The sequence below is a fragment of the Psychrobacillus sp. FSL K6-1464 genome (assembly GCF_038003145.1).
Taxonomy (GTDB): domain Bacteria; phylum Bacillota; class Bacilli; order Bacillales_A; family Planococcaceae; genus Psychrobacillus; species Psychrobacillus psychrotolerans.
The window spans coordinates 3,052,756-3,110,426 of sequence record NZ_JBBOOP010000001.1; the positions used below are offsets into that span (position 1 = coordinate 3,052,756).

Sequence of the window (57,671 nt, forward strand, 5' to 3'; positions counted from 1 at the left end):
ACCTTCAATTTTTTCTTCCGATTCCTTCGATACCGTTTTACCTTCTAAATAATCATCAATTTCATCATATGTTACGCCAAGCGCTACTTCATCCGGTAGAGCCGGTCTGTCTTCTTCCAAATCTGCAGTCGGAATTTTAGTATAGAGATGTTCAGGACAACCTAATTCTTTCAAAATCAGCTTACCTTGACGCTTGTTTAAGCGGAAGATTGGCGTAATATCTACTCCACCATCTCCGTATTTTGTATAAAATCCTGTTACGGCTTCTGCTGCATGATCCGTACCAAGGACCACACCATTGTGCATAGCTGCTATAGAATATTGAGCTTTCATACGCTCTCGAGCCTTTTCATTCCCTTTAGCAAAATCAGATAGGCTCACTCCAGCCTCCACTAAAGCCCTATCACTAGCATCCACCGCTTCTTTTATATTGATCGTTATACGTTTACTTGGCTTGATAAAATCCAATGCATCTTGACGATCCGTCTCATCAAATTGAATACCATACGGTAAACTTACTGCTATAAATGAATATTTATCCTCACTAAGCTCTTGATTTAATTCATCGACTGTAAGCTGAGCAAGTTTCCCTACTAATGTAGAATCTTGACCTCCAGAAATACCTAAGACCATACTTGTTAAAAAGGGGTGTTTTTTTAAATAGTCCTTCATAAAATCAATACTAATACGTATTTCTTGTTGTACATCAATGGTTGGTTTCACTTTTAACGCTGCTATAATTTCTTGTTGTTTAGCTGACATTAATACCTACCTCCATTTTGGTCAATAATATTATGTTCCATGTCCTTAATCTCTTGAATATTACGCATTTTATTGTCCCAACATTTTTGGCTCAAGTCCACTGGATACTCTTCAGGATTTAGAGAGCGTTTATACTCTTCCCACAATAGATCCAGGTTGTCATGCGCATATTTCCGAACTTCCGATAACTCAGGGATTCGATAAATAACTTCCCCATTTTCAATCACTTTTTCATGTAGATCCCTTGCTTCAAAATTGGTTACAAATTTAGAGACAAATGTATGCACTGGATGGAACATCTTTAAGCGTTCCTCATGTGTTGGATCTTCATCGTGCATTGTAATATAGTCACCTTCTGCTTTACCATTTTCTTTATCAATAATTCGATATAGTTTTTTCTGGCCAGGCGTTGTCACCTTTTCAGTAGTGGAAGAAATCTTAATCGTGTCTTCCATCACTCCTGCCTCGTTTGCAATAGAGACAATTTTATAAACTGCTCCAAGTGCTGGTTGATCGTATGCAGTGATTAACTTCGTTCCGATTCCCCAACTATCGACCTTGGCACCTTGTGCTTTTAAGTTCAAAATAGTATATTCATCTAAATCATTGGAAACAACGATTTTAGCATTAGGGAAGCCAGCTTCATCTAACATTTTTCTAGCTTCCTTCGATAAAAATGAAATATCACCTGAATCTAAACGAATACCGATAAAGTTAATCTTATCTCCCAGTTCTTTCGCTACTCTTATAGCTGTAGGAACCCCCGTTTTTAATGTATTATATGTATCCACCAAAAATACGCAATCTTTATGGCGCTGCGCATACGAATGAAATGCTTCATATTCATTTTTATATGCTTGCACTAGTGAATGAGCATGCGTTCCAGTCACAGGAATTCCAAACTTTTTCCCAGCACGAACATTACTAGTTCCATCTATTCCACCTATGTAGGCAGCTCGAGTACCCCAGATGGCTGCATCCATTTCTTGCGCTCGTCTTGAACCAAACTCCATAGCGATTTCATCTTTAAGCACTTGTTTAATACGAGAACCTTTTGTCGCTATTAACGTTTGATAATTGACGATATTAAGCAGGGCCGTTTCTACTAGCTGCGCTTCCGCAAGCGTAGATTCAATACGAATAATCGGTTCATTTGGAAATACTAGCTCCCCTTCAACCATTGAATATACATTTCCGGTAAAACGAATAGTACGTAAATAGGCTATAAAGTCCTCTCTGTATCCAAGCTCTTCTTGCAAATACTCTAAATCACTGTCGGTGAAGTGAAAATCACGCAAATAATCTAGACATCTTTCTAGTCCTGCAAAAATGCCATATCCATTACCAAATGGGAGTTTGCGGAAAAACAATTCAAACACCGCTTTCCGTTCATGCATATTATCTGCCCAATAGGTTTCCACCATATTTATTTGGTATAAATCAGTATGTAAGGCTAAACCGTCATCTGGATAATTTTTCTTCATAAAAATCCCCTTTTTCATAACTATTGAAATAAGTATACACTATTTACCCTTTTTCTTTGCAAATAATCCTATCCCAATGACGGTTACAATTTCGGAGAAAACCTGACGTTTAGGTGTGACGTATTATCCTAGAGAGAATGATATCTAATCTAATTAATATTAGTAGTTTTAAGAACAGAAAAAGCTACTCAATAAGTTTGAATAACAACTTAATCAGTAGCTAGTATTTTTTTGTTTTATTATTCTCCCATTGGAGAAATTAGATCTACAACATAGGCTGCAACTGCTTCGATTTCTTCAGCGGTCAGCGTATCTTTAAACGAAGGCATGGAAGTACCCCCCTCTTCAATACGTGCTATAACATCATCTCTGCTTACAGCAACTTCACTATTTTGTAAATTAGGTCCATTATGGCCGTTTGCGCCTTGGTTACCATGGCAAGCTAAACAGTTTGCATCATATACAGTAATCCCTTTATCAGGATTTGCACTCACTGTGTCTCCTTCAGTAGGCTTTTCTGCCGGTTTTGTACTTTTCGCAGGGAACTTAATTACTTGCCCTTCTGGTAAATCTCCACCTAATTTAAATGTGTATATCTTATCTCCATGCTTACTACCTGCAAGTGCATTACCCGCAGCATAAATACTGATGTATTGCTCACCATCAATTTCATACGTAACGGAAGGTGCATTTGCTCCTGCATCCATCATGTATTCCCAAACTTGATCGCCCGTTTTTGCATCGTATGCAATCAAACGGCCGTCATTATGTCCAACAAAAACAAGATTTCCTTTAGTAGTTAACACTCCACTATACGCTTGAGTATCCCACTTTTGCTGCCAAGCAATTTTGTTAGTTTTTACGTCGATCGCAGTGACAGTCCCCCGAACTGGAGCATCTAAAATTGGTCCAAAAATACTTCCAAAGTATTGATCTCCCTCTTTAAATTCTTCCAACTCACTTCTTTCAAAGGACATATATGTGTCATTACCTAATACATAAAAGTACTCGGTATCCGGATTATAAGCTGAAGGTGGCCAGTTTGCTCCACCAGTTGGCCCTGGCTTAAGTGTAATTGGAACATCCCAAAATGGTGTAAAGATACCTCCAATTTCACCTGTGAAATCAGGTGATAGATCATTCTTCACATCTTCCTCTGTCACAGCCTGAGGAACAAAGGCATCTCCAACAGGAAACGGTTGCGTTGCTGCCGTTTTTTGACGTTCATCCTGCGGTACAGGTTTTTCTTCTATACCAACAAGCGGCGTTCCATCGGCACGGTCTAATAGATAAACCCAACCAGTTTTACCGGCCTGCCCAAGCCCTTTTCTCATTTTCCCATCCATTTCTACATCATAAAGAACGACTGGGTTTGCTGGATCCATATCCCAAATATCATGATGCACTTCTTGGAAATGCCATACATATTGTCCGTTTTCAGCATTCACCGCGACGACCGAATTGGCATATAAATTATCCCCTTCACGGTTACTTCCATCTAAGTCTGGAGCGGTATTTCCAGTTGCAAAGTAAATGTACCCCAGTTCAGGATCAACGGATGGAGTATTCCATACCGGTCCTCCACCTGTTAACCAAGCGTCACTATCTGCTGGCCATGTATCTCCGTTTATATCACCCGGACCAGGTATTGTGTAGAAACGCCAAACTTCAAAACCTAAATCTGCATCATAGGCCATTACACGTCCACGAATACCATATTCTCCTCCTGCTACCCCCGTATAGACTTTCCCATTATAGAATAGAGGTGCACTAGTGATCGTGTAACCTTCTTCCCACTCAGCTACAGTAGTTTCCCATAATACTTCTCCTGTCTTTTGGTCGAGTGCGATTAAACGTGCGTCCAGTAATCCTACAAATACTTTTCCGTCACCGACCGCAACTCCACGAGTCGTCCAACCACAGCATACTGTATCCATTTCTTGCGGTATATCCGGATTGTATACCCATAATTGTTCTCCAGTTTTAGCATCTATAGCGAAAACATCATTTGCTCCAGTAGCGATATACATAATACCATCGACTACAATAGGAGTTGCTTCTCCAGAATATTTACCTTCTGCTCCTGACCCTCCTAAGCTACTAACCCAAGTTGGTTTTAAATCCCCAATATTTTCAGTAGTGATTTGGTTTAGCATCGAATAACGTCTGTTGTAGTAATCTCCACCATTTGTTGTCCATTCAGTTGAAGAATATTTTACTACTTCATCAGGTATTGATGGACTTTCTTCCACTTCTGTCTCTTCCTCTGGTTCCTCTTTTACTGTTATGCTGGCATATGGAACTTCTCCGTTCCCTTCATTCAAGTTTTCAAAGTTTATTACTAGATATATCATAAAAAAAGCTACTAAAGTGATTACTAATCCTATAAAAAATAGTGCAGATACTGATAATCCTCTACTTTTCATCTGACTCTCCCTTCAAAAATAGTGAAATGTCCGTTTAAATATTTTATGTTTCGAAATTGATAGAAATGCGGTTTCTTCGATAGTCGAATCAAATAAAAAAACTGTTCAAGAGTTTAGACTCCTGAACAGTTTTTTTAATACCTTCTTATTTAGTTAAGTCTTTACAACCTTCATAGATTAGATCAAACAACTCTTGAATGTCATTCTCTTCTACACAGGAGAATGCAACGCGGATGTCTGTTTTGTTGCTTGCGATTACTCCTACACCGTAATGATCAAGTAAATGTAGTCTTAAAGTTTCTGCATCCACTGCGTTTAACTTCAAGCACATGAAGTAACCCGAGTTGAATGGATAATAGGTCCAATATGGAGCGAATTTTTCATCCGCTAGGACTTGCTTTGTTTTTACTGCTCTACCCTGCATAATTTGGAACTTTTCTTCTTTTTCTTGTAAAAACTCTTCAGATTGAAGAGATTCCAACAGAATTGTCTGAGAAATATGAGATCCACTTGAAACCGTACCGCGAATTATTCCCTTCGTCTTCTGTTCTAGAGCATCTAATGTATCAGGACTCGCCGCATATGTGATAAATCCAACACGGAATCCCCAAACGTAATTTTCTTTTGTCGCACCATCAATTTTGACTGGCAAAATGTTTTCATGACTGTCCGCTAATAAACCGAACAACGATTCTTTAATAGAATCCTCATAAAATAACCCGAAGTATGCATCATCTAGTAAAACTACTAATTTCAAACCACCTTCAGCAGCATCCTTCAATACTTGAACGATTGCTTCTGCCTCTTTAACAGAAGGCGTAAAGCCCGTAGGATTGTTAGGGAAGTTTAACAAGACGATTGCTTTTTCCGTTTGTTTAGCAAGTGTGTCACGGAACGCTTCCACATGGAAACTACCAGCCTCATTGAAAAGAGGGAAAGTCTCTACCCGTCCACCTCTTCTTACTTGGAACACTGTGTTATAGTTCCCCCAATATTGTTGCGGTGTTACTAATACGTCTCCAGCATCCATGAACAAGTCTGCTGCAATACTTAAGCCATGTGTTAGTGCACTAGTTACTATCGGTGTACCAATTGATTTACCATTCATCGATGGGTTGTCTACTAACAGCTTTTCCTTCCATACTAAACGTAAAGCTTCCTTCCCCTGAGGAGGAGCATATGGATAGATATCATTTGGTTTATAATCTAATTTCTTTTGTATATGGTTGAAATGCATCGGTTCCCCATTTTCCGTTGCGATTCCAATAGTAGCATTAAAACGATGTGCTTTTTTCCCTGCTTCTGCACTTTGACTTAAAATACCTTTTGGATAGTACAAGTTTTTACCTAAATCGGACAACATATTATAGACTGCTGGGTTTTCTTTTTGCATTTTTTCATTTAATTGCGTTGCTAAAGCATTCATCTATTGGTACCTCCATAATATCTGATTTACAAATATTGTACTCTATTTAACTAAAGTATTATACCCTTACGTGAAATATATCATTCTAACCTTGTCACTGCACTAATTCTAAAATAACAGGACAATGATCACTTCCGAGTACCTGTGGATCTATAGAAGCATCCTTCAAAAAAGGGACTAGTTTTTCAGAAGCTATAAAATAATCTATTCTCCATCCAATATTTCGCTCTCGCACCTGACTCATATAGGACCACCAACTATAGGCATCTTCTTTTTCTGGATAAAAGTAACGAAATGTATCTACAAATCCTGCTGCAAGTAAATCGGTCATTTTGCCACGCTCTTGTTCCGTAAACCCTGAGTTACCTCTATTAGATTTAGCGTTTTTCAAATCTATTTCGCTATGAGCCACGTTTAAGTCCCCACACATAATTACAGGCTTTATAGCATTAAGTGTTATTAAGTAAGTACGCATTTCATCTTCCCATTCCAGTCGATATGGAAGTCTCGTTAGATCTCGTTTAGCATTCGGAGTGTATACATTCACCAAGTAAAATTGATCATACTCCAGTGTAATAATTCTACCTTCATCCTCTGAAACATTATCACCAACACCATATTTAACAGAAATCGGTTTTACCTTCGTAAAAATTGCTGTACCAGAATAGCCCTTTTTCAAGGCATAGTTCCAATACTGTTCATAGCCGTGTAAGGGTAGCTCAATTTGACCAGCTTGCAGCTTTGTTTCTTGCAAACAAAAAATATCAGCGTTTACTTCATTAAAATATTCGAGAAATCCTTTTTTCGCGCAGGCTCTTATGCCATTCACATTCCATGAAACCAACTTCATTTTATATCCTCCAAGATAGAAACTTATGTAACTAGTTTTATGTTAATCATAACAAAGTATTGTCTCTTTTAAAAACAATGAGTAGGCAAGACAAGTAATGGGAATTTTTATAATTCCAGAGTTATGATGATTAATATAGATCAATCCTCTTTTGGTTAAGAATTCTGTCATATATTGGTCGTTAGATTGGGTTTCTATTTAGTGAGAAAAAGGGTACTTTATAAATAAGAGAATAGTAGAGGAAGTGTCGAATACATGGATGTATCATTAAAATCATCCGGGGCAAAACATAAAATGAGCGAAGCGAAACCTTGGGTTCGTCGCTTTGGTCGTTTTGGTTATATGACTATAGGTATTGTGTATGGAATGATCGGCATTCTAGCAGCTTTAGCAGCATTCGGACCCCGAGGAGAGATGACCGGAACGTCTGGTGTATTGCAATCAATCTCTGAAATACCATTCGGGGAAATTGCCCTATGGATTATTGGAATAGGTTTATTCGGTTATATCCTATGGGTTTTTATATTAGCAATTAAAGATCCTAATAATGTAGGAACTGATGTACAAGGTCTAATAAAAAGAGCGGGTTATTTCATTAGTGGAGTCATTTATGCAAATTTATCATATGGAGCTATAAAACTAGCAAGCCATACGGGAAATGCTGGTAATAGTGAATCTGAGAAAAACGTTTCCATTAAGTTACTGGAACAACCATTTGGTATATGGTTAGTTGGAATAGTTGGTGCAATAATTATTGGATGTGGCGTTTTCGAACTTTATAGTGGTATTAAAGAGAAATTCATGTCTGAATTCAAAACCTATGAAATGAATGGTATGGAACGAAATGTTGCTAGAATAACAGGGAAAATTGGTCTTATTTCAAGAGGGACTGTTATAAGTATGATCGGATTTTTCTTTATTCGCACAGCATATACAAATAACTCCGAAGAATCTAAAGGGTTTGGGGGTGCTTTGACAGAATTAGCAAACCAGCCCTTCGGAAAGTTTTTGCTAGCTATGGTAGCAATTGGACTAATCTTATATGGCCTCCACCAAATCATACTCGGACGCTATCAGCGCATGAACTTTGGTTATGAGAAATCTAACTTTAAAAAACGTTAAACATTTTCGAAGTACGCTATCTCTCATCCCTTATAAATGACTATCAGATTGATATATAATCTGATAGTCATTTTAGATTACATCGTTCTCTTTCAATAAAGACTGACTTACTCTTTACTTTTTAGTCATCTTCAGTAACACAAATATGGCGATAGCTAATGCAAATAGCCCAAACAAAATAACTAATGAGATAGCCCCAAACAATACTAAGCTCATAAAAACCCTCCTTTGGTACTAACTCTATTAAGCATGGACTTTAGACTTTTCTAGGACAGTCCCTAAAAACTTAGCAAGCTCCAGCATCCCATATTTCTCTGCCTTAGCCTCTGCATCCGCATTGTAGTTCGTATTTGTGTTTACGTCATACGTGTACACTTCCCCGTTTGCATCACGAATAAATTCAATACCGGCTACATCAATTTTGTTTGCTTGCAAGAATGCTTCATATCGCTCGACCCAAGATACATCTATATCTTCTTTAACTTCAAACTTCATAGCTGGTTCTTCTCCCACTGGACAGAATGCATCTCCAATTTGACATGAATCTGCCGGACAAAGCTCGAATCCTTCTGAAGTATCTACTCTTACTGCATATAAATACTTACCACCGATGAACTCCGCTCTCGTAATATAAGCATCGGGTGATTGGATGTATTGTTGGATGAGCGTAATACCATCTACAGGATCTTCAAATGCAGGGCCATTCACATAAGTTTCCAATGCCTCTATTGTTTGAAATAATTGTACTCCTAATCCTTTACCAGCACGATTATGCTTTGTGATAAATGGCGTCTTCCCTAGCTTTTTAGCAGCTAAAATAATTTGCTCACTACCAACAGCCGCAATCGTTTTTGGCGTGTTGATGCCACTTGCTTGCAAAGCAGTATACTGATTGATCTTACTTAGTTCTAAACTTAACGCTTTCGTTCCATTAAATACTGTTCTTCCATGAAGCTCAAGCCAAGACAGCACTCCACCAGCTAATTCAGGTGCATATCTATGTCCCCTAGTATGGGAAGAAGCACTCATTCGGTTATAAAACACCCCTTCTGGAGGTGCTGTTGTTAAATCTACAATTCCCTGGTTTAGATGCCATAATTCATAAGGTAAATTTAATTCTTCTAATCGTTTTGTTAAATGAACCGTCCACTCATCATTTTCATGAATTATATATATTTTAGACATAATCATCCACTCCTCTACTTCTATTCCTATCAAACTACTATGTATTAGTATATACCAATAAAGTTGGAGACAACAGCATAAAACCCTGCTCTTGGAGAGCAGGGTTCAGACTGTAGACAAACTTAATTTTAGGTGGAGTTGAATATTAAACTCGGCAATGCCCACCACTTCGCTTTCCGTGGGCTTGGCTTCAGCCTCCTCGTCACTACGTTCCTGCGGGGTCTTCAGCTCAAGCTAATCCCACAGGAGTCTTCGTGGTGGTACCTTGCCTTATAAACAGTTCTAATAGAGTATGTAATATCTTACTTTTAATAGGATAAATAAAACCCTTATGAATATTTATTACTATTCATAACCATTTATAAAATACCTTTGTCGTCAAACTGGAAAACCCTGCTCTTGGAGAGCAGGGTTTTCTAGTTAATATGGATCCGCTTCATGACTTTTATCAATTGCTTGTTCTGGTGCTTTATCTCCGTCTTTATTTCCCAACGGTTTTTGAGAGGAACCATTACTTTTAGCTTGAGCAAGTCCTTCTCTTAAATGACGCCCATAGTCTTCATCTGCTTCCTCCGCTAAAGCAATCATCTTTTCTTGAATTCGTGGGTCACAGGCAGACAGGTCATTTACTAAATTCGAGATGAGCTCCGTTTTTTCCCATTGCTCAAATTGTCGATAGGTTTCTCCTGCTTGCTTTGTGTTATTTTGACGGTCAATGGACTCGCGCACTAAGTTTCCTTTAATCATTGGAGTGTACTCTTTACCAATTTGTGTTGCTTCCTTTAAGCCATCTAGTATGGAAGGTTCATAGTTGATATGTGGATTTTGGAACGGACCTCTATCTAACTTGTACGCCATTTGGCCACCGCTTTGATTGGTTGCAACACGTTTTTTAGGTGCATTGATCGGAAGTTGTAAATAGTTTGCTCCAACACGGTGACGTTGTGTATCGGAATATGAAAATGTACGGCCTTGTAGCATTTTATCGTCCGAAAAGTCCAATCCATCTACGAGTACACCGGTACCAAACGCTGCCTGTTCCACCTCTGTAAAATAATCCACTGGGTTTCGATCTAACACCATTTTTCCAACAGCCTTCCAGGGGAATAAGTCTTCAGGCCACAGCTTAGTATCATCTAACGGATCAAAGTCTAACTCTGGATGATCATCATCACTCATCGTTTGGACTAGTAACTCCCATTCAGGGAAATCACCTTTTTCAATTGCATCATATAAATCCTGTGTTGCATGATTAAAGTTTTTTGCCTGTATTTCCTCTGCTTCTTTTTGAGTTAAGTTACGAATGCCTTGCTTTGGCTCCCAGTGATATTTTACAAGGACTGCTTTACCTTCGTTGTTTACCCATTTATACGTATTTACACCTGACCCTTGCATCATTCGGTAATTTGCCGGAATGCCCCATGGAGAATAGATGAAAGTCACCATATGAAATGACTCAGGGGAACTCGCACAAAAATCAAAAAAACGTTCCGAATCTTGAATATTAGTTACCGGATCTGGCTTAAACGCATGAATCATGTCCGGGAACTTTATCGCATCACGGATAAAGAATATTTTCAAGTTATTCCCTACTAAATCCCAGTTTCCATCCTCTGTATAAAACTTCACTGCAAACCCACGTGGATCACGTAGCGTTTCAGGAGAATGCCCTCCATGAATAACGGATGAAAATCGAACAAAAACAGGAGTTTTCTTTCCTTTTCCCTGAAATACTTTAGCACGAGTATATTTAGAAACTGCCTCGTCTCCCACAGCACCATAAGCTTCGAAATAACCATGCGCTCCGGCACCTCTTGCATGAACTACCCGCTCTGGTATACGTTCCCTGTCAAAGTGACTTATTTTCTCTATGAAATCATAGTTTTCTAACGTTGCTGGTCCTCTGTTTCCAACGGTCCTCATATTCTGATTATTCGTTACCGGATGCCCCTGCCTATTCGTAAGAGTATCCTCATTTTCCACATTTGTAGTGTTATTAGTTTGTTCTTCCTTCACTGTTCATCCTCCTAAACACAAGATAGAATTTACATTCCTCTCTATACTGTCCAGAACAATGAGTAAATATTCCAGTATTACATAAAGCTTGCTATAGAAAGTGCATACTTTCTCCAAACCGATACGTGAATCGGTTTCTCTACTTTCCTTTTTCCACTTACATACGTTTGTAAATCTCCTTTAAATGTTAAGGATAATGCTGAAAGTTGTTCGAAATGATATGGCTGCGTTAAAGGAGGTGCAACCCGGAACTGCGAGGACGGACATTCTTTCATAATTGTAGCGACAAACTGAGAACAAAAGAATGCATTCTCACGTTCTTTTTCAATATTTATCGCAACGTACACTAAGCCGATTAAATTATATTTGTATAATTGCTGTTGTTGTTCCATTTGAGTAATTATACTTTTCATCCGTAAATATTCAGAATCCGTCACCCCACACTCATAAATGGCACAAGTAGCTCTTTGAAGCATTCCCTCAATCGGGTTTTCTTTTATAAACCCTCCATTAAAAGGGTTATGATGACTTTTTCTACCAAAGCTATACATCTCATTTAGTTCCTCATCAAAAGCAATAGAGGCATGGTTCAACTCTTTTTTTGTATACATACCAATCGCTTTTGAAAAAAGTGTCCCAGTATTACTAAGAATGATATAAACCTTTTTCCCCATTTTTTCCACCTCGTTCAGAAGAGGTATTTTTCCTCTAATCTATTATCCTAATCATCCTCTATTTTTTAATAATTCCAAACGTACTTAAGGTGGAAAGTGACTAAGCCCTAAGCCGTAGATGGTTGATACAATTATGTTTTCCAGCCCGAATATAAAGAATAAAAAGCAATATTGAATGCAAACATTTTTTCTGCAATTATTATACGTTGAATATTCACAATACACTTTTCTATTAAACACTCTATATACATATGTCTAGTTGTTAGTCATATAGCCATGTATTAGTGATTGTGCCCATATTACAAACTTGTTACAATTTCATTGCTTGTTATAACTATAAAAAAATATTATTCCAAAAAGATAGAATTTAAAGGAGAGATAATGTGACTCAATATAATTTAGAAGAGTTGAAACTATTAAATCAGTTTTTGTTTGCCCTATTTATCGTTGCTGATTTTGCACTTTTTCTTCATTTCACTAATAATATTTTTCCCTGGTTCTCATTAATTGGCGCAGCTATTGGATTGTCCATTATTGTTGCTTGTTGGACCGGAAAAAAATACACACTTTTCATCGCCGCATTATTAGTAAGCACTGCCTTATTTTCAATCGTTTATAATTGGCAAACTATTGTACATTAATACATTTTTCATAAATGGAGGGTTTGAATATGTCAGAACAAGAAAAAAAGAGTCCTATTTTAGATAAGCGTTCATCTAGACGTACATTCATCAAAAATTCTGGTTTAACAGTTGGTGGACTTGTTTTAGGTGGAGCAATCGGTAGCTTAGTTGGTGGCAAAACTGAAAAAACTACTCATACAGCTACTGGCGGAAGTACTCATACGGCTATCGATTACAGTGATACTCGTCAGTTTTTCGTAAGACAAAAAGATTTTGATGCACTTAGTACAGCAGCGGAACTAATTTATCCAGAAGATGAGCATGGTCCAGGCGCTATTACACTCGGGGCTCCTTACTTTATAGACAAACAATTAGCTAGCCCTTGGGGAATTAATACGGATGATTATAGAAAAGGTCCTTTCCAACCAGGCGAAGTCCCTCTAGATAAAGCAGAAATTATGCTGCAAGGTGTTCGTAAAATAAATGAAGTTGCAGAGAAAGAGCATGATGGAAAGGTCTTCAAAGATTTATCGGAAGAGCAACAAATTACTATCCTTAGTACTTTTGAAGCTGGAGAAGTAAAGATGGATTTAGTAAATTCTGCAGCATTTTTTGGTTTACTAAGAACACTTACATTACAAGGTTGTTTCTCAGACCCACTTTATGGTGGCAATAAAAACATGGCTGGCTGGAAAATGAAAGAATTCCCTGGAGCTCAAATGTCGTATGCTTCCTATTTAGATGAAGAGGAATTTGTATTAATAGATCCTATTAGTTTAGGCGGACACAAACATTCATAAGGTAAAACAACAAGAGGAGGATTATTATGGTTACAAAATTACCAAAAGTTGATGTTGTAACAACTGGTATGGGCTGGACAGGCGGTATTGTTGCTGCTGAACTGACAAAAGCTGGCTATCATGTGGTTGGATTAGAACGTGGAGTAGAAAGATCCATCGAAGATTATTTACATGGTCATGATGAATTAAAATATAATATTCATAAAGAATTAATGCAAAAGTTAACAAAAGATACTATTACATTCCGTAATACATTAAACGATACTGCCAAACCAGTACGTGATGAAGGTGCATTAGTAGTAGGAACTGGTACTGGCGGCGGCGGTGCTCACTGGGGTGGCCAAACGTATCGCTATTTCCCATATGATTTTGAAATTCGTAGTAAAACGATTGAAAAATATGGTGAAGGTAAAATTCCGGCTGATGTTACTATTCAAGACTGGGGTATTACGTACGATGAAATCGAACCATATTACTCCAAGTTTGAACAAATGGCTGGTATATCAGGGGAACCCGATCCTTTAGCAGGACATCGTTCGATCGATTACCCAACACCACCACTAAAAAAATTACCACAAATGAAAATGTTTCATGAAGCAGCAGAGAAACTTGGATATCATCCATTCGTAGTTCCTACTGCAAATGTGTCAGAAACATATACGAATCCAGATGGAGAAACATTAAATGCATGTCAGTACTGTGCATTTTGTGGGAACTATGGCTGTGAGTACGGAGCAAAAGCTGACCCAATCGTAACAGTAATACCAACTGCTAAGAAAACAGGTAATTTTGAACTTCGAACAAATTCTATCGTAACGCGTGTATTATATGATGGAACAAAAGCAACTGGTGTTTTATATAAAGATACAAGAACTGGTGAGGAGTTCGAACAACCTGCCGATCTTGTTGTTTTAACAAGCTATATCTTTAATAATGTTCGCTTACTATTGTTATCTGGTATTGGAAAACCGTATAATCCTAAAACTGGTGAAGGAATTATCGGTAAAAACTACACAGATCACCATACGATTACTGGAGCTATTGGTTATTTTGAAGAGAAAAAATTCAATAGTTACATCGGAACAGGTTCTTTAGGATCGGCTTTCAATGACTTTAATGCGGATAACTTTGACCATGCAAATCTGGATTTCATACATGGTGGGCAGATTGAATTGCATTTATTTGGTAATGAACCTATTTCTAATAATCCTGCACCATTTGGTACGCCGACTTGGGGTAAAGAATTTAAGAAAAACTCTTTACACTATTTCTACCGTAACCTAAGTGTAGTATCACAAAGAGCTATATTGCCTCATAAAGATCATTATCTAGACTTAGATCCAACGTATACAGATGATTACGGTGATCCGTTAATTCGTGTAACATTTGATTATACTGAGATGGACCATAAACGTAATGAATTTTTAGTTGAAAAAATTAATGAAGTAGTAAAAGAAATGGGAGCAGACATTATCGATACAATTCCAATGGCTGAGCATTTTGGTGGAAGATTCACTTTCCAACATGATGGTGGCGGTGTAATCATGGGTGATAGCCCTGAAAACTCTGCAGTAAATAATTACATGCAAATGTGGGATGTAGATAATTTATTCGTTTGTGGAGCTTCGGCATTCCCTCACTTTGGTCCAACGAATCCAACTCCAACTGTAGGTGCATTGGCTTACCGAGCAACTGAAGGTATGATTGAGTACTTAAAAAACGGCGGCGGACCATTAGTTCCTAAAAAATAATACAGTAGCAAGTGTAGAACCATCATTTTCTTTCAAAATGTGTTATATTAATAACGATTCTTTATAGAAGGAGGAGATTCTATGCCAAACATAGGGATACCCGGTTTAATACTTGTACTAATTATTGCTTTGATCATCTTTGGTCCATCTAAATTACCTCAACTAGGCAAAGCTGTTGGACAAACGTTAAAAGAATTCAAAACCTCGACTCGAGATATTATAAATGATGAAGAAAAAGATGATAAGAAAGTCGAAGCATCTGAAGTAAATTTAGATAAAAAATAATAATTTTGGTTGGTCCTGACATCTGTCAAGACCAGCTTTTTTTATTAGAATTAGCTTTTCTTTTTGAAATGAAATGAGCTATTATTGGTTTTAAATATTTCTAACAAATTATCTGCAATTTCCTCTGGTGATTGTTTACACCCACCATGTATCCATTCAAGAATTACCCCATAAGAACCATACATTTTATATGTATTATAATGCTCTAGCTCAATACTTTCATTCGCTGCATCTAAATATACGATTCCCTCAAATACTTCCTTAAATTTCAAAAAGAATTTATCATTCATCCTAGGAATGGAATCTTCTAATGTTAATAAACTATAAAAATCTCTATTATCATAAAAGTGTTTAAAAAAAGCATTGGATGAAGGTAATATAAGATTATAATCAACAACCTTTGTTTCTAGAAATGGCTTATGAAATGCTAATTTTAATTCTCCTAATACTTCTGCTAGCAATTCTTCTGCTAAGTCCTCTTTATCTTTAAAGTGTAAATAAAAGGTGCTTCTATTATAGTCTGCCTTTTCCACTATATCTGTGACCGTAACGTTTTTGTATCCTTTGCTCTTCACTAGCTGGATAAAATGCATCTTCAAGAGATTTTTTGTTCTCCGAATTCTTCTATCCCCCATCGAATAACTTTCCGAATTCATGAGCAATTCCCCCTTGTCTTTTTAAATATAGACAAAATTATACATGAATAATCGTCCTTGAACCAATCTGTTTTAAGTTCGTCCATATTCCTATAGCCATTTAAAAGGAGTATGGGAATGCGAAATCTTCTACTATTTACTTATTTACAGGCACTTTCTTGTATATTTCCTGTAATTATATTTTCAGCCTTAGCTCTTTCTAAGTTTGTCAGTATCCCACTTATCCCTAGATATGATCTGATCCTACTCCTTTGTATAGCGGGGCAAGTATTTATGCTCATTTCCAAATTAGAGACTTGGGATGAATTTAAGGTAATTTGTTTGTTTCATATTATTGGTCTCGGTTTAGAATTATATAAAGTACATATGGGTTCTTGGTCGTACCCGGAGGACGCCTTTAGTAAGGTAGGTGGCGTACCTTTGTATAGCGGATTTATGTATGCGAGTGTTGCGAGCTATATTTGTCAAAGCTGGCGCAGGATGAATCTCCATATGTACAATTGGCCGAAACCCTTTTGGGCGGTAGGAATTAGTGTTCTTATCTACTTCAATTTTTTTACCCACCATTTCACCTATGATATTCGTTGGATTCTTAAATGCTTATTGTTAATTATCTTTTTCCGCACAGTAGTGACTTTTGAGTTAAGAGAAAAAGTGTTTAAAATGCCTATGATTCTTGCATTTTTACTAATTGGCTTTTTTATTTGGATCGCTGAGAATATCGTTACCTTCTTAGGTGCGTGGCAGTATCCTAACCAAGCGGAGACCTGGTCGCTCGTGCATATCGGCAAAATTAGCTCGTGGTTTTTACTTGTGATTATAAGCGTTATTATCGTTGCACAACTGAAGCGAGTGAAGAGCCGTTCCTTATAAATGTGTGAGGATTGATCGATTATCGGTCGCTATCGATCGATGTTCTTACTCGGTGGATCGATTATGGAGCATCATCGATTGATTTTAGCGGATCATCGATCGATTCGACAGATATTAAGTGTTTTTTGACCGATTATCCATTTTCTATATATAAAAACCACTGCCAAGTCAGTTGGCAGTGGTTAATCTTTAATCTACTACAAAATATCTTGCATCCGGATGAGCAAATACGATGGCAGAAACAGATGCTTCCGGTTCCATCATAAACTCTTCTGTAAGCTCTACTCCAATTACTTCAGGTTTTATCAAACCAAATAGCTTTGCTTGATCATCCAGATTTGGGCAGGCTGGATAGCCAAAGGAGAAGCGTTGTCCTTGGTACTTAGCGGCAAAACGGTCGCGCATGGTGAAGTCTGTTGCATCTGGGAATCCCCATTGGTCTCGGATTTCTTGGTGAATGCGTTCGGCAAATCCTTCTGCAAGTTCTAAGGCTGTTGCTTGTAATGCATGGCTTTCTAAAAATTTGCCTTGGTTTTTCAGTTTAGCGGCTTCCCCACGAACTCCATGCCCTGCCGTTACTAACATTAGTGCTACATAATCCATTTCTCCACTGTCTACAGATTTTAAATAATCTGCTAAACACAGGAATGGCACGACGGATTGACGTGGGAATGTAAAGCGCTCGATTTCTGTTTTACCATTGGTCGGGTCATAAATAATGACATCATTGCCATCCGCCTGAGCAGGGAAAAATTGATATACCCCTTGTGGCTTCAATATATCAGATTGCAAATATCCCGTGACTAATTCATGTAATTCCGTTGCACGCTCGTCACTCTCTGCTAATAGTTTTTCACTATACCCTTTTAATCCTAAATGATGGCCTATTAATGTGCGCATATTTACATATGGGTGCAAATGCGCAACTGAATAATCCTTTAATACATGTTTACGAACATCCTTTGGAATGTATACCTGAACATCCTCACTTACTGTCTTAACTGGTTTTTCTAAAACAGCTACCGCTTGTTTGGCCGAGCGATTAGCTTCCGCAATTTTTCGTTTTTCCTGTTGAACACTAAGTTCGACTAATAGAGTCTCTTTATCTTCTTTATTTTGTAATCGATTGGCTAGGTCCAGACCCTGCATGGCATCTTTTGCATATAGAACAGGACCATCATATTGAGCGGAAATTTTTGTCTCAGTAAAACGACGTGAAAGTGCTGCTCCACCTACTAATATTGGCACATCAATACCTGCTTCTTTAAAGTCTTGAGCAGTGATGACCATTTGCTGCGCAGATTTTACAAGTAGCCCTGAAAGTCCGATCATATCAGGCTTTTCTTTCCGGATTACCTCTATTAAAGTGGCTGGAGTTACTTTAATCCCAACATCGATTACTTTATATCCGTTATTACTCAATATAATATCAACTAAGTTTTTACCTATATCATGTACATCGCCTTTTACAGTCGCAAGGACGATCTTCCCTTTACCAGAGTCATCCTCTTTTTTCTCCATGAACTGCTCCAAATATGCAACAGAAGCCTTCATCACTCCCGCACTTTGAAGAACCTCTGCAACTATTAACTGATTGTCATTAAACAGTCGCCCTACCTCAGCCATGCCCTTCATTAATGGACCATTAATAACATCTAGTGGTGCATCATACATTTGAAGTGCTGCTTCTAAATCCGGGATAAGTCCTTCCTTCGTACCTTCAATAACATAATAGGCAAGACGTTCTGGTACAGTTTTGGGTATATCATCTTCGGTCTTTTCTTTCTTTTTATCTCGGTAAAAATCAGTGAAATCAGCAAGTGTTTTGTCAGTCGTCGTAAACAAAAGCTCGTTGGCCATGTCGATTTCTTGTTTAGGAATAGACGCATATCTCTCCAGTTTCTCGGTATTTACAATCGCGTAGTCCAAACCAGCCTGCGTGCAATGATATAAATAGACTGCATTCAATACTTCGCGACCAACTGGCGGAAGACCAAAGGATACATTACTTACTCCTAAAATAGTTAGTGCTCTTGGCAGTTTTTCTTTAATGAGGCGAATCCCTTCAATCGTTTCTACTGCTGATCCAATGTATTGTTGATCACCTGTTCCGACTGGGAATACGAGTGGATCAAAGATAATATCCTCTGGCGCAAGCCCCCATTTATTAACTAATAAATCATAAGAACGTTCTGCGATTTCTAACTTTCGCTGTCTTGTAACCGCCATTCCTATCTCATCAATTGTGCCAACTACAACTGCCGCACCGTATTTCTTCACTAAAGGCATTACTGCTTCAAACCGCTCTTCTCCATCTTCTAAATTAATAGAGTTGATAATTGTTTTTCCTTGGGAATATTTCAGTGCAACTTCAATTACCTTTTCATCAGTCGAATCAATAACAAGTGGCACTTTAACCTTTTTCACTACCTCTTTCATAAAGTTAGTCATGTCCTCTAGTTCATCGCGGTCCGGATTTGCTAGGCAAATATCGATAACATGAGCTCCACCTTTTACCTGTGCCCGAGCAATTTCAGAGGCTTCCTCAAATTTTTCATCTACGATTAAACGTTTAAATTTTCGAGAGCCAATTACATTTGTTCGTTCCCCTATAAAGAGTGGCCGCATCGTTTCGTCGTATTGAAGAGGCTCAATCCCTGATACTACATGCCCATGACCTGCTTCTACGGGTTTACGTGGTGAAAGATCCTTTACCGCTTCTCGTACTGCTCGAATATGAGCTGGAGTAGTTCCACAGCATCCACCAACAACATTCAACCACCCTTTTTCCGCAAAGCCTCTCAGTTTTTTAGAAAGTGATTCAGGAGATTCGTGATAATGCCCTTCCTCATCTGGTAAGCCAGCATTAGGATAGCAGCTAACATATCCATCTGATAGCTCAGATAACGAACGGATATGATCGGTCATAAATTCTGGTCCGGTAGCACAATTCAATCCAACAGAAAGTGGCTTTATATGTTCGATGGAAATATAGAATGCCTCAATACTCTGCCCTGCAAGTGTCGTTCCCATCGGTTCAATCGTTCCAGAAATCATAATAGGTAGTTCTATCTTTAGCTCAGTAAAAACCTGTTGGATACCAATTGTCGCAGCCTTCACATTCAGCATATCCTGGCTCGTTTCTAGTAAAATAACGTCTACTCCACCTTCTACTAAAGCTTTTGCCTGTACATAAAAGTCGTTTGTAAGTTCGTCAAACGTAATACCACCAGTAACCGATAGTGTTTTAGTCGTTGGCCCTATTGCCCCAGCTACAAATCGTGGCCAGTCAGATGTAGAAAATTCATCTGCACATGTTTTAGCAAGCTGGGCTGCTCGAAAGTTTATATCATGTGCCTGAGCACCAAGATCATATTCATTTAACACTACTGGGGTTCCACCAAATGTATTCGTACAAATAATATCAGCCCCAGCAGCTAAATATTCACGATGAACATGTTCAATAACATCTGGTTTGACGATATTTAAATACTCATTACAACCGTCGAATTCTTCCCCTCCGAAGTCTTCAGGGCTAAGATCTGCATTTTGTATCATCGTTCCCATTGCACCATCAATAATTAGTATTCTTTGTTGGAGCTGCTGCTCAATTAGATGTTTGGACATAGCTGAATCCTCTCTCTTTCTCCCGGTCAGCCTCTTGAATATAATGAATTAATTCTAGAGACATATCGTAACGGAAAAATGGTGTAATAATATAAATTCCGTTAAATAGTTCCGCTGCTGTATCGATTAATTCCTTCGATATTTGAATACCTTCTGCAGTAGCTCGCTCTCTATCCTCTCCACATAAACGCATACGCTCTAGCACCTCTTCAGACAATTTTATGCCTGGGACTTCATTATGAAGGAATTCAGAATTTCGACTATTGGTTAGTGGCATAATTCCGATGAAAATAGGGGTTGATAAATGCTTTGTCGCTTCGTAAATCTCATGGATTTTTTCTTTCGAATAGACAGGCTGTGTGATGAAATAATCCGCCCCACACTCAATTTTCTTCTCTAGTCGCTTCACTGCACGGTCCAGCACACGAACATTCGGATTAAAAGCAGCTGCTACAGAGAAGTTAGCCTTTTTCCGTAGCGACTTTCCTGAGAAAGAAATACCTTCGTTTAATTGTTTGATCAGTTGAATCAGTTCTAAGCTTGATACATCATAAACACTTGTCGCCCCAGGGAAATCCCCAATTTTAGTTGGGTCTCCAGTAACTGCAAGAATGTCATGGATTCCAAGCGCATCCAATCCCATCAAATGAGATTGAAGACCAATTAAATTACGGTCACGGCACGTAATATGAGCAAGTGGTCTAATATTTTTTTGGTGTTTTAACATCGAACCCATCGCCATATTACTAACTCGTGGAGAAGCCAATGAATTATCCGCCATTGTCACCGCGTCAATTCCAGTTGCATATAGCTTTTCTGCACCTTCCATGAATGTAGTCGTATCGAGATGACGGGGAGTGTCTAATTCAACAATTATGGTCCGTTCTGTTTTCGCTTTTTCATGTAGAGCTTGGGTATTAGTTGGCTTAGCATCTTGAATAATAATAGGCTTTCTAGTCTCTACTACTTTATTTGTAATAGGGGTTAAATGCCCAATATGTCTTTTCACTGCTTCAATATGCTTTGGTGTCGTTCCACAGCAACCACCTATTAAGCGCACTCCTGCATCTCTCAAATATAATGCAGCTTTACCAAAGTACTCAGCATCGGATTCGTAAACTATACGTCCTTCATCTATATCCAGTAAGCTCGCATTTGGATAAGCAGATAAGAATGCCTTTTCTGGCAGCTTTACTCCTTCAAATGCTTGAATTGTATGATGTGGACCTAGTCGACAGTTGACTCCCACAATGTTGGCTCCAATTGTTTCAAGCTCATGCAACGCATCATTTAGAGGTAAGCCATTTTGCAAAATACCCGGATCATGCATAGACACTTGAGCTATTATCGGAATATCCGTTAGTGTACGAAGATAAGTCACAGTAGTCTTTAGCTCTTCGAAATCATAATAGGTTTCAAGTAATAGACCATCTGGATCTCCCGCTAACAATTGGATTGCTTGTTGGTCGAGTGAATGAATAATTTCTTGGAGTGTAGCATCACTTTTTCGGATTCCTCGAATCCCCCCAATAGTCCCGAGGACGAATTGGTTTCCAGATGCGGCAGCTCTTTTCGCAATTTGAATGGCAGCTTCATTTATTTCTTTCACTTGATTTTCTAGTCCATAGCGAGCAAGCTTAATAGCATTTGCTCCGTATGTATTCGTTTGAATAATATCTGCTCCGGCCGCAATATAATCCTGATGGATTTTCTCTATAATTTCCGGTTTTTGAATATTTAACTCTTCATTACAATAGTCAATTCCATAAGAGTACAGTAGTGTCCCCATTGCCCCGTCTGCTGTCAGCATAGACGTCTGTAACTTCTCCAATAAACTCATCGTGCATTCATCCTCCCATATAAAAAAGCCTTCTATGAAAAGAAGGCTTTACTAGTATGCAAGATACCACCTTCTCATCTTTCAAACTTTTGCAAAGTCTGCTGGATTTAGCACCTGACCAAATGAATGGCTGGTTGCTGAAGCGTCGTAGGGCCAGTCCCTCGGCTTCTCTTGATAAGAATTTCACTATTCAGTTTTCTAATTAGACATATCGTACCTTTATTCAACTAAAGCGTCAAGGTATATTTTGAACTTTCTATATACTCCGCTTTTGAAGTTGGATCGTCCTCATCGATCGATTTATCGTGATGATTGATCGATTATGGACGACGATGGAGCGATTTTTTGTGGTGGTCGATCGATTTTCGATGTGTATCGATCGATTATTCCTCTCGATCGATCGATTCTCCAATAATACGCTTCACCACTTCCATTTATACTCTATTTTACTCTGGGATGTTCCAGTTCGAATTAAATCCATAGATTGGAGAAGTCTAGATGCTACATGATGAGAATTTATATGAAGGAATTTTCGACACTGCCGATTATTAATCGTATCCCCGATCAAAACAAACCACTCTCGAATGGCTTTCTCATGAACAAGCCTATCTACATGACCACAACGTATACAGTTCCAGCCATTCTTCCTTTTTACCATCCCAAACATTTCACATTTTTCACAGCACACTCCAGTTTGTAAATCATTTGGGTTAATACCCCAGCGATTACACATCGGGTATGGGAAGTACGTTTTGTGACTCTTTAAAATTTCTGTACTCAATTTATGCAGCTCTTTTCTAGATATATACCTTCTTTCTCGAGGAATATTTCTTAGATAGATAGGAATTGTTTGATGGAGAATAGCGTTGTATTTTGTGGGGGGTTCAATAACTCGAACTTTGGAATTTGTTAATACAATTACTCCAAAAACAGGAATCGTCACACCATGTTGTTTTAACCATTCGTCGAGTAAAAAAATATTTCTTTCAATCTGAACCTCTGGACTTTCAAATACATCCACTTTACCTTCTTCATTTTCTCTTTCTAATTGAGAGGGGTTTTGCTTAAAGCTCAACTTCCCACCTATATTCTTACTCTCCAAAACCACCGCAAAATACTGCGTGAAAAAGACTGTATCAATCTGGAACTTTCCATATGATTCTAAACTCACATCGTGCAATACCACATATTCAAAAGGAAATGAATACTTACTAAACACTCCGTCTACTCTAACTTCTCCATGAATACCAGCCAATGCCATATGCATTTTGGAATGAATCAATTCCTTCATTTCATGTGACTCATGTAATCGTCGATTCAATAACTGAAGACCTATATAGCTATATTCCTCCGTACGTGTTTTTACTATCAACCAACCACCTCCACCCGCATCGTAGCACAATAAAAGAAATTGTAAATTCCACTAAAAATGCAACTATTCCTTTTTTTCCATAAAAAAAGACCAAAAGTGAATTTTGGTCCCGTAATTTACTGTACTATTGAATTTATGATTTTTTCTGCAGTTTCTCTGCCATTCTTAATACAAGCCGCAATCCCAACTCCGTAATAAGAACAGCCAGCTAACAAGACATTTGGCATGTCATTTGCCATTTTAGCTGTTAATGATTGAATCGCATCTCCATGCGCTAAATGATAGTTCGGCATTTGCTCGTTCCATTTTGTTACTTCTATGACTTCAGGTTTGCCTGTTAATTTCAAGCTCATTTCAATATCTTGAAGCGCCACTTCCACTAGCTCGTCTTCACTCATGTTCTTCATACTCTCAAAAGCCGGGTTCGAACTCTTATAAAACATACGAACTAATAACTGATTATTTTTTGATGTGTGCGTCCATTTCCGACTTGTCCACGTACATGCATTACATCTCACATCACTATTTTCAGAAACGATAAAACCAGTTCCCTCCGCTGGGAGCTGCTCGTCTGGAATATCAAAACCAAGATATACACTAATAAGGGAGGAATTTTTCAGTTTGTTAAAGTCGGTATCCAACTCTTCATCCTGAAGAATTACTTGCGCCACGTTATGAGGAGTTGCTAGCACTAAACTGTCCGCTTCAATCGTTTCTCCGTTAGTCAGTAAAACCGAATAATAATCATCTTTCTTCTCTACTTTCTTCGTTGCCACACCTTTAATAATTGTTGATTGGCTTAGCACTTCCTCTAAGCGATCGATAAGTGTAGAAAGTCCGTTTTGAAAGGAAATAAACTTCTTATTTGCTGAGGCCTGGAATTGCGCTTTGTTTTCTTCTAACCCTTTCATTATACTGCCGTATTTGTTTTTATAATCGATTAAGTATGGCAATGTTGAAGCGATAGAAAGCTTATTTAGATCCCCCGAGTATACGCCAGATAACACAGGAACAACTTGTTTTTCCACTAATTCTTTCCCTAAGAAATATTCTAAAAATGATCCGACAGAACTTTCTTTTGTGAAAGTTTCATTTGGTATTTCTAAATCCTTTAACGCTTCTTTTTTCCCTAATTCGGATACTAGCGTACTGCTATTTAACGACTCGATACTTGCAGGGATACCGAAAACACTATCTGCAGGAATCGCATGGAGCTCATTATTTGTGTAAATATATGAAATGCCTGTTGAGTTGTACACTTTTTCATCTTCTAGTTGAAGCTCTTCAATTAGCTGAATAATGGATTCATTTCTTGCAACGATTGAATCTGCCCCAACCTCCATGATAAAGTCATTCTCCAGTACGGTATGGATTTTACCACCTAAATACTCATTTGCTTCAACTAACACTAACTCTATATCTAATGACTTTTCTTTTTTGAGTTTCTGCAAATAATGCATCGTTGAAAGGCCTGTAATGCCTCCGCCTATAACTACTATTCTTTTCAACATAACCACTCCTCATTTCACTACATATAACTAGTATAAGCGTTTTTAAAATTATCGGATATGATTTACCTCACTACGAGAAGGTAAATTATGAACAAATAGAGAATAACTAATTCTAAAGAAACAATCTCCATTAGTAAAAGCCTTATATAATAACAAGGCTTTCAGACTGTAGACAAATTCAATTCTAGGTGTATAGAGTTGAATCTTAAACTCGGCAAGGCCCACCACTTCGCTTTCCGTGGGCTTGGCTTCAGCCTCCTCGTCACTACGTTCCTGCGGGGTCTTCAGCTCAAGCTTTTCCCACTGGAGTCTTCGTGGTGGACCTTGCCTTATAAACAGTTCCAATAGAGTATTCAATATCTTACTTTTAATAGGATGAATAAACATCCTTAGGAACATTTATTACTATTCATAACCGTTTATAAAAATACCTTTGCCCTCAAAGTAAAAGCCTTGTATAATAACAAGGCTTTTTTATCGACTGAATTCACTATTATGCTAATTTACCCTTATCATTTGATGAATCATTGCTTTTCAGACTGTCTAACAAAACATAGCCAAATATAACTCCTGCTATATACGTGAATGTAAAATCACCTAATAGCGTTACTTCATTGAAAAATAACAAATTCTTTCCATAAACAATAGCCAGAAGCCGAATCATAGCGATATAAATAGATGGGATTCCAATTACAAGGACCTTTACCCAATCAATCGACCATCTCTTTTTATCTTTAATTTCTATGATCAATTTAGGTAATCGTAACAACATTCCCATAAAAATAGAGAAAATACTTGTAAATATTATAAAAGGTTTAATATCAAATACTATCGCTGACCTTTCTCTTAATCGCATTTGATAATCCATGCCCATATAAAAAACACCTCCAACTATTACCGTTGAAAGGAAAATAAATAAAAATCTTTTCATTCAAGCTCCTCCTTAATAGAACCAAAAGAAAAAATGGATAGACTAGCATTTCTAAGTGCTATATCTACCCTTGGTATTATACTTTTCTTAACACAGCTCGTATGGGACTTCCATCTGCCCCTTCAATTTTCAAGGGCAGAGCGATTAAATCATAATCACCTGGTTCTACCTTTTCGAGCAAAAGATTTTCAATTATAAATACATCGTTGTTAAACAGCGAATGGTGAGCTAATAGTTCCTTACTTTCGATACCGTCCACGGAAGGTTGGTCGGTGCCAATGAGATAGATACCCTTTTCCTTTAAAAAAGGGCCAATATTTTCCTTCAACGTATTAATCCTGTCTGGAAATTTTTCAGGAGATGCAGTATTCGTCGTTTTTAAAAGCAAACGTTCTACACCTGTTAGATCAAACCCTTCTAACTCCTCCCTACCAATTTCCGTAGCCCCAACGACACTCACCACTTTGGCTCGACCAATATACATATTAACGTCTAGCATATCTAACGTTTTCCCTTCACTTACATAGTGAAATGGGGCATCTGCATGTGTTCCAGTATGCAAACTTGCTGTAATCGTCCCAACATTTGCAGCACCACCATCATCCTTTGTAGCGGTTAGTTCATATTCAAAGAGTGTATCTCCTGGCCATGTAGCTATTCTAGTAGAGATAGTTTGTGTAATATCGATCCATTCCTTATTCATATCCGTGACCCCCTATAAATTAGTGCGTAAATCCCAAAGTTCCGGGAAAAAACGATGATCTAATACATGTCGTAAATAATTCACACCGGAAGATCCCCCAGTGCCTTTCTTAAATCCTATTATTCTTTCAACCGTTTTCATATGACGAAAGCGCCACTGTTGAAGCCAGTCTTCCACGTCTACTAGCTTTTCTGCTAGTTGATATAAATTCCAGTGTTGATCGACGTTTTGATAAACTTCCTTCCATGCATTGGCTACTGATTCATCTCCCACATACGAAATGGAATAATCTCGATTCAATAATGAAGGAGCTATCGGAAACCCCGCTCTAGCTAATGCTTGAATCGAAACATCGTAAATACTCGGTGCAAGAAAAGCAGTTTCTAATTCTCTATGCAATTCTTCATCCTGCTCGTAAATCTTTAATATATGTTTGGACTTATGGCCAAGAGCAAATTCGATTTGTCGGTATTGAAAAGATTGAAATCCAGAAGCCTTACCTAACTTATCTCGAAACTCTAGATACTCTGCTGGTGTTAATGTAGAAAGAACATCCCAAGCTTGAATAATTTGTGTTTGAATTTTCGTCACTCTTGCTAGCATTTTAAAGGCAGATTGCATCTTATCTGCCTGAATAGCATGGATGGCACTAGTCAATTCATGTAGGATAAGCTTCATCCAAAGTTCACTAACTTGATGGATAATGATGAAAAGCATTTCATCATGATGTCCAGATAATCTGTTCTGACTAGCCAATAAATTATCCAGTTGCAAATATTCTCCATACGTCATATCATTGCTAAAATCTGTATGAATGCCACTTTCCTTCTTTTCATCTTGCATATCATCCCTCCTTATTATGCAACGACATCACGTTTGTTTTCATATTTTCTATACAGCTCTTCCTCCATAATCCTTTTTAAAATCTGCACAGTATTCCAAACGTCTTCAAACGAGTTATACAATGCAACTGGTGCCAGGCGAATACCATTAGGTGAACGAAAATCGGGAATGACTTGATGCTCTTTTAACGCTTTACATATACGTGCCGCCTCTTCATGCACTAAAAAGATATGACCTCCACGCTTTTCTGATTCACGCGGATTAGAAATGACAAAATTATACTCACCCAACTCCAAATCAATTAACATCATCATATAATCGGTAAGCCTTAATGATTTTTCACGAATTGCTTCCATTCCAGCCTCTTGGAACATCTCTAGCGAACCTAATAATGGTGCACTGCTTAGTATATGAGGAGTCCCGATCTGATACGCACCAGCATCAGCTGCTGGTACCATTTGGGTAGACATATCAAATTGCTTCTCTTTATCTGACCCAAACCACCCTGCTAATCCAGGCTTTCTTCCGAAATGCTTACGGTTCACATATAAGCCACCTGTTGCACCAGGTCCACCATTCAGATGCTTGTAGTTACACCAAAAAGCAAAATCTACGTCCCATTTATCTAACTCATGTGGTACAGATCCTATTGAATGACACAAATCAAAACCAATAATAATATTGCGCTTATGCGCCGCTTCCGTAAGCAATTGGATGTCTAATACTTGACCACTTCGATATAGCACACTAGGTAGTACTATTAGAGCCACATCATCGGTCAACACATTAATAATATCTTCTTCCTCTAACGTATAGCCATCTCGACTTTTCACCATTATCATATGGTCTTTAACATCCAATCCGTGCAAGGACAGCTGACTACTAATAGCATATATATCAGATGGGAAATTTAGTTCATCCACAACTATTTTCGTACGCTTTCCCTCGGGTCGATAAAAACTAGCAACCAACTGATGCAAGTTTGCCGTTGTAGAGCCCGTTATAATTACTTCATCCTTTGAGGCTCCTACTAGTGGAGCACACATCTCACTTAATAACTCAGGGAAATAAAACCAAGGGTACTGCCCTTTTGTCCAGCCATCTATTCCATATTCTTTCCAAGAATCTAGTAGGGTTAATACTGAATTTTCTGCTCGCTTAGAGAGTAACCCAAGGGAATTTCCATCCATATAAATGGTATTTGGTTGAACATAGAATTCGTGTCGATACATCCTTAAAGTATCTTGCTCATCTAATTTTTGGGCATAGTCTAGTGAAGTATTTCGTTCCATAGTAATTCCCTCCTTATAAACAAACTCATCTATACCTACTTCTGCAATTATCCGAAAATTCCTTCTTTCTATTTCTCATTATGTATTTACAATAAACACTGCTTCTTCATACATACAAAAAAGCGTTCGAAAATGGACTCTTCGAACGCTACTTGTAACTATACTATTTTTAGTCGTTATTAATTTGCAAATCAGTTAACACAATAACATTGGGATGATTACAAAGCCGTGTAACCGGAATATCCTCCGTTACATCTCCTTTTAATAACGCTTCAATCGCAGTTCTTTTCTCTTCTCCTACTGCAATTAAAAGAATGCATTTTGCTCTCATTATAGAAGCAATGCCCATCGTAATGGCTTGCTTTGGAACTTCATCAAGCGAGTCAAAAAATCTAGCATTTGCAGATCTAGTGGAAGCTGTTAGCTCAACCACATCTGTTTCACTTTGAAAGGATGTACCTGGTTCATTGAAACCTATATGCCCATTCACTCCGACACCTAATAATTGCATATCGACAGTTAGTGATTTTAACACGTTTTCATATTTTAATGCTTCTGCATGTACATCTTCAGCTACTCCATTTGGAATATATGTAGCTTTAAATGGTTTTGCATCAAAGAGATGTTGTTGCATAAACGTATGGTAGCTTGCTGGATGTCCTTGAGGAACTCCCACATACTCGTCTAGATTTACACTATTACAGTGAGAGAAATCCAACGCACTACTTCGCAGCTTTTCATAAAGTGGAATCATCGTCCCGCCCGTTGCTAATCCAAATGTAGTTGCACCACTCTTTATCTGTGTTGAAAATATTTCTTGTGCCCGACTATATAGAGCATCATTGTCTTCCCATACTTCTAAATCTAATGCCATACTGAAAACCACCTTTTTCTGAATTGCGCATACTCACTAATTGCTAAATTTTTACGTTAGTAAAATTATCATTATATTCAATTTGATCATTTGATGCAAATCGAGAGCAAACAAGCACTAATAATACTTTAGTTAAAATCTATTCGATTTTTATACTTTTCCATCATCTCTTCATTATGCAATTGGCTATCTGAGAGATTTGCACTTTTAAACACTGGTAGTTGATCAGATTCCTTACTTATCTCCTCGATAATTTGCGAGATAAGTGCATTAAGAAGAGCAGCCCCAACAACCGTAGAAGATGGACCATATTGCAATTCCTTGTTACTCAGAAGTCCATCGCCAACAGGTATATGTGTATTTAAAACGATATCCACTACATCTTCTAGGCGCTTCCCGCTCGCGTGTCGACCTTCTTGGTCCTTATAATTTAAAGACTGAAGAGAGATAACTAAAATACCCGCCTTTTTCCCTAAGAAAGCCATATCTATTGGAGCTGGATTGCGACCAGAAGTAGAAATAACAATTAGAATATCATTCGGTTGAAAGCTTATGTTGTCATTATTACGCTCGATGAACGTAGGATCTTTCTCGTTCTGTGAAGAAGTCAACGCACCTTTGTGTAACATTAAAGGCTCTATGGTAATCGGAGCAACAGGTACTAACCCTCCTGCACGGTAATATGCTTCCTGAGCTAAAAGATGGGAATGTCCACAACCAAATAATTGCACTATTCCCCCCTTTTTAATACGGTCACCAATTAGCTTAGAAGTATTATCTATATTTTCTTTTTCCAGTTCTGCAACCTGCTCCAGTAAATTATTTATTTCCTTCCAATAGGACTGCATTTGATCACCTCTATTTTCATTAACTTTCAAATACTATATTTCCTCGACAGATTGTTTTTTGTACATTCAATTCCAAATCCAATATAACCAAATCTGCGTCAAAGCCTTCATCAATATACCCTTTATGGGATAATTTCAATTGTTTCGCTGCATTAGTAGAGGACATCGATACCAGTTCTTGCAAGGAACAACCCGTCGTTTGCTTCATATTACGAACAGCCTGATCCATTGTCAGTATACTTCCCGCTAATGCGCCACTAGACAGATGTGCACCTTTTTCTGTGACATAAACAGTCTGTCCACCAAGATCGTATTCCCCATACTCTAATCCTTTAGCACGCATAGCATCTGTTATTAAAATAATTCCTTCAGCACCCTTCAAACGGTATGCTAAATTCACTGCCTTCATATGACTATGTATATAATCAACAATGATTTCCACTTTCATATGATTGTCTAGCAGAACTGATCCGACTACACCTGTATCACGATGATGGAATGGACGCATTTGGTTATATAAATGGGTAGCTTGCTTAGCTCCTAATTGTACTGCCTTTTCAACTTCATCTGAACTAGCATCTGAATGTCCGATTGAAGAGATAATGCCTTCCTCACTCATGGCTTGTACAAATTCAAAACCACCCACTATTTCGGGAGCAACGGTCACTTGTTTAATGCAATTTCCACTAAGTTGTTGCCACTTTAGAAACTGTTCAATAGAGGGCTCGCTAATATGTTCAATTGGCTGTGCTCCAGCCCATTTTGTAGAAATATATGGTCCCTCTACATGAATCCCTAAAACCTCTGCTTCATCTGCATTATTTACAAAGCCATTTACATTTTCAAGCGCTGCTTCAATCGCATCCACCCGTTGAGTGATAGTAGTTGGCAAATAGCTAGTCGTACCTTCTTTTACTAATGAACGAGACATTCCTCTAAGCGCTTCTTCTGTAGCATCCATCATGTCAAAACCAGCTGACCCATGAATATGCATATCGATAAAACCTGGCATAACTATCCAATTTTTTGCAGTTCCATCTAAAAAGATATCTGCCTCCACTTGTAAAGCTTGTCCAATTTTCTCTACCTTACCATCTCGGATAAATAGATCCCCTGTAATTTCACGATCATAATTTACAATAGTCACGTTCGATATTAGAATTGTTTTACTCATTACTACACCTCCGCAGTTTGCTTAATAACAGTATAGATTAATAATCCCAAAATGATAAATAGAATCTGCTTCACCATAAAGAAAAAGCCGTTTAATATGGACACCCAAATTAAACAGCTTTTCAATTATCTACTATTTACGTATTTTCTCAATTTCGTCTGCAACAAATTGTACGCTTGTTCCAACAATAACTTGAATATTTTTCGGACCTACTATATTAATACCTGGAACACCAGTATCTTTAATTTTCTTTTGATCGACTTTATCCATATCTAATACTTCTACACGTAAACGAGTTGTACAGTGTTCTACAGATGCAACATTGGCATCTCCACCTAGCCCATCATAGATTCTAGCTGCCATATTTGAAAACTTATCATCAGATGAAGCTACAACAGTTTCTTCACTTTCATCTGTATCGTCTTCTCTACCTGGAGTTTTTAAGTTAAACTTCAAGATTAAGAAACGGAATAAGAAATAGTAAATAACTGCAAATACTAGCCCTTGTAGCAATAGCATAAGCGGGAAATTAGCGATTGGAATTCGAAGACTTAAAAGATAATCGACTAACCCTGCACTAAATCCAAAGCCTGCTGTCCAGTTAAAGGATGCTGCGATGAATAAAGATAAACCTGTTAAAGCTGCATGAACTACATAAAGTGCTGGAGCTAAGAACATGAATGAAAATTCAAGTGGCTCAGTTACACCTGTGAAGAATGACGCAAAACCAGCTGCAAGCATAAGAGAAGCTGCTTGTTTTTTTCTTTTTGTTTTAGCCGTGTGATACATTGCAAGAGCTGCTGCTGGTAATCCGAACATCATAATCGGGAAGAATCCGGCTTGGTACATACCAGTTACACCCTTAACGCCTTCACTGCTCCAAAACTTATTGATATCATTTATACCAACAGTGTCAAACCAAAACACTGCATTTAATGCGTGATGCAATCCTGTTGGTATTAATAGTCTGTTAAAGAAGCCATAAAGCCCAGCGCCTACTGCTCCTAGACTACTAATTGCTTCACCAAAGTTAACTAGTCCACCAAAAACGATTGGCCAAATATAAAATAGTGCTGCAGAAGCAACTAACATTGCAACTGCGGACATAATAGGTACTAAACGTTTTCCACTAAAGAATGCTAAGAAATCAGGTAATTTCACGTGACTGAAGCGATTATACATTGTTGCAGCAACAATACCAGAAAGAATACCTATAAATGCATTATTAATCTTTCCAAATGCAGGATCAACACTCTCTACATCGATTCCTTGTAATAAACCAACAGTCCCACTTGAAAGCATCGTAGTTACAACTAAGAAAGCTACTAATCCACTTAAAGCGGCTGCCCCATCTTTTGCCTTGGACATCCCTATCGCTACCCCTACTGCAAACAGAATAGGAATATTATCAATAATCGAGCTACCAGCTTTTATCATGAAGGCTGCAAATACATTTCCAGATCCCCAACCATCCGAGTCAATCCAGTATCCAATCCCCATTAATATTGCAGCTGCGGGTAAAACAGCTACTGGAAGCATTAACGAACGCCCCAAATTTTGTAAAAACTTCATCATAATTTATTCATCTCCTTTTAACTGATTTTTAATAAAAATATAATAGTATAAAATAATGCCGAATTATGAAACTTGCTTTCTTAACCGTTCAATATGCAGTGCAATATAACCTAACTCTTCTTCGGGAAACTCAATTCCATGGTCCGCCTTAAGCTCTTTTGCTATTTGGCTAGCGCAACTATAACCAACCGGGAATTTCTTTTGAATCATCACTAACATTTCTTCATCCATCATATGAAGCTCAGATTGATTTAACCGCGTTAATGCAAAGCGTAAATGGGTGATTAACCGATGATAGGAAATATCGTCTTCCTCAATTTCAATATTCAAGTACTTTTTAATCGATAAAACCATGCCCTTTATTAAATTGGTTTGTCTTATTGTCTGATGTAAATCCCCCCCTTGAATTTTCATCGTGTGAATATGAAGCGCTATGTAAGCCGCTTCATCTACAGGCATTTCTACCTGACACGTTTTATTTATATGCTGAATTGCCCAAAGACCTATTTCAAACTCTGCTCTATATAGAACTCGAATCTCATGAAGCAGTCTATTGTTTAAATTAATGCCATCCTTTGCTCTTTCAATAGCAAATGAGATATGGTCTGTCAAAGCTATATGAATATGCTCATTTAATCTTGTATTTAAATACGCTTCGGCGTAAGTAATTATTTCTTCTGAAATAGTAAAATGTTCTTCTGGAATTCGACTTAATAGCTGCACTAGCTTATCATTTTCTTGCATAACAAAAATCTTTTCAATTTTGGACCCAATGATAATGTCATTCCGTTTCTTTTGAAAAGCTATACCCGAGCCAATAGCTATTTTCTCGCGTCCATCATGTAGAACAATCACAGCGTTATTATTAAGTATCTTTGTGATTTTAATGGAAAGTCAGCCTCCTTCACATACTATCCAACCTGAATTACTTCGAAGAAACAGACATTACCAATGTGTCACCCGCTACACTTGCTGACGCATCAGTATATTCTACAGTTCTTTCTGCACTATTCGTAATTACTACTGGTGTAATAATGCTTGGCACTTTATCTTTGATAAAATCCCAATCCACTGTCATTAGTTTTTGTCCTGTAGAAACTACATCACCTTCATTTACAAATACAGTAAATCCTTCACCCTTTAGTGTGACTGTTTCCAAACCAACGTGAATTAGCACTTCGGTATCGTCCTTTGTCCGAATACCTATCGCATGCTTTGTTTTAGAGATTAATACAACTGTCCCATCAATCGGCGCTACTACATCTCCTCCTGTTGGCATAATTGCTACTCCCTCACCCATCATTTTTTGACTGAAAACTGGATCTGGAACTTGTTCTAGGGGAATCACTTGACCAGATAGTGGTGAGAATACTTGTACTTTATTTTTTTTCATGAATTTAGCAAACATTAGTAGAACTCCTTTGTATAAAGATATTATGGAAATTGTCTTATTAAAATATATTGCTCCATGAGACCTAAAAGAACATAAAAAGGCATGGGGTAATGGAAAAGAATAATAGTATTATTCCCTCACAGTTTACCACCATGCCTGAAAATTTCAGTAACATGTGACCAATATGCGTATTTATAATCCGATAATATCATCCAGAGATCCAAAAAGCAACGTAAATTTAAATAATTGAAAGCTGTTTAAATTGCTTAAATATCAATAAAGAAAAGTTCTTCCTTTTTCTGAAATCTTGTGAGCAAGGTGAATTGTTGAAACTACTAGTTCTGCATAGGTTACTTCTTTTTTAGGATTGAATACTCCTTTTTCCGCCTCCAATAATTCTAATGAATTAGCGAGTGCGACATAACCTAATAATTCCTTTTGTACTTTATCAGCATCTGTAAAAGGAAGTTTATAAATAGTCGAATTTTTGGCAGCCTGTTCGAGACCTAATGCACGAATATACCAAACTGCTAGCTGTTCTTTACTTACCGGCTCATCTATCGCAAAACTCTTTGTATCGGCTTTTAGAATTCCCATATCCACAGCACGCTCGACCGACTGGTATAGTGGATGCTTAGGATTGATATTGTCAAATGATTGTTTCTGATTGTCCTGCTCAGGATAATAATAGCCATCATACATATAAGTAAGTGATTTCATCATTACTTTTAGCGCTTCTCCCTTGGAAATAGCAGCATCTCCGTCAAACTGTTTTGGATCTTTGACATCAAGGATTTTTGCATTTATAAAATAATTTAGTTCCTCTTGTGCCCAAGGATGGGAAATAACAGTTGTATTGTTCTCTCCATTAAGCACTTGCCACTCACCTGTTAAAGCATCTAAAGTACTAAAAGATTTCTCATTAAATAATTGAGAGTAAACTAGGTCATAGTGGTTATTTTCCTCTTTTTGATTGGATTTCATATAGTTAAGTCTTAAACTCAATGCCTTAGTTATTATTTCCTTCGCTTCTTTTTCTGATATTGCTTTTTCTGGTGATGGCCAACTCTTCACCTCTTGATAATTAACATAAAGATTATTTAGTGAACCATCCTTCGCCACTCCGACATTAATAGAATCACCCGAAACCACAACTCCATTTACAACTCTCGGGAAATTAAACATAAAGCTTCCCTGCATTTCATCCATATATGCTACTTCTGTAGGTTTTGCATAGTTATGAAGGTAAGATGGAATCCACTTTTTCATATGTTCCACTGCTTTTTCAAGCGCTTGTTTTTCGGAAAGAGGCTTCGCTTCACTTGGCTTCTCACCCATCTGTGCTAAGATCTCACTCTTCATATTATAGTACTGGATTACTTCACCTGTTTGTTTGTCTATCTCTATACTTGCTCCAGTACCGCCATTTGGAAAATTATACATATATTGAACACTAATAACTTCCTGTCCGTTATAATTAGTCATTTCTCTGATAGAGTCGATGTTCAACTTAACATTTTTCAAATCTATTTTCAGTAATTTCTCGGACATTTTCTTTGCTTCTTCTACAGTGATCCCATTCTTATAGTTGGCTGGGAGCTGCTTGGAAGAAAGCAGCGAAATGGTTGATTTTTTAGGGAAATCTACTGAGTATCCTTTGGAAGTTAAGTATTTTCCAGAAGAAGCATGAACACCAAGTAAATTTGGTGACGGTTGATATACTAGTCGTACATGTCGTTCACCAGTTTGGTAATCTGTTTCTACTTGATATTGCTTTTCCACATATATATTTTCTTTTACCTTTTTTAATACGCCATCTTTCGCTTTAACTTTTTTCACGTCATCAAAAGTGGATGCTTTGTTAGTTTCTGGATTTCTATAAAAGCCAACAATTTCACCGTTTCCTAGAACGGAAACTTCAATTCGTTGGTCAGTAACAGAAACTTTGTTTTTCAAACGAGTGTAGGAAAATGAATATCGTATTGGTTCCGTTAATATCTGATTTGGATAATAGCCATAAGAATCCGTCTCTAATTGATATTCTCCGCCGTCTAGATATTTTTTCATAAAATCTCCGGCTATCTTTTGCGCTTCCACTTTAGAAACTTTAGCTGGAAAAAGCGCTTCTGTTACAGTGGCAGGTTGATAAGAGAAGTTTTCTATTTGTAAATCTTTACCTACAAACGAAACATTGCCATATAACTGTTTTCCATCGATTGTTTTTGTGAAGTATAGATCATAACGCATTGTCTCGTCACCAGGAAAATAATAACCACCGTTCATCTGGAAATCGGAATTCTTCAAGAAATCGAATTGCTTTGGAAATAGACCTCGAAACTTTTTGATCAAATCCTCTTTAGTAAAAACATTGTCTGTTGATGCTGCTTGAATTTGTACAGGGGGTTGTTCTTTCAGAGTAGTAGTTGCATGGACGTTCGCTGAAAAAAGTCCGATTGATAGTGCAGAAGCGCCTAGTATGATACCAACATATTTAAAACTCATAAAAAAATCTCTCCTTCTTTTGCAGTCTTTGAAGTCTATGATTGCAAGATAGAGAAAATACCAATAATTTGGTATGGAATCTAATTATTAAAGTCAATGCCCTTTGTTATTTCAGACCATTTTTTGACAATAAACGAAGTCGGTATGAATTCATCGCTGTTTCTCCAAGTTGATCGAGCAAATTATAGTTAGCAAAAGCTCCTACCATCGCTCCTATTCCAGGTAGTAATTGGAGCATTTTCACTAGATCAATATAATCCCGATATTCCTGTTGGAAATCTCGCCAATCCATCTCGCCAATTAAGCTCTTTTGTTGCTCCCAGTGCTCCATAATTTCTAGCGTTTCTTTTCTTTTTTCCTCACTAGAAAAAGCTAAAAGGAATATATGCAATATATATAACCTTTCCTCGTATTCATCCGTGTCGAATCCATAAATCGCCGCTGCTTCAAAGAGAAACTTCATCTTAATTGATAATAGTAGCGGGAAGTCAGCGAGTCCAAGGAGTATACCTCCTGCTCCTGTCCCTGCTCCTTCTACTACAGCAGTTTTTCGGAACGTAGTAAGTTTTTCCTGTAAAAGTTCATCTCGCTCCTGAAGGTTAAGTTCCAGTGGTAGCCTTTTTTTCATTTTTATATTTGACCCAACAAGCGTCACCTTTACCATATTCTTAATACTTTCCGTTATCACTTGATGGACCTTTTCAGGAATAAGTCCGTTAACCTTTGTTTGTACATTCTTAGACGTACGACCTATTAATCCCGTTCGTTTCGTCATCTTCCTTTTCCAAAGAAATAGTTCCTCTTCAACTTTCCATCTATACGTATCCATCAGTTCTAACCCCTTGTCTTTTACTATTATTATTCATTTTATCTTATTATAGCTATATTAAAATTAGCCCCTAGATATGGTTGTATCTCCGCCTGAAGATGTATATAAAAAACATGATACCTATTGTGTTAGGTATCATGCTTTAAAGTTACAAGTATTTATCTTTTTTTCTTTTTAGCAAAGTTATTTTTCTCTAGCTTGATATATGCTGCCGATACATTTTCAAACTCTTCGTCGCTTTCCATCATGACAAAGTTTTTGTCTTCATCTAACCGGAAAAAGAAAATACCTATATCTTCTTCTGAATCTTCTTGTATATCCTCTAGGAAAATGACTGCAACATATTCCATCTGTTCTACAGTCAAATATCCTACAACTTTCATTTCTTGTTCTTGGTTATTTTCATCTAACACTTTAAATGTACTGCCAATATCTAGTTTACCTTCATTTTGTAACATTCCATTTACCTCCTACCAAAGCTATCCTACTACTAATTGAAAAAAAGAGGAGATTATCCTCTCTTTTCTAGTTTTTCTATTCTTCGTCTTCTACTGCTTCTTCAGCTTCAAGAAATGCTGCAGATACTTTTTCAAATTCTTCATCTGTTTCGATTTCCGCTAAGTCCTCACCTTCAACTACTTGGAAAAAGAATACATCCATGTCTTCGTCGGTTTCTTCTTGCGTATCCTCCGCAAATGCAACTGCTGCATATTCTTTTTCTTCAATTGTTAAAAGCCCGATTACTTCGATCTCTTGTTCGCGATCCTCTTCATCTAATACCGTTAGGATTTCTCCTACTTCAATACTACCCATTTTTTCTTCCATTTCAAATTCCTCCTATTAATATCACGTATTCTTTCTAGTATTCACTACCCAATACAACTTGCATTTACACAAAACTTATATGATTTGTTTATCCATATAGTATTTCACATACATATGGTTTTATTCGTGGATCCATGCATATTCAAATCATCTCATATTCACGTGTCTTTAGCAAAATCCTACTCCTTTTCAAATTATACGCTTGATGTAACATAAAATACCTTAACTTGTTTTTGCATCCTGTAAAATCCATTCTACCGCGCTTATAAGATCCGGAAATACAGCATCCGCGATAGGGTCACTTTTCCCTAGAAAAACTCCTTTTGTTCCGGCTTTTTTCCCAGCAATAATATCTGTGTCCGTATCCCCTACCATATAGGATTTGGACAAATCCACATTATACTTTTTACCCAGATCTACTATTAACTTACTGTTTGGCTTTCGACATGCACAACCAGACTTTGGCTTATGCGGACAGTACACTACCTCATGAATAGTAGCACCTTCCTTTTTTAAAACTGCAATCATATGGTCATGGATTCTTTGCAGCTGGGACTCCTTCATAAACCCCAATCCTACTCCTCCTTGATTGGTAACGACAAATATATGATCGAAGGAAGCGTTCAATTTCTTAATAGCTTCAGGGACCCCTTGTAAAAAGTATAGCTGCTCTGGTTTGTTCACAAATTTAACTCGCTCCGTGAGCACCTCATTGATTACACCATCCCGATCCAAGAAAACTGCAGTCTTCATGTGAAACACACCCTTGTTTAAGATTTAAATAGTCACTTTAGTTGTTCCCCAAACTGACTTTATTATTTAATATTAAACTTTGCTCTCTTCTCGGTAAATCATCGTAATCGATGTCCCTGATATGCCGTAGTCTACAAAACCTAGCTGCCGATAAATATGAACTGCGCTTCTGTTATAAGGGTCAACACTTAAGGAGAGCGTTTTAAATCCATCCACTGCAGCCTGTTCGATTATCTTTTTCATAAGTAAAGTGCCTACTCCTAATCCTCTTGCTTCTTTCATAACTGCGATTCCTAATTCCGGAGTTTGATTGTCTACATAGCCATATCCCATATTAGATTCATCAAAAAGTCTATACCAAACTGCTCCTACTGCTCTATTATTGGCATCCGTTGCTATTAATGCTACATCTCCTTTTCTTCCCCAATCTTCATAATACTTTTTTATTGAAGGGGAGTTTAATAGCTTTGCTTTATCTTTTACATCCTCCGGCATATAAATCGATTCATATAGCATATCCTTCAAGAATTCCAGTTCCTTATTCTCCATATTTTTAATGATCCACATGGTTTTTCACCTCATATTTAAGCCTATTGTTTAATTCAACAAATGAGTAATTATTCCTTCAGGTATATTGAGTAAGTACAAAAATAGTTGAAAATCAACATTCGCTGACTTTCAACTCTATTTTCATTTCATATATTTTTGTACTAATTCATAACAGCGTTCCTTCGTCAGCTGTGCCTGTGTAGATACGTATATAGTAGCTTCCATTGTTCCACCTGTAAAAACAGAGGACTCATCTTTAGCCTTTTGATCTCTTTGTTTAATCCAATTTCGCTGTTCCACTTTTAAACTACTCATTTCATCTGCAGACAGCTGTTTTTTCAATACACCATAGATCTCGTTTAAAGCTGCATCCCATTTATTTAAAATTTTTGACTTTGCTTCGTTCATCTCGGTTTGTGTACCATTGTTGTATTGATTGTTTAAATCACCTAGACTATTTTCAATGTCATTTAGCTGCTTTAAATATTTATCTTTTGTTACGGAGAGATTTACAGTTTCTGTTTTTTCTTTAGTTACAGGTTTTTCCTGGACTACTGGCTTATTCTTATTTTCCTCCACTACATTATTATCTTTATCTTCTTCAACAATAGTAGTCTCTTCTACATCACTTTCTTCACCCTCTTCATTTGGCTCGTCTATTACCGTCTCGCTTCCTAGCTTATCGGTTTCTGTAGCCGGTTCTGTCTCCTCATTATTGCATCCTACCAATAGCATCATTGGCATTAAAAGAACTAGTAAATTCTTCACGCTATTCCTCCTGTTATATGCCTATTAAACCGAACTTTTTATAGTTAGTATTTATTAGACGTCGAACAAGAGTAAAAAGTTTGCAAAATTCTTTTATTAGTCGGCATTATATTTATTTTGGACATCGACTTCATTCCAGCTCATTAGCCTATAGTTCTAAATAATCTACTAATGAAAATAACAAACCAAGGATAATTATGGTCATTCCAAAACTGCTACCTGCTTCACCTGGTTTCAATACGAACGCAACTCCAAATAATATCATCGCAATACCTATTCCTATAACTCTTGTGTAAATTTTTCCATTCGTTATTTTTCGATTGCTAAGTACATTAGCACCGAGTACACATAACGTTATCCCGTAAAAGGTCAGCATAATATTTCCTGTTTTCTCGAATTGATTAATTGTGATATTTATAAACAATGCTCCAAATAATATGGATAATATTCCAATTATAGTTCTCATAAGACCTCCTTATTCCATCATTTTCCTGATGAAAAACCTTCTAACAACCTTCCCCCATGAGGTTCCATCGCTGCCTCTACTAAACAAATTACTCTGCTTTTATCGCCGGTTGTGTAATATGTATCAAACGCTTCAACAAATTGATTGGCGAAGTCTTCATCAAATGCTTTTAAAGAGCGAACAATCCATTTAGAAGTTCCTATCCAACGTTGGTTAGTTCTAAGAACAAATTCGCTTGTAAGTTCTGCTAATGTGTTTGCGATGAATATTCCTTCTGCTCTATTAGAGCCTCCTATAAAATCATCTAATGTATCTGTAAGAAAATACCGTTTGATTTGTATAGTTTTCTCGGTCCATTTTTCTGGTCCTTCCTTTAAAAGTTCCTCCGCTTCTTTTTTTATAGCTTCTATAATCCCATCGTCTCTTAAAATAATTCCCTCTGACACCATTCGAGGGAGAGAAGGTTGTGCACGCTCTCGATCACTGTCAAAAAACGACTTATAGGAGCTTCCATTATGTACAAACACTTCAATTGGCCACTCGAATTCTATAAATGTCTCTCGATAGGAAGAAGGAAAGGTTTCATCAAAAATTACAATGTCTAAATCAGACGTTTCGGTCGCCTCTCCCCGAATGACACTCCCTGCTAACAAGGCCCCATTACAATTTGGAAAATACTTATGTACAAATTTTTGAGCTCCTTCTACAGGATTATTTTTATTCATACCTCTCGCCCCCATCCCTCTAATAATTTCTATAGTAACGAGGAAATACCTTCATCATTTTGGAAATGGATAAAATAAAAAACCATTTTAACTCTGATCATCCAATTCGAAGTTTAGTCCTTTCATCTAAAACAAAAGTCCTGTTTATTTTTTATTAAGTCATACCCTTACACCTGTTTTTTAAAAATTCAAACAAAAAATAGGTTTATATTTTCATATTACTTCTCGTTTTAATATAATTAGTAAATATAGGAATTTGAAAATATAAATTGTATATCCACGTTAGGAGGATTTTCATATGCGTAAGAACAATAAAGTCTTGGCAATTAGTATAGGCATAACAGTTATGCTAGGAGGATGCAACATGGAAACTGATAATACAAAAGGTACTCAAGCGAAAACTGAAACAGAAGAACAACCAGTCCAAGATCAAGAGATTGCTATGAACACAGAAAATCTAGTTAGCATTCAGGATTATAACGGGGAAGGCTACGCGTTAAAAAATGGTGAAGAAACAGATAAGATTGCAGAAACTAACCGCGAGGATATTGAAGTTGCGGTTAAAAAATTCTTTAGCGATAAATATAAAACGGAAGTAATTGTGCATAATCTGGTAGGTGCTGCCGACGGTGTTTCGGTATTTGTAGAATCAGTAGGTGAACCACATTTTCACGCTTTTGCAATAGTACCAATTGATGTGAAAGGTAAAACAGTGAAAACGGATAGTGTTTGGTCACAAGAAGGTCAAGTAGAAGATGCTTTATCGGGTGGATTATATGCAATGGCGTATGAAAAAGAAATGAGTAATTTGGATACCTTTGTAAATCAAGTAATTACGAATTATCCTGTTATAGGTAAAAATATAGAGGCAGTAAACAATACCGACTCTGGTTACTCTACCCCCTATTACTATATTAGTGTGTTCGATGATGTCTTCAATGAGCTTAACAACTTGTATTTAAAGAACCAAAATATTAGTAAAGAAGAGTTGAGAAAAACACTAGATGAAAGTAAATTTAATCCAGATGCAGTTAACGTAACTCTTAACTTTTTCATGAAGGAAGCCAACACTGACCCTGACGAGGAAGCTTACGATGAGATATATAATAAGATTAAAACTACAGACGGGTTACCAAGAGGCTCCTATGCTTTGATATTAAATGACAATTTAATTAATAGTAAATATGGCTCTGGTTCAAAACCAAACACTCTAAATAAAAACGTGTTGAATCAGATTATGAAGGAATAGGAGTTGATCACCTATGACCACTATTAAGAATGTATCAAACACAAACGACAAGGATTTGGTCGAGCTTGCGGGATATCACGCATACAGGCATTATCTTGTTTACCAAAGTATACAAGTTAATGGAAAAAAATTTGATGTAATAGACACAAGATATGATTCTTCCTCTGGTTTAGATGCATTAACTATACAAAATTTTGAAACGAAAGAGCTATCGATTGTATTTGTAGGTAGTGAACAATTAGATAAGGACTGGCTCGAAACGAATACTACGTTAATCGGCAAAGTTCCACCACAGCAAATTTTAGATGCCAAAACATATTATCAGCAAATGAATGATAAATATGGACCAATTTCTTCGGTCTCCGGAAATTCACTAGCCGGTGCCTTAACAAATGCAGTTGCAATGGAGAATCCTAAGGTGAAAGCAGTAACGCTTAATCCTGCTATTCTTCCTTTTGGAATGGTCGACTCTAGTAAAGAATATCCCAATATTACAAATTACTATAGTAAGTACGATTTTCTTACCGGGACAGAGGAATCTCTTGGTTTAGGCGATCGAATTCCTGGAAATAAATATGGCATAAACAATGGTGTTCCTCTTTTTTCAATGCTTGGTTCTAATCACACAGGCTACGTAGAAGCCGATGAGAATGGTGAATTTAAAATTGAAGTTGGGATAAAGGGTCAGCCAGGGCATGGATTTATTTACATTGGTGCAGATGATCATATCGTCACAAGCCTTTGGACTGGTTCCCCTTTATATGGCGGTCAAACAGAAAAAATTGTTTTAAACAAAGAGAATATGCTACTACTATCAAACGGTATTCAAGATCAGGTAAAAGGCAGAATTACGAATGTACAAAGCTATCTAAACAATTCCGTAAGCATTGTATTAGATGAAAGTATGCAGTTTAGCAATCGCGTAACTGTCTTACAACAAACCTTTCAAACTATGTTTGATGAAGCTGCCGGTGATCCTTTATACAACGGCATCTCCAACACGGGGACGATTCTTAAAGGGTGTATCGACTATTTAATTTCTCTATTAGACTCTGCAGAATCTAAATGCAGAATACTAAATTCTATCCTGAACTCTAAGCCTGCAGAAATAATAGAATTTATCACTTCGATAAATATTGATGTAGAGAGCCTCTTTGCTCCTGCAAGAGAATATTTAAATCAGTTAAAAGATGATGTCGATAACTTAGTGAATGGTGCTCAAATAATCATCCAAACACACATACCCGAGCTTTTTAAAGGTGGCAAGGATATGTTTGTAGATGCAATAGTGGGTGAACTAAATGCGCATTACTCAATCGTTCACAAGAACAAAGAGGCTGTTTATAACCAATTAACAAACTATGAAACCCAAGTTAAGGATATTGCTACTTCCATGTTTAACAAGGATCAAAACCTAGGAAGTTCTATCCAATCAGGAAAATCTCTTGCAGATGGTGTAGATACTATACAAAAAACGGAAATCATGAATATTGATACTTCTCCATATTTGACAATTGGGATGAAAATAAAAGAAATTCAAGTGGAGCTAGCCCATAAACAAATTACATCATTAGTAACTACTATAGTACACCCAATTGTTGACAGAATTTATACTGTTGCTCTAATGATTGAAAGTGCAGTATCCGCTATAATTTTTTCGGTAAAGGCAGCTTTAAATGTCGGACTCTATGGTAATCCAATTAGCTTACTTATAAGTATATTTACGGATTATGAGGAAAAAGTAAAAGCAGCAGTAAATAATGCATTAGTTCCATTAGAAGAGATAGAAACAATAGCAGAAACCGTTCGTATGGGATCAGGTAGTCTATCAGCTAACCTTCCTGAAATGCTTCAAAATTTTAAGCCTTATCTAGATACTGCTATTTTCGAACCTGGGAAATTTGATGATGTTCGTCTCTATAACATTTCGACGTTAGCTATTTTAGACGAAATGGAACTACTTTTTAATGATATTATTTTTCAATTATCCGGCGAAAAAGCTAAAGCTATTGAAGCAACTTTAGAAATATCCAAAAATGTCTTAAACAATATTCAACTATTAAAGGAGCAAGTTAATCGCGGCACGCTCTAGATACGTAAATAATATAGAAAAAGGTGAGCTCAATTGATCTCACCTTTCGTATACTAATTATTTTTTCTTTTGTTAGACGGGTTTTTGTTAATCTTATTTGTGATCTTATTTTTGGATATCTCCACAAATTCTTCTGAAAACTCCTCGTCTGGATTATTCGTAGGATTTTTGTACAGCTCATAACTATTATGCGTTCTCATATTAGTTGTTTTATTGTTATTTTTACTCATGAATATTCACCTCCTAGAGTCTAATTTGCTCTGAACAGAAGTGAATATTCTTCCATAGAAAATAATCGTACAACTAGCTCGCTTTAAACCAGGTAATAATTTATTTGAACTCTTCCCCAGTTACTTTGTTACAGTCCCATAAATATCTTCTGCTGCATGAAATCCATCCTTAATAACAGTACTCTCAAGATTAGCTAAATCTACTGCAATCGGAGGTAACAAAACAGATGGTACTTCTTTCTTACCGTTATTAATTTGTTGGTCGGCCGTTACAATTTCTCCCTTTGCCATGGAAACTGCAATTTCAGCTACTTTGTTGGAAAGTATTTGTATAGGCTTATAAACAGTCATTGTTTGTGTTCCAACTACAATTCTTTGAACACCAGCGAGATCTGCATCTTGTCCCGCTACTGGTATTTGACTAATTAGTCCATGATTCTGGAGTGCTTGAATGGCACCGCCAGCTGTAGCATCGTTTGCAGCAATCACTGCATCAATTTGACCATTCGAATTACGAATAGCTTGTTCCATATTGGCCTGGGCATTTGCAGGAGTCCAATCTTTCGTCCATTGGTCATAGACAACGTGAATATCTCCACTTTCTATAAATGGTTGCAACACCTTAAATACACCTTTTTTTAAAAGATGTGCATTATTATCCGTGATGGCTCCTCCTATAAAGACATAATTCCCCTTTGGAACAAGTGCCGTCATAGCCTCCGCTTGCATTTTACCAACTTGTTCATTATCAAACGAAATGTACATATCGACCTCTGCATTTTTAACTAGACGATCATAAGCAATTACTTGAATTCCCGCAAGATGTGCTTTATGGACGATTGCTGCTGTAGCTGCCGCATTATGAGGTACGATTACCAATAGATCGATACCACTTTGAATAAGTGTCTCTGCTTGTGAAATCTGTAACGCATCGTCACCATTTGCAGCAACAATCTCTACTTCTGCTCCTAGATTTTCTACAGCCTCTTTAAACAATTCACGGTCTTTTAGCCAACGCTCCTCTAGCAATGTATCCATGGAAAAACCAATTCTAACAGGCTCTTCCTCTTTAACAACTGGACTATGTTCCGGCTCTTGAGTTTTAGTTACAGAATTATCCGTGCAGGCAAAAAGAAACATGGTCATTCCGAAAAGACAAACGGTCATAAACTTACTTTTCATCTGTCTCCTCCTCTAGACTTCCGCTTTTTTAGTCCATAATGTTTTTCTATATTCTTTCGGAGACACGCCACACATTTTCTTGAATACTTTACTAAAGTAATTGGGTTCATGATAACCAATTTCAAAAGTAATCTCTTTTAAACTTTTCTCTGGGTCATTCAATAATTTCTTTGCTTTTTCAATGCGGCACTCTGTTAAATAGTCTATATAGTTGACGCCTAGCTTTTCCTTAAACATTTTACTAATATAAATTGGGCTCAAATTCACTCGATATGCTAGTGCATCCAAAGAAATATCTTCATGTGAATGTTCACGAATATACTGTTGAATTTGATGTATCTTATCAGCTTCTATTTGATCGTAATGGGCGTTATAAACAGCATTCATCTGTTCCAACAGTAATAGTGTTTCTGTTCGTAACTGTCTATAATCATTTGCCTGAAACGAGAAAAACAATGCATTCGTTTCCATTCCCATTTCATCCATTACACGGTTTGCCACCCAAAGTAACTCGAGTATGCGTTGCTGAGTATAGATCAATGAATTGCCCACATTTTCATATTGCTGAATTACTTCCAACAAACGGGTACGAATAGCAGCCCAATCCCCAAGCCGGATATGATCAAAAAATTCTTTTTGTTGCTGCTTAATAATATGATTATCGGTTTCTAAAGTGAGGGCTGGAACGTCCATATAAAATCTATACTTAACTGCTAAGGTTGTATCCATTGTCGCAATAAGTGCCTCCTGGTAAGACAGGCGAATTTCATCTAGATTTTCACATACCTGACCTATCCCCATGAACCACTCTGTCCCTTGCTGCTCATTGCCCAAGGATAGAATGGATTTAGCTAAAGCTATCGCCTGCGATCGAAAGCTACTCTTAGAATCTCGAAAAATAATTAGAGGTAACTGTCTCCCGTTTAGAGCACCTATCCAAGCATCTCCAGTTGCTCTTACCTTTTCTTTAATCGATAAATAATAATGATGTGCACCTTCTGGCAATACAAGTACAACAACAAATTTTTCTAGTGTGGAACGAGTTTCAAGCATTTCTACAAGCATATCAATATGGACCTCATGAACATGGTCAAATAATAACTGGGTGACAATATCCGTTTCCGCCAAAGTCAGTGCCTGTTCCCACTTCTCGATTTGCATTTTACTATTATTCTCTGCCTCTAGCTCTTTCTGACACTCATCTAATACTCTTCCTACTGTTATAACAATTTCACTAGCTTTACTAGGTTTCAATAAATAATCTTTTACTCCAAGTTTGATAGCCTGTCTTGCATAATCGAACATATCAAAAGCAGTTACCATAACAAATTTGATAGTCGGATGAGAAACCTTCATTGTTTCAATGGCCTCTAATCCATTAATACCCGGCATCATTATGTCCATTAAGACTAAGTCAGGCTGAAAAGTATCTGCTAATTCGATTGCCATTTTACCGTTTTTCGCCTGTTCAATTAAAAGGTCAGGAAATGCCTTTTGGATGATGGCCTCCATTCCCTCTCGCTCAATTGGTTCATCATCCACTATTAGTAGTCTCATCATTTACCTCCTCCCTAGTTTCTGGGATTTGTATGATTACTTTCGTTCCAATACCCTCTTCACTTTCAATAGATACTAAATTTTCTACACCGTAAAATAGTTGGAGCCTTTTCACTACATTCTGAAACCCAATTCCAGTGGAATGTCCTACATTTGTATCCAGATGCCCACTTAGTAGCAATTCTATATTATCCTGAGAAATACCTTTCCCACTATCCTCTATCTCCATAATAATCCAGGACCCATCTCTTGAAATTCTAACCGAGATAGTACCTCCATCCTCTTCTGGTTCGATTGCATGTATAACAGCATTTTCGATAATAGGCTGAAGGGTAAGGCCAGGAATATTAACATGTAAGCAGGATTCATCGATATTTGCTTCAAAATGCAGACGGTCAGCAAAGCGTGCTCTCTGTATTTCCATGTATTGATAGAGCACAAGCACTTCCTCATACAATGTAACTGGGCGATCGATCCGCTTCAGATTATACCGCAGTAACCCAGCTACACTTACTAACAGATCACTCGTTTCCTCTGCCCCGTCTAAGTATGCTTTCTTGGACAACGTATTTAATGTGTTGAACAAAAAATGGGGATTGATCTGGCTTTGTAAACTCTTTAATTGGCTCTCCTTTAACAGTAGCTTACTTTGCTGAAGTTCATGTTCAAGCTGTGCCTTTTGCTGAATCTCCAATATCAAGTCATTGATATTTATGCGCATTGTATCAAATGTCTGTGCTAGGAATGCAATTTCATCATTAGATTCTACTTTTATTTTTTGATTGAAACGACCATGTGCTAACTCGTTTGCAGCCTTCGTAAGCTGATGTACAGGTTTTGTAATACTGAGCGAGAACCAATAAGTAGCTAGAAGCAACACTGCTGTTACTAGAAGGAGTATCCAGATTCCTAGTTTTTTTAACTCCTCTGACTGATCGATGATTTCTCGGTAAAATAGATTATAGGTTTTTAACTCCCGCTCTAAAATAGTTAATGTCATTTCTGATATGTACATTGATATACGATTTGCCTCATTGAATTCATTTGTGGAGCCCTCTAATTCCTGCTCTTCTGAAAATAATATAGAACGATTGGCCGTCTCTACTAAACTATCGATTAAATGAATATAATTCGTAACAGAAAACGCATTTTCTTCATTGCGAAGCTTTACTACATCCTGTTGAACTTCCTCAATGGTTTTAATACTCTTTTCTATCTGTACTTTATGTATTTCTGTAGGATCCAACAAATAATTATTTAAGTCGGTTATCATTTTTTGACTAGCAATTGTTACTTCATTAAGGCGTAAATAACGCTGTAGAATAGAATTTGTTTGTTCTTGTGTTTGCTGATTGTAATAAGTGAGCGTCATCCAAATAATTCCCATGATGAGCAACATAACAGAAACGAGTAGCCAAATCTTTCGTTGAATAGTAGTCATGGCTTGTCACCATCTGATACAAGCATCTTGGTTTCCGTCAAATAACCACCAGAATTTAGAGGAACTGTCTCTCCAGAAATCCACTCCATGAGCCATTTCACACTTTCCTGGCCCATTTGCTCTGGTTTTTGTTCTAAAATGCCATCTAGTTTTCCCTGCTCCAAAAGAGTAGTCGATTCAACTCCGTCATCAAACGTATAAATATGATACGGCTCTACTTGCGTTCGTCTTCCTATTTCCTGAATCATAGGCCCCGCATAATTTGCATTAATCGCGATAAACGCAGTAGCTCTCGGCGCATCATTCATAAGCTGTTGGGTTGTCGAAATCACTTGTTCGTTTGTGTCTTCTGTTCCTCTAATAATTATGTCAATCTCCGGATAATTTTCGAGGACATCTTGTATTCCAGCCAAGCGCTCTTTTTGGTAATATGCTTGTACTTCATCTCTAAGAACTATTACTTCTCCAGACGTACCCATTTCTTTAATCAGTTCATAAGCAACCATTTTACCCGCCCCAAATTGGTCGGATCCTACATATGTTTTGCGCAAGCTTTCTTCTACCGGAACGTCGTTAGCTACTGTAATAACAGGTATTCCATAAAAAGCAGCTTTAATTTTGGTTAGTTCTTTAAATTCATCCGTGTCCAGGCCTTGAACAATGATTCCATCTACTTTTGAGTGAATAGCGATCTCCATCTTTTTCAAAAAATCGTCTTCGTTATTTCCATAACTTCCCCATACTTCGAGCTCCACATTTTCTAACTTTGCTTGCTGTTTTGCTCCTTGTCCAACCTTATTCCAAAAAGGGGTGTCCAGTTCTTGTGTTATCAATACAAGGCGAATGGAATCTTCCATCTCGGAAAGGGAAGCAGGTAATTCACTAGAGGACCGAAAAGCCTTTGTTGCAGATACAATTGTTAAATAACTAAAAATAATAATTAGTGCTCCTAATAATAGAACAATTGTTTTTCTCATTCACCTTCCCCTTTCCATAGGCTAGTTTCTTCCATATTAACACCTTCAATTAAATTGACAATCCTATATTCAGATGATTCCCAATCTTTTTATCCCTTTTGCAAATACTTCACCGACTGGAGCAAGTATTGTTTCCCTTTCCATGAGTAACTAACAGTTGATCGCAAGTAAACTCCATAATCTCCTAGATATAATACAAGGCACCCCTTGAAAGAAAGGGTGCCACATTAACCTATACATTAAGCTCTTTGCTTTCGTGTCATCACATCGAAAATTACCGCTCCTGCCAAAACTCCTCCACGGATCATGTATTGATAAGATATACCGACACCTAGCAAGTTCATCCCGCTTGATAAGCAAGCCATTACAATGGCACCAATAACAGCACCTGTTACTTTACCAACACCACCAGCAGAAGATACCCCTCCAACATAAGCAGCAGCGATTGCATCCAGTTCAAATAATGTACCTGCTGTAGTCGTAGCTGATTGTAGTCTCGAAGTAAATAGAATCCCAGATAATGCTGCGAGCATACCCATCGATCCAAATACGATATATGTAATCTTTTGTACATTAATACCACTTAAATGAGCAGCTTCTGGATTACTTCCGACTGCGTAAATATGGCGACCAAGTACGGTTTTCGTCGTTAAGAAATGGTAGATAACTACTACTATAATCATAATGATTACTGTCCATGATAAACCATTGTATCCTGCTAAAATCCATGTAATATATCCAATAATTGCGGATATTAACACCAGTTTCGCACTGAATAACCCACTAGACATAACTTCAAAACCATAAGTCATTTTGTTGCGACGAGTAGAAATTTCATTGTAGACAAATAAAAGAATCCCAACTAAACCAACTAATAATGTTAATAGATGCAAACCATTTATTTGCATAATCGAAGGGATAAATCCATTCCCAATCGCATTAAATTGATCATCTTTAATAATAATAGTTCCAGTTTTTTCTGTTACTTGAAGTAATGCACCTCGGAAAATTAACATTCCCGCAAGCGTTGCTACAAAGGCTGGTATACCTATTTTAGCGATTAAGACACCATTAACCAATCCAATTAGTGCTCCAAGGATTAAAATTGCTGGAATAGTAATCCAAACCGACACGCCCATTTGCGTTAAAAATATTGCTGCAATTGCTCCTAAAAATCCTGCTAAAAATCCAACTGATAAATCTATATGGCGAATGACAATTACGAGCGTCATCCCTACTGCCAATACAGCGATATATCCTGCTGAATCCAATAGATTACTAATGTTTCTTGAGGACATAAATAGTCCGTTCGTCATAATCGTAAACGTTAACATAATGAATATTAACGCAATATACATTCCATAATCCCGAATGTTGGCTTTGACGAGTGCTTTTGCTTCTCCAAAAAAGTTCATCATTATCCCCCTTTTATTGCGTCGCAAGTTCCATTATCGTTTCTTGTGTCGCTTCCTCCATAGTTAGCTCTCCTTTAACGGAGCCCTCTGCCATGACATAAACTCGATCACTCATCCCTAGTACTTCGCCCAGTTCAGAGGAAATCATTATAATACTCATTCCTTCATTGATCAGTTCATTCATAATTGTGTAAATTTCAAACTTCGCCCCGACATCGATTCCCCTTGTCGGTTCATCTAATATCAAAATCTTAGGTCCTGTAAACAACCACTTACCAAGTGATACTTTTTGTTGGTTTCCTCCACTGAGCTTCCCGACAATCTGTTCTAGTGAGCTAGCTTTTATATAGAGAGAATCCTTATACGTTGTTCCAACTTTCACTTCTTCGTTTAAATTTAGTATTCCCTTTGTAGAAATTCCTTTGAGATGCGCTGCAGAAACATTACTCTTGATATCCTGTAATAGAAATAAGCCGTCTCCTTTACGATCTTCCGTTACATAGGCAATACCAGCTTTAATCGCCTCACTTGTATGCTTTAATACCTTTTTTTCTCCAAACATTTTCATATTACCCTGTATTTTATAGTTTTTAGGGTTACCAAAAATGCTGAGGGCAAGCTCTGTTCGACCAGATCCCATGAGACCTGCAATCCCGATTATTTCGCCTTTTTTTACCTCAAGCTTTACGTTTTTCACTACATTCCGACCGAGCTGTGAATCATAAGCAGTCCAATCAGATAATTCAAGAATTGTTTCACCAATTTTCTTATCGGGACGTTTCGGATAAATATCTTCAATATCACGGCCAACCATATTTTTTATAATGACGTTTTCAGATACTTCTCCCTCACTCGCATCAAGCGTGCAAATTGTCTGTCCATCACGCAATACTGTTACTTTATCTGCAATATTTATAACTTCCTTAAGCTTATGAGAAATCATAATGCAACTAATCCCTTGTTCTTTCAGCTCTTTTAGAAGTACCAACAAATTTTCACTATCATCTTCATTAAGTGCCGCAGTTGGTTCATCTAATATAAGCAAGTTAACGTCCTTACTTAGAGCTTTGGCGATTTCCACCAGCTGCTGCTTGCCGACACCTAATTCCTTGATAAGTGTTTCTGGAGTTACTCTTAACTTCACTTTTTGCAATAATTCGGTTGCTTGAACGATTGTTTTATTCCAGTCTACAAAAGGACCTTTTTTTTGTTCGTTTCCAGCAAATATATTTTCATAGACAGTCAAATCGGGAAATAGAGCTAGTTCTTGGTAAATAATACCTATGCCTACTTTGACACTATCCGAAATTTCATTGAACTGTTGAACTTTTCCCTCATATACGATGTCCCCAGTGTAATTACCATATGGGTAAACTCCACTTAACACTTTCATCAGAGTTGATTTACCTGCTCCATTTTCTCCAACCAAACAATGAATCTCGCCTTTTTTCACTTTGAAATTCACGTTTGAAAGTGCCTTAACTCCTGGGAATTCTTTAGAAATATTATTCATCTCTAAAATATACTCACTCATATTATTGCCTCCCTTACTTAAACAAAAAAAGTGAAACCTCAAACAGTAGGGAACTCATTAACATCTACTATTTGTTAATTGAACCATTCGGACATTAACGGCCATTTGCACTTTCACTTTCACTTATGCCTCAGTCCTTTACCTTGGTGTAGAAGAAGAGGCCTACCGCCCGTCGATGCGGGGTAAAAATGGAGAAATAGTGATAGACGAATCTATCACTATTCCTCCTCTTCAACTGTTTTACTCTAGACCTGTAAATTCACTTGACTCATAATACTCAGAATCGATAAGTTCAGCTTTAACATTGTCTTTGTCCACTACGATTACATCCGTTTGTTTCGCTTTTACTTCCACAGATCCATTATCGTAAGAACCTGTTGTTTTTGGTGTGTTGCCATCTAGAACTTCTACTGCCATACCCATTGCATCTTTTACTAATGTACGAACATCTTTGAAAACAGTCATCGATTGTTGTTCGTCAATGATGTATTGAATGGAAGCTTTTTCTGCATCTTGGCCAGTTACAAAGTAATCAGTAATAGCACTATCAGATGCAAATACATCTGCGATAGAACGAGCAGTTCCATCATTCGGTGCAAGTATGGAAACATTTCCTTTTAGATTATCTGCTGCTGCTGTTAAATGAGTTTGTGCTTTGTTTTTTGCATCGTTTGGATCCCAGTTTGTAGTGATTTGACCAATAATTTTACCTAGCTGATCACGTGAAAGATCTGCTGAGTCTTTTAATGCCTCTGCTTCACTTGAATTGGCAATTTTAAAAGTTCCATCAGCAATTTTCGGCTGAAGCACTTTCCATGCTCCTTCAAAGAATAAGAATGCATTGTTATCAGACGCTGCCCCTGCATACAAGTAAAGTGGAACATCTGAGCCATCAGCATTGTCTACTAGATACTGCGCTTGTGCTGCACCAACTGCTAAGCTATCAAAAGTCACATAGTAATCTACTGCATCCGTATCCGTGATTAAACGGTCATATGCAATAACTGTTACACCCTCTTTTTTCGCTGCCTCTACTGCTGAAGCCGCTGCTGCACCATCATGAGGAGTGATGATTAATACTTTAATTCCTTTATTTAATAATGCTTCTACATTTTCTTTTTCCTTCGCTGAAGAACCTTGGCTGAATAGAATTTCTGTAGAATAATCTGAATCTGCTAAAGCGTCTTTGAAGCGTTGCTCATCTTGAACCCAACGTGGCTCATCCTTTGTTGGTAATACAATACCAACATCTACCGAATTACCTCCGCCATTATTACACCCTGCGGCCACTAATGCGAAAACCATTAATATAACTAAAAAAGTTAACCCCTTGAACTTCTTCATTCTTTATCCCTCTCCCTTTTTCTAAAAGTTGATTACTTCTTTATTATAAATTCAGAATATTTATATGAAAGCGCTATCAACTGTATTCTTTTATCATTACCTATACTTTTTTAGCTTTTAGAATAACTTGTAGGATATTGGGGTAGAATTCAGAGTCGATTGGCGATTATTACATTTTCCCATAAAAAAAGAAACCTTTAGCATCAAATGCTACCGGCTTCTTTCATACCTATTTTGCGGATGAACCAGGTTGTGGTATATTCGCCTGCATCCTGTCTTCTTAACCATTTCTCCATTCATCTTCCCAGAATTCCTGCTTGTTATTTCCTACACTCTTTTCTTTATCCTGTACATATTGTTCAAATGATTCCATCAAACGTTCAAGCAAAATATTTTCTTCCTCGTACGTATCTATAGATTTCACTTCCACTGATGCAACATTTGGTGGAACTCCAGTTAACTTATGAACACTTACATCTAAGGCTTCCGCAATTGGTCTAATATATCGGCCGTCTGGCACATCCTGACGTTCCCAATTAGAAACAGTGCTGATTGTTACCTTTAACTCTAGGGCAAGTTCCTCCTGTGACATGTTCTGTTCTTTTCGAACTTTGCGCAGAACCTCTCCTTTTACTTGCATTGTATATTCCCCTTTCTAAACGTTATTTAAAAAGTAATCTACTAGTATTTACCCCACTTCATAAATATTATGTAAATTATCTGATAATGACTAGAAAGTACCTATACTGGAAGAATAGTTATTTAGACTGACTAAATAGATTTTGATATCTTATTTTTAATCTATATTTCTATGTTCTAAATCTTTTTCCCGATATAAAGTAAATGCGAGGAGATTCCTAAAACATGGGGATCATTAGCTTTCTCGGTTAGTAATCTAATAACTTTCTCAAACTCACTTGAACCTTTATCTCTCCAGTAGCTCCAATTATCACCACTCAAGAGAGTACCTATATTAGAACCTATTAAATCTAGACTTTCAAATCCGTTTGCCTCCATGAATGGTTTTATTTCTTCTATATTAAAGTAATAAGCTCCTGTAAATCGTCCTTCCTCCTTATGGTTAAAACGTCCACTTTGAGAAAACTGGTCTATATTATCCATTTGGTTATTCGGCTTCCAATTTTCTGGATACATGAGAGACGTTAAAATATGTCTAACTCTCGGCATAAACGCCACAAAAACAATTCCACCCTTTTTCGTAACTCTATATAACTCATTTACCGCTTGAACACGCTCTGCTTCTTCTTGTAAATGATACAAAGGGCCAAGCATTAATGAGGCATCAAATTGGTTATCTTTCAGTATAGTAAGATCTGTTGCATCCGCTACATGGAATCCATTAAAATTTTGTTCTAACTTAAGCTCATTTGCTTTATCTTTAGCCATTTCCACAAGCTGTGGAGTTAAATCGGTGAGTGTAACTCTGTATCCCTCATTTGCTAATCGCATAGAATATTTTCCCGGTCCCGCTCCATTATCTAGAATCTCTCCATTTAAAGGAAGATACTTTTTTAAATAATGCCAATTCACTTGAAACTCGATAGGCTCCCTATCCAATCGTCCCCATTCATCAAACCTATTATAATACTCCATAATAATGTTTTTCATATTGCCTCCTACTTTCTTTTCATTTTATAAGTAGTTCTTCACAATGGCACAAAGTTCCTTCAAAGATCTCAGTTTACACATATAAAAAAAAACCACTCACCCATTTAATTATGGAGAGTGGTCTTCAATTTTAAAAACTAGACCCTTGTATGATCTTAATGGGTTCCAAATTAAATTCCCCAGTCCAGTTTCAATATTTCTTTGAATACATCTAACTTTTCTCTATCTATGTGATCTGCAATTTTTTTCTCTAACCCAGCCTTAAGAGATTCATTTTTTTCATAGCATGCTTCTCCTAAGGTAGTTAACCGGATGCATTTTTCTTTTTTATTGTGTGTTACTTGATTAACTTCCACTAATCCTTTTGATTCTAAGCTTCTTATGAACTTATGCGTTGCCTGTCGTGTAATATTAACTTGTTTATTAATAGAGGATATGGTCGGATTCTTTTTGTATATTCTTGCGATGATGAACCACTCTGAATTAGATATATAGATATCATTGCTACTATTCCATAATTCTTCTGTTACCTTTCGAATCATAAGATTCCTCTCACTTATTAGATCAAATAAATCTAAATCATTTATCTCGAAATTCAAGCACTTTCCCCCGTTCAATAATGTCCTTTACAAATATACAAGCACTCTATCAAATCGTCAACTAAGTTGACTATTTTTATATTTGGGTT

51 protein-coding genes and 1 riboswitch (1 of these 52 running past the window's edge) are annotated in these 57,671 nt (G+C 37.2%); of the genes, 8 read left to right on the top strand and 43 right to left on the bottom strand.

From position 1 onward, the window contains the following. The 5 genes from nadE to MKX39_RS15540 form a co-directional block, all read right to left on the bottom strand. Positions 1-762, bottom strand: partial view of an ammonia-dependent NAD(+) synthetase gene (nadE, locus tag MKX39_RS15520; RefSeq protein ID WP_340770276.1) — the 5' portion only. It extends 66 nt beyond the left edge of the window; the window shows 762 of its 828 coding nt (coding positions 1-762); its start codon is at positions 760-762; its stop codon lies off the left edge, out of view. Next, on the bottom strand, positions 762-2,246 hold the full coding sequence (locus MKX39_RS15525; protein ID WP_340763502.1) for a nicotinate phosphoribosyltransferase: 1,485 nt from the start codon (positions 2,244-2,246) through the stop codon (positions 762-764). The genes nadE and MKX39_RS15525 overlap by 1 nt, the downstream gene beginning before the upstream one ends. Before the next feature lie 239 nt (positions 2,247-2,485). After that, on the bottom strand, positions 2,486-4,672 hold the full coding sequence (locus MKX39_RS15530; RefSeq protein WP_340770277.1) for an outer membrane protein assembly factor BamB family protein: 2,187 nt from the start codon (positions 4,670-4,672) through the stop codon (positions 2,486-2,488). A 145-nt stretch (positions 4,673-4,817) separates the two neighbouring features. Beyond that, the gene (locus MKX39_RS15535; RefSeq protein WP_093538339.1) at positions 4,818-6,098 is read right to left on the bottom strand and encodes an aminotransferase class I/II-fold pyridoxal phosphate-dependent enzyme; all 1,281 of its coding nucleotides are present in this window, start codon (positions 6,096-6,098) and stop codon (positions 4,818-4,820) included. A gap of 94 nt (positions 6,099-6,192) precedes the next feature. Next, positions 6,193-6,948, bottom strand: a complete 756-nt coding sequence (locus MKX39_RS15540) for an exodeoxyribonuclease III (protein WP_340770280.1) — start codon at positions 6,946-6,948, stop codon at positions 6,193-6,195. 255 nt (positions 6,949-7,203) lie between these two features. Here MKX39_RS15540 and MKX39_RS15545 point away from each other — a divergent pair, with 255 nt between their 5' ends. Next, positions 7,204-8,070, top strand: coding sequence for a DUF1206 domain-containing protein (locus tag MKX39_RS15545; RefSeq protein ID WP_340770282.1), 867 nt, complete (start codon positions 7,204-7,206; stop codon positions 8,068-8,070). Positions 8,071-8,313: 243 nt separating this feature from the next. On the opposite strand, the gene MKX39_RS15550 is transcribed toward MKX39_RS15545, so the two are convergent. The 3 genes from MKX39_RS15550 to MKX39_RS15560 form a co-directional block, all read right to left on the bottom strand. Then, positions 8,314-9,255: an ATP-grasp domain-containing protein gene (locus MKX39_RS15550; RefSeq protein ID WP_340770284.1), complete on the bottom strand. Its 942-nt coding sequence runs from the start codon at positions 9,253-9,255 to the stop codon at positions 8,314-8,316. A 420-nt stretch (positions 9,256-9,675) separates the two neighbouring features. Next, positions 9,676-11,271, bottom strand: coding sequence for a catalase (locus tag MKX39_RS15555; RefSeq protein WP_093538335.1), 1,596 nt, complete (start codon positions 11,269-11,271; stop codon positions 9,676-9,678). 77 nt (positions 11,272-11,348) lie between these two features. Continuing rightward, the gene (locus MKX39_RS15560) at positions 11,349-11,945 is read right to left on the bottom strand and encodes a hypothetical protein (RefSeq protein ID WP_340770286.1); all 597 of its coding nucleotides are present in this window, start codon (positions 11,943-11,945) and stop codon (positions 11,349-11,351) included. 383 nt (positions 11,946-12,328) lie between these two features. Between MKX39_RS15560 and MKX39_RS15565 the strand changes: the two genes are divergently transcribed. From MKX39_RS15565 to tatA, 4 genes are all read left to right on the top strand, one after another. After that, complete coding sequence (locus MKX39_RS15565) at positions 12,329-12,586, top strand: hypothetical protein (RefSeq protein WP_340770289.1); 258 nt, start codon at positions 12,329-12,331, stop codon at positions 12,584-12,586. A gap of 29 nt (positions 12,587-12,615) precedes the next feature. Next, a complete protein-coding gene (locus MKX39_RS15570) occupies positions 12,616-13,368 on the top strand; it encodes a gluconate 2-dehydrogenase subunit 3 family protein (RefSeq protein WP_340770291.1) in 753 nt (250 codons plus the stop codon). Between the two features lie 26 nt (positions 13,369-13,394). Beyond that, complete coding sequence (locus MKX39_RS15575) at positions 13,395-15,119, top strand: GMC family oxidoreductase (protein ID WP_340770293.1); 1,725 nt, start codon at positions 13,395-13,397, stop codon at positions 15,117-15,119. A gap of 81 nt (positions 15,120-15,200) precedes the next feature. After that, positions 15,201-15,404 (top strand): twin-arginine translocase TatA/TatE family subunit, encoded by a 204-nt coding sequence (gene tatA, locus MKX39_RS15580; protein WP_090569087.1) that lies wholly within the window; start codon positions 15,201-15,203, stop codon positions 15,402-15,404. Between the two features lie 50 nt (positions 15,405-15,454). Here tatA and MKX39_RS15585 read toward each other — a convergent pair whose 3' ends face one another. Then, the gene (locus tag MKX39_RS15585; protein WP_340770298.1) at positions 15,455-16,060 is read right to left on the bottom strand and encodes a TetR/AcrR family transcriptional regulator; all 606 of its coding nucleotides are present in this window, start codon (positions 16,058-16,060) and stop codon (positions 15,455-15,457) included. Positions 16,061-16,177: 117 nt separating this feature from the next. Between MKX39_RS15585 and MKX39_RS15590 the strand changes: the two genes are divergently transcribed. Beyond that, the gene (locus tag MKX39_RS15590) at positions 16,178-16,933 is read left to right on the top strand and encodes a DUF817 domain-containing protein (RefSeq protein ID WP_340770300.1); all 756 of its coding nucleotides are present in this window, start codon (positions 16,178-16,180) and stop codon (positions 16,931-16,933) included. A 189-nt stretch (positions 16,934-17,122) separates the two neighbouring features. Here MKX39_RS15590 and metH read toward each other — a convergent pair whose 3' ends face one another. From metH to MKX39_RS15705, 23 genes are all read right to left on the bottom strand, one after another. Beyond that, a complete protein-coding gene (gene metH / locus MKX39_RS15595; protein WP_340770301.1) occupies positions 17,123-20,560 on the bottom strand; it encodes a methionine synthase in 3,438 nt (1,145 codons plus the stop codon). After that, positions 20,541-22,400: a bifunctional homocysteine S-methyltransferase/methylenetetrahydrofolate reductase gene (locus tag MKX39_RS15600; RefSeq protein ID WP_340770303.1), complete on the bottom strand. Its 1,860-nt coding sequence runs from the start codon at positions 22,398-22,400 to the stop codon at positions 20,541-20,543. Before MKX39_RS15600 ends, metH begins: the two co-directional genes overlap by 20 nt. Before the next feature lie 71 nt (positions 22,401-22,471). Continuing rightward, a riboswitch (SAM riboswitch) is annotated at positions 22,472-22,581 on the bottom strand. A gap of 240 nt (positions 22,582-22,821) precedes the next feature. Further along, positions 22,822-23,772: a nuclease-related domain-containing protein gene (locus MKX39_RS15605; RefSeq protein WP_340770305.1), complete on the bottom strand. Its 951-nt coding sequence runs from the start codon at positions 23,770-23,772 to the stop codon at positions 22,822-22,824. 116 nt (positions 23,773-23,888) lie between these two features. Then, positions 23,889-25,280, bottom strand: coding sequence for a protoporphyrinogen oxidase (locus MKX39_RS15610; protein ID WP_340771478.1), 1,392 nt, complete (start codon positions 25,278-25,280; stop codon positions 23,889-23,891). 496 nt (positions 25,281-25,776) lie between these two features. Beyond that, positions 25,777-26,214: a hypothetical protein gene (locus MKX39_RS15615; RefSeq protein ID WP_093538323.1), complete on the bottom strand. Its 438-nt coding sequence runs from the start codon at positions 26,212-26,214 to the stop codon at positions 25,777-25,779. Between the two features lie 76 nt (positions 26,215-26,290). Beyond that, a complete protein-coding gene (gene kynB / locus MKX39_RS15620) occupies positions 26,291-26,917 on the bottom strand; it encodes an arylformamidase (protein ID WP_093538322.1) in 627 nt (208 codons plus the stop codon). 12 nt (positions 26,918-26,929) lie between these two features. After that, positions 26,930-27,760, bottom strand: a complete 831-nt coding sequence (gene kynA, locus MKX39_RS15625; RefSeq protein ID WP_340770307.1) for a tryptophan 2,3-dioxygenase — start codon at positions 27,758-27,760, stop codon at positions 26,930-26,932. Between the two features lie 14 nt (positions 27,761-27,774). Further along, the gene (kynU, locus tag MKX39_RS15630) at positions 27,775-29,052 is read right to left on the bottom strand and encodes a kynureninase (RefSeq protein ID WP_340770310.1); all 1,278 of its coding nucleotides are present in this window, start codon (positions 29,050-29,052) and stop codon (positions 27,775-27,777) included. 169 nt (positions 29,053-29,221) lie between these two features. After that, on the bottom strand, positions 29,222-29,926 hold the full coding sequence (locus tag MKX39_RS15635; RefSeq protein ID WP_340770311.1) for a glucosamine-6-phosphate deaminase: 705 nt from the start codon (positions 29,924-29,926) through the stop codon (positions 29,222-29,224). A 128-nt stretch (positions 29,927-30,054) separates the two neighbouring features. Then, entirely contained in the window at positions 30,055-30,804 is a 750-nt protein-coding gene (locus MKX39_RS15640; RefSeq protein ID WP_340770313.1) for an SIS domain-containing protein, read from the bottom strand. Then, a complete protein-coding gene (gene nagA / locus MKX39_RS15645; protein ID WP_340770316.1) occupies positions 30,794-31,948 on the bottom strand; it encodes an N-acetylglucosamine-6-phosphate deacetylase in 1,155 nt (384 codons plus the stop codon). Before nagA ends, MKX39_RS15640 begins: the two co-directional genes overlap by 11 nt. A 132-nt stretch (positions 31,949-32,080) precedes the next feature. Continuing rightward, complete coding sequence (nagE, locus tag MKX39_RS15650; RefSeq protein ID WP_340770317.1) at positions 32,081-33,523, bottom strand: N-acetylglucosamine-specific PTS transporter subunit IIBC; 1,443 nt, start codon at positions 33,521-33,523, stop codon at positions 32,081-32,083. Between the two features lie 63 nt (positions 33,524-33,586). Then, positions 33,587-34,411 (bottom strand): PRD domain-containing protein, encoded by an 825-nt coding sequence (locus MKX39_RS15655; RefSeq protein WP_093538316.1) that lies wholly within the window; start codon positions 34,409-34,411, stop codon positions 33,587-33,589. 37 nt (positions 34,412-34,448) lie between these two features. Beyond that, positions 34,449-34,931 carry a PTS sugar transporter subunit IIA gene (locus MKX39_RS15660; RefSeq protein WP_093538315.1) on the bottom strand — a complete coding sequence of 161 codons (483 nt, stop codon included), beginning with the start codon at positions 34,929-34,931 and terminating at the stop codon, positions 34,449-34,451. Between the two features lie 258 nt (positions 34,932-35,189). Further along, positions 35,190-37,418 (bottom strand): YcdB/YcdC domain-containing protein, encoded by a 2,229-nt coding sequence (locus tag MKX39_RS15665; protein WP_340770319.1) that lies wholly within the window; start codon positions 37,416-37,418, stop codon positions 35,190-35,192. 106 nt (positions 37,419-37,524) lie between these two features. Next, a complete protein-coding gene (locus tag MKX39_RS15670) occupies positions 37,525-38,247 on the bottom strand; it encodes an EcsC family protein (RefSeq protein WP_340770322.1) in 723 nt (240 codons plus the stop codon). A gap of 158 nt (positions 38,248-38,405) precedes the next feature. Continuing rightward, complete coding sequence (locus tag MKX39_RS15675; RefSeq protein ID WP_093538312.1) at positions 38,406-38,705, bottom strand: DUF1292 domain-containing protein; 300 nt, start codon at positions 38,703-38,705, stop codon at positions 38,406-38,408. Positions 38,706-38,781: 76 nt separating this feature from the next. Next, on the bottom strand, positions 38,782-39,060 hold the full coding sequence (locus tag MKX39_RS15680) for a DUF1292 domain-containing protein (protein WP_093538360.1): 279 nt from the start codon (positions 39,058-39,060) through the stop codon (positions 38,782-38,784). A gap of 234 nt (positions 39,061-39,294) precedes the next feature. Beyond that, positions 39,295-39,825, bottom strand: coding sequence for a D-glycero-alpha-D-manno-heptose-1,7-bisphosphate 7-phosphatase (locus tag MKX39_RS15685; RefSeq protein ID WP_093538311.1), 531 nt, complete (start codon positions 39,823-39,825; stop codon positions 39,295-39,297). A 72-nt stretch (positions 39,826-39,897) separates the two neighbouring features. Then, a complete protein-coding gene (locus MKX39_RS15690) occupies positions 39,898-40,392 on the bottom strand; it encodes a GNAT family N-acetyltransferase (protein ID WP_340770323.1) in 495 nt (164 codons plus the stop codon). Between the two features lie 123 nt (positions 40,393-40,515). Next, positions 40,516-41,142 (bottom strand): lysozyme inhibitor LprI family protein, encoded by a 627-nt coding sequence (locus MKX39_RS15695; RefSeq protein ID WP_340770325.1) that lies wholly within the window; start codon positions 41,140-41,142, stop codon positions 40,516-40,518. 148 nt (positions 41,143-41,290) lie between these two features. After that, positions 41,291-41,608 (bottom strand): hypothetical protein, encoded by a 318-nt coding sequence (locus tag MKX39_RS15700; RefSeq protein ID WP_340763528.1) that lies wholly within the window; start codon positions 41,606-41,608, stop codon positions 41,291-41,293. Positions 41,609-41,625: 17 nt separating this feature from the next. Further along, entirely contained in the window at positions 41,626-42,333 is a 708-nt protein-coding gene (locus tag MKX39_RS15705) for a nucleotidyltransferase domain-containing protein (protein WP_340770327.1), read from the bottom strand. A 298-nt stretch (positions 42,334-42,631) separates the two neighbouring features. Here MKX39_RS15705 and MKX39_RS15710 point away from each other — a divergent pair, with 298 nt between their 5' ends. Beyond that, a complete protein-coding gene (locus MKX39_RS15710; protein ID WP_340770329.1) occupies positions 42,632-43,582 on the top strand; it encodes a DUF1672 family protein in 951 nt (316 codons plus the stop codon). 13 nt (positions 43,583-43,595) lie between these two features. Next, positions 43,596-45,674, top strand: a complete 2,079-nt coding sequence (locus MKX39_RS15715) for an SA1320 family protein (protein WP_340770331.1) — start codon at positions 43,596-43,598, stop codon at positions 45,672-45,674. Positions 45,675-45,727: 53 nt separating this feature from the next. Here MKX39_RS15715 and MKX39_RS15720 read toward each other — a convergent pair whose 3' ends face one another. From MKX39_RS15720 to MKX39_RS15770, 11 genes are all read right to left on the bottom strand, one after another. Beyond that, entirely contained in the window at positions 45,728-45,904 is a 177-nt protein-coding gene (locus tag MKX39_RS15720) for a hypothetical protein (RefSeq protein ID WP_340770333.1), read from the bottom strand. A 120-nt stretch (positions 45,905-46,024) separates the two neighbouring features. Continuing rightward, positions 46,025-47,086 carry a sugar ABC transporter substrate-binding protein gene (locus MKX39_RS15725; RefSeq protein ID WP_340770335.1) on the bottom strand — a complete coding sequence of 354 codons (1,062 nt, stop codon included), beginning with the start codon at positions 47,084-47,086 and terminating at the stop codon, positions 46,025-46,027. A gap of 12 nt (positions 47,087-47,098) precedes the next feature. Beyond that, positions 47,099-48,646 carry a response regulator gene (locus MKX39_RS15730; protein WP_340770338.1) on the bottom strand — a complete coding sequence of 516 codons (1,548 nt, stop codon included), beginning with the start codon at positions 48,644-48,646 and terminating at the stop codon, positions 47,099-47,101. Further along, positions 48,621-50,084 carry a sensor histidine kinase gene (locus MKX39_RS15735; RefSeq protein WP_340770340.1) on the bottom strand — a complete coding sequence of 488 codons (1,464 nt, stop codon included), beginning with the start codon at positions 50,082-50,084 and terminating at the stop codon, positions 48,621-48,623. Before MKX39_RS15735 ends, MKX39_RS15730 begins: the two co-directional genes overlap by 26 nt. Next, positions 50,081-51,061 (bottom strand): sugar ABC transporter substrate-binding protein, encoded by a 981-nt coding sequence (locus tag MKX39_RS15740; RefSeq protein WP_093538303.1) that lies wholly within the window; start codon positions 51,059-51,061, stop codon positions 50,081-50,083. The genes MKX39_RS15735 and MKX39_RS15740 overlap by 4 nt, the downstream gene beginning before the upstream one ends. Positions 51,062-51,300: 239 nt before the next feature. Continuing rightward, complete coding sequence (locus MKX39_RS15745) at positions 51,301-52,476, bottom strand: sugar ABC transporter permease (protein WP_093538302.1); 1,176 nt, start codon at positions 52,474-52,476, stop codon at positions 51,301-51,303. A gap of 13 nt (positions 52,477-52,489) precedes the next feature. Continuing rightward, on the bottom strand, positions 52,490-54,010 hold the full coding sequence (locus tag MKX39_RS15750; protein ID WP_093538301.1) for a sugar ABC transporter ATP-binding protein: 1,521 nt from the start codon (positions 54,008-54,010) through the stop codon (positions 52,490-52,492). 240 nt (positions 54,011-54,250) lie between these two features. After that, entirely contained in the window at positions 54,251-55,354 is a 1,104-nt protein-coding gene (locus tag MKX39_RS15755; protein WP_340770346.1) for a sugar ABC transporter substrate-binding protein, read from the bottom strand. A 280-nt stretch (positions 55,355-55,634) separates the two neighbouring features. Continuing rightward, positions 55,635-55,994 (bottom strand): helix-turn-helix domain-containing protein, encoded by a 360-nt coding sequence (locus tag MKX39_RS15760; RefSeq protein WP_340763536.1) that lies wholly within the window; start codon positions 55,992-55,994, stop codon positions 55,635-55,637. 176 nt (positions 55,995-56,170) lie between these two features. Beyond that, positions 56,171-56,983 (bottom strand): class I SAM-dependent methyltransferase, encoded by an 813-nt coding sequence (locus MKX39_RS15765; protein WP_340763537.1) that lies wholly within the window; start codon positions 56,981-56,983, stop codon positions 56,171-56,173. 170 nt (positions 56,984-57,153) lie between these two features. Further along, positions 57,154-57,582: a MarR family winged helix-turn-helix transcriptional regulator gene (locus MKX39_RS15770; protein WP_340770348.1), complete on the bottom strand. Its 429-nt coding sequence runs from the start codon at positions 57,580-57,582 to the stop codon at positions 57,154-57,156. Positions 57,583-57,671: the final 89 nt, after the last annotated feature.

Bases quoted from the DNA above. Each gene is read 5' to 3' on its own strand.
- MKX39_RS15680 (WP_093538360.1), bottom strand. From the start codon at position 39,060: ATGGGTAGTATTGAAGTAGGAGAAATCCTAACGGTATTAGATGAAGAG.
- MKX39_RS15765 (WP_340763537.1), bottom strand. From the start codon at position 56,983: ATGAAAAACATTATTATGGAGTATTATAATAGGTTTGATGAATGGGGA.
- MKX39_RS15665 (WP_340770319.1), bottom strand. From the start codon at position 37,418: ATGAGTTTTAAATATGTTGGTATCATACTAGGCGCTTCTGCACTATCA.
- MKX39_RS15585 (WP_340770298.1), bottom strand. From the start codon at position 16,060: ATGAATTCGGAAAGTTATTCGATGGGGGATAGAAGAATTCGGAGAACA.
- MKX39_RS15725 (WP_340770335.1), bottom strand. From the start codon at position 47,086: ATGAAAAGTAAGTTTATGACCGTTTGTCTTTTCGGAATGACCATGTTT.
- metH (WP_340770301.1), bottom strand. From the start codon at position 20,560: ATGTCCAAACATCTAATTGAGCAGCAGCTCCAACAAAGAATACTAATT.
- MKX39_RS15710 (WP_340770329.1), top strand. From the start codon at position 42,632: ATGCGTAAGAACAATAAAGTCTTGGCAATTAGTATAGGCATAACAGTT.
- MKX39_RS15690 (WP_340770323.1), bottom strand. From the start codon at position 40,392: ATGTGGATCATTAAAAATATGGAGAATAAGGAACTGGAATTCTTGAAG.
- MKX39_RS15540 (WP_340770280.1), bottom strand. From the start codon at position 6,948: ATGAAGTTGGTTTCATGGAATGTGAATGGCATAAGAGCCTGCGCGAAA.
- tatA (WP_090569087.1), top strand. From the start codon at position 15,201: ATGCCAAACATAGGGATACCCGGTTTAATACTTGTACTAATTATTGCT.
- nagA (WP_340770316.1), bottom strand. From the start codon at position 31,948: ATGAGTAAAACAATTCTAATATCGAACGTGACTATTGTAAATTATGAT.
- MKX39_RS15720 (WP_340770333.1), bottom strand. From the start codon at position 45,904: ATGAGTAAAAATAACAATAAAACAACTAATATGAGAACGCATAATAGT.
- MKX39_RS15530 (WP_340770277.1), bottom strand. From the start codon at position 4,672: ATGAAAAGTAGAGGATTATCAGTATCTGCACTATTTTTTATAGGATTA.
- MKX39_RS15570 (WP_340770291.1), top strand. From the start codon at position 12,616: ATGTCAGAACAAGAAAAAAAGAGTCCTATTTTAGATAAGCGTTCATCT.
- MKX39_RS15755 (WP_340770346.1), bottom strand. From the start codon at position 55,354: ATGAAGAAGTTCAAGGGGTTAACTTTTTTAGTTATATTAATGGTTTTC.
- kynB (WP_093538322.1), bottom strand. From the start codon at position 26,917: ATGAATAAGGAATGGATCGATATTACACAAACTATCTCTACTAGAATA.
- MKX39_RS15715 (WP_340770331.1), top strand. From the start codon at position 43,596: ATGACCACTATTAAGAATGTATCAAACACAAACGACAAGGATTTGGTC.
- MKX39_RS15635 (WP_340770311.1), bottom strand. From the start codon at position 29,926: ATGGCATTAGATTTAGAAGTATGGGAAGACAATGATGCTCTATATAGT.
- MKX39_RS15675 (WP_093538312.1), bottom strand. From the start codon at position 38,705: ATGTTACAAAATGAAGGTAAACTAGATATTGGCAGTACATTTAAAGTG.
- MKX39_RS15545 (WP_340770282.1), top strand. From the start codon at position 7,204: ATGGATGTATCATTAAAATCATCCGGGGCAAAACATAAAATGAGCGAA.
- MKX39_RS15615 (WP_093538323.1), bottom strand. From the start codon at position 26,214: ATGAAAAGATTTTTATTTATTTTCCTTTCAACGGTAATAGTTGGAGGT.
- kynU (WP_340770310.1), bottom strand. From the start codon at position 29,052: ATGGAACGAAATACTTCACTAGACTATGCCCAAAAATTAGATGAGCAA.
- MKX39_RS15590 (WP_340770300.1), top strand. From the start codon at position 16,178: ATGCGAAATCTTCTACTATTTACTTATTTACAGGCACTTTCTTGTATA.
- MKX39_RS15750 (WP_093538301.1), bottom strand. From the start codon at position 54,010: ATGAGTGAGTATATTTTAGAGATGAATAATATTTCTAAAGAATTCCCA.
- MKX39_RS15760 (WP_340763536.1), bottom strand. From the start codon at position 55,994: ATGCAAGTAAAAGGAGAGGTTCTGCGCAAAGTTCGAAAAGAACAGAAC.
- MKX39_RS15560 (WP_340770286.1), bottom strand. From the start codon at position 11,945: ATGGGGAAAAAGGTTTATATCATTCTTAGTAATACTGGGACACTTTTT.
- MKX39_RS15740 (WP_093538303.1), bottom strand. From the start codon at position 51,061: ATGAGAAAAACAATTGTTCTATTATTAGGAGCACTAATTATTATTTTT.
- MKX39_RS15700 (WP_340763528.1), bottom strand. From the start codon at position 41,608: ATGAGAACTATAATTGGAATATTATCCATATTATTTGGAGCATTGTTT.
- MKX39_RS15745 (WP_093538302.1), bottom strand. From the start codon at position 52,476: ATGAACTTTTTTGGAGAAGCAAAAGCACTCGTCAAAGCCAACATTCGG.
- MKX39_RS15535 (WP_093538339.1), bottom strand. From the start codon at position 6,098: ATGAATGCTTTAGCAACGCAATTAAATGAAAAAATGCAAAAAGAAAAC.
- MKX39_RS15525 (WP_340763502.1), bottom strand. From the start codon at position 2,246: ATGAAGAAAAATTATCCAGATGACGGTTTAGCCTTACATACTGATTTA.
- MKX39_RS15735 (WP_340770340.1), bottom strand. From the start codon at position 50,084: ATGACTACTATTCAACGAAAGATTTGGCTACTCGTTTCTGTTATGTTG.
- MKX39_RS15660 (WP_093538315.1), bottom strand. From the start codon at position 34,931: ATGTTTGCTAAATTCATGAAAAAAAATAAAGTACAAGTATTCTCACCA.
- MKX39_RS15670 (WP_340770322.1), bottom strand. From the start codon at position 38,247: ATGGATACGTATAGATGGAAAGTTGAAGAGGAACTATTTCTTTGGAAA.
- nagE (WP_340770317.1), bottom strand. From the start codon at position 33,523: ATGATGAAGTTTTTACAAAATTTGGGGCGTTCGTTAATGCTTCCAGTA.
- MKX39_RS15685 (WP_093538311.1), bottom strand. From the start codon at position 39,825: ATGAAGACTGCAGTTTTCTTGGATCGGGATGGTGTAATCAATGAGGTG.
- kynA (WP_340770307.1), bottom strand. From the start codon at position 27,760: ATGCAAGATGAAAAGAAGGAAAGTGGCATTCATACAGATTTTAGCAAT.
- MKX39_RS15730 (WP_340770338.1), bottom strand. From the start codon at position 48,646: ATGATGAGACTACTAATAGTGGATGATGAACCAATTGAGCGAGAGGGA.
- MKX39_RS15575 (WP_340770293.1), top strand. From the start codon at position 13,395: ATGGTTACAAAATTACCAAAAGTTGATGTTGTAACAACTGGTATGGGC.
- MKX39_RS15705 (WP_340770327.1), bottom strand. From the start codon at position 42,333: ATGAATAAAAATAATCCTGTAGAAGGAGCTCAAAAATTTGTACATAAG.
- MKX39_RS15600 (WP_340770303.1), bottom strand. From the start codon at position 22,400: ATGAGTTTATTGGAGAAGTTACAGACGTCTATGCTGACAGCAGACGGG.
- MKX39_RS15550 (WP_340770284.1), bottom strand. From the start codon at position 9,255: ATGTCTAAAATATATATAATTCATGAAAATGATGAGTGGACGGTTCAT.